We start from the raw sequence: 56,806 nt of genomic DNA on the forward strand, positions 1-56,806 counted from the left end.
TGCTGGGCCCCGGCCAGCCGCAGCACGTCCGAGCGGTTGGCGTCGCCGCGGACGGTGACCAGACCCGCCTGGCTGGCGCGGTCCAGGGAGGCCTGGTCGGTGTCGACGACAACGATCTCGCCGGGTTTCACGTTGTCCCCGACCATCGCGGCAACGGCGGTTTTACCCTTCGTGCCGTAGCCGATGACGATGGTGTGGTTACGCACGGAGTTCCTCCAACGCTGGATCTTGAGGGCTTGGCGCGAGGCCGCAGTGAGCGTTTCGACCGTGGTACCGATGAGCACGATCAGGAACGCCACCCGCAGCGGGGTGATGACCAGGACGTTGACCAGCCGGGCGGTCTCGGTGACCGGGGTGATGTCACCGTAACCGGTGGTCGACAGCGACACCGTGGCGTAGTACAGGCAGTCCAGGAACGACAGCCCTCCCGGAACCGGCGCACTCTCGATGTCGCGATAGCCGTCGCGGTCGAGGTAGACGATCAGCACCGCCGCAAACAGCGCGCCCAAGGCGTAGAACACCCGCATGAAGATCCTGCGGGCCGGGCTGACGAAGTTCTCCGGGATGTGCAGGTACTCGACCAGCGCCGCATCGGGTTTCGCGGTCAGTGCCTCATCGAGACGGCGAAGCCGGCGCCGCAGCCTATTCTTGGCCACAGTGCTCGCTTAGCTGATCCGGACCAGAATCCGGCTCTTCCCTCGGGTCATCCCGGCGCACGACATCATGTAACCATGAAGCTGGAGACATCATGACGTCGAACACCCCCACCGCTGCCGACAAGCGTGCCTACACAATGGCCGCCGGACTCACCGGGATCGGCATCCTGCACTTTGCGGCGCCCAAGCCGTTCGACGGGATCGTTCCCGCCGAGCTGCCTGGCAGCCCACGGTTCTACACGTACGCCTCCGGGGTGGCCGAGCTGGGCACCGCGGCGCTGCTGGTGCCCGCAAAGACCAGACGGCTCGGTGCGTTGGCTGCGGTGTTGCTGTATCTCGGCGTGTTCCCCGGCAACGTCAACATGGTGCGGCTGTGGTGGGACAAGCCGTGGCCGATGCGGCTGGTGGCCCTGGCGCGGCTGCCGATGCAGATCCCGATGATCACGCAGGCGCTGAAGATCCGACGGGAATCCTGACCTACGCGTCTTGACCCACGAGCTCGGCGAGCATGGCCGCATCGGGTAACACCTCCGGTGTGACGGTCTGCCCGCTGCGGACGTAGTGGAACACCGCACGAACCTCGGATTCGGCAACCCCGTACAGCGCCGCGGCCGCCAGCCGATAGACACCGAGCTGGACGGCGGCGTGCTTCTGCGCCTCCTGCCCCGCTGCGGGCACACCGGTTTTCCAGTCCAGCACGGTGATCCCGCCGTCCTTGTCGGAGAACACCGCATCGATGCGTCCCCGCACCACAACCTCACCGACCATCATCTCGAACGGCACCTCGACATCGGTCGGCGTGCGAGACGCCCACGGTGACGCCATGAACGACGCTTGCAGGTCGGCCAGTTCGTCGGCCTCGGCCGCGGCCAACTCCGCGTCCACCGCGCCCGGCAGATCGGCGAGGTCGAACAGACGCTCGGCCCCATAGAATCGCTGCACCCAGTCGTGGAATGCGGTGCCCAACAACGCAAACGGGTCAGGGCGAACCGGCATTCTGCGATGAAACCGGCGGACTGCCGCCGCCCGGTCGCGACCCAACTCCACCAGGTTGCTGACAGACAGTTGCCCGGGCAACACCGTGCTGGGTTGCCACGGCGTGCGCTCGCGTTCGGCCAGGAGTGCGTCGACATCGGCAGACCACTCGTTGTCTCCCGCGGGTGCGCCGGCACTCATCGCGGCCTGCACCAGCGCCGCGCCGCTCTCGATGTCCGTGCGGTGATCCGCCGCCGGATCAACCGGCCACAGCGCCTCGATCACGGTGTCTCGCAACGGGTTCGACTCGCCCTCGGCGGGTTCTGCCGCCCAGTGCTCGACCACCCCGCAGGGCCGGCCTTCTGCTGCTGCGGTGTCGATGATGTCCTTCAGTTCGATCAGGAACTCCGATGGGCCGCGCGGCTTGCTTTCGGTGGCACCCCAGTGGTGCCCAGACAGCAGCAGCGTGTCCTCGGCGCGAGTGATGGCGACGTAGAGCAGCCTGCGCTCTTCGTCCACCCGACGCTGGTCGAGCTGGCTGCGGTGCGCGGTAACGGTGTCGGACAGCTGCTTTCGATTGGTGACCGCCGACGTGTCCAGAACCGGCACCCCGTGGTCACCCAAACCGGCCCGGTCACCGCGCAGCAGCGGTGGCAACTCGCCGGCATCGGTGAGCCAGGTGCTGCGCGCCGCGGTGGACGGGAACACCCGCCCCGCCAGGTGCGGGACGGCGACGACCTGCCATTCCAGCCCCTTGGCGGCATGCACGGTGAGAATCTGCACGCGGTCACTGGCCACCGTGAGCTCCGCCGGCGCCAACCCGTTCTCGACCTCCCGGGCGGCGTCCAGATACGCCAGCAATCCCGCGATGTCGTTGCCAGCGCCGGTGGCGCCGCGGGCAGCGTACGCATCGACGACATCGGCGAAGGCGTCGAGTTGTTCACTGCCGGTCCGGCCGTCAGCGCCAGTGGGGACGGCCATGGCCTCGACGTCGATCCCGGAGACCCGGCGGACCTCGGCCACCAGATCCGACACCGAGTAGCCGAGGTGGGCGCGCAGCGTGGTCAATTCCTCACCGAGCGCGGTGATCCGCCGATACCCAGCCTGCGAATACGCTTCGGCCGCGCCCGGATCACAGATGGCGTCGGCCAGGCATGCGGTGTCGGCATCCGGAGCCAACTGCGCGACGATCTCGCCCACGTCGGGGGTGCCGGGCACCGGTGTCACCACCAGCTGGCGGGCGCGGCGCCACAGCGCGGCGATATCGGCGCCACCCAGCCGCCACCGGGGCCCGGTCAGCACCCGCATGGCAGCGGCACCGGACGCCGGGTCGGCCACCAACCGCAGCATCGCCACCACATCGGCAACCTCTTCGACGGCCAACAGTCCGGCGAGACCGACCACCTCGACGGGGACCCCGCGGGCCCGCAGCGCGACAGCCATGGGCGCGGCATCGGCGTTGCGACGCACCAGGACTGCCGCGGTGGGTGGCGGCGCACCCGCGTCCGCGGCCTCCCGGTACCGACCCGCGATGTGGTCGGCCACCCAGTCGCGTTCGGCTTCCACGTCGGACAGCAGTGCGCACCGCACCGTGCCCTCGTCGGCGTCCGGGCGGGCGCGCAACTCACGCACCGCCACCGACCGTTGCCGCGCCTCTTCGGAGATGGCGTTGGCAACTCGCAGCGTGCTGGGCGGATTACGCCAGCTGGTGCGCAGTTCGAGGGTGGGTGCCGGAGTGCCGTCGGCGTACGGGAAATCGGTGGTGAAGCGGGGCAGGTTGGTGGCCGAGGCACCGCGCCAGCCGTAGATGGACTGGATGGGGTCACCGACGGCGGTGAGCGCCAGACCGTCATCGGCGCCGCCGCCGAACAACCCGGACAGTGCCACTCGCTGGGCGTGGCCGGTGTCCTGGTACTCGTCGAGCAGCACGACCCGGAACCGTTGCCGCAACTGCTCGCCCACCTGGGGGTGCTCAGAGGCCAACCGAGCCGCTGCGGACATCTGCATGCCGAAGTCCATGGCCTTCTCGGCCCGCAGCCGCTGGTGCAATGCGTCGATCAGCGGAACCAATTCGGCGCGGTCGGTCTGGGCGGTGGACAGGCGCAGCAGCCACTGGCTGGGGCCGCGATCGCGTTGGTAGGGCGCAGCGGGCAAGGTGTGCACCAGCCGTTCCAGTTCGACGTGGGTGTCGCGCAGTTGATCCGTACTGACCAGGTGCTCGGCGAGTTGCCCGGACAACCGCAGCACCATCGCCGTGACGGCGGCCGGGGTCTTTGTGGTGTCGAGGTCACCCGGATAGCTGCACACCACGTCGTAGGCCAGTTGCCACAGTTCGGTCTCAGAGAGCAGTCTGCTGTCCGGCTCGACCGGCAGCAGCAACCCGTGCTCACGCAGCAGCGTCCCCGCAAACGCATGATAGGTGCTCACCGTGACCGGATCAGCGGATTCGATTGCCGCCAAACCTGTTCCGGCGAGCCGGCTCAGCCGCGAACGCACGCGGCGCAACAGCTGGCCCGCCGCCTTGCGGGTGAAGGTCAAGCCGAGTACCTGACCGGGGTGGGCGAACCCGTTGGCGACCAGCCACACCACCCTGGCGGCCATGGTCTCGGTTTTGCCCGCACCGGCTCCGGCGATGACCACCAGCGGGCCCGGCGCAGCCGAGATGACCGCGGCCTGCTCATCGGTGGGACGTGGAAGACCGAGGGCGGCAGCAAGTTCCGCCGGTTGGTAGCGCACTTCGACACTGGTCATGCTTGCTCCTTACCGACCTTGTGCGCCGGGCAGAACGGTTGTATGGGGCAGTGTCCACACCCGTCGTTGACCCGGGCGACGTACTGCGGGCCCGCTGTGGCCGCGGCCGCTGCCCGAACCTGTGCGCGCCACTGCTCGCGGGTCTGCGGTGCCATCGGGTCCTGCACACGTTCGGCGGCGCCGCCGGCGGTGGATTTACCGACGTACACCAGGCGTGCACCGCCGGGTGTCGCCTCGCCGGGGAGCACACCTTCGGCGATGGCCAGTTGGTACAACGCCATCTGCGCGTGCTTCTGCGCATCGTCCTTGCTGACCGGGGTCTTGCCGGTTTTCACGTCGACCACGACCAGCCGGCCCTCGGCGTCGCGTTCCAGCCGGTCGACGCGGCCACGGACCCGGACTCCCGGCCCGTCGTCGTCGGCGGCAGCCACGTCACCGTCGATGTCCACCTCGACGCCGACTTCGGTGAGCTCGCGGCGGGTCTGGCTGTGCCATTCGGTGAATGCGCCCAGCATCTCCCGGTGGCGCGCCAGTTCGTTGCGGGCGAACCACTGCGCCTCGAATGGCAGTTCCTGCCAGATGGCGTCGAGGTCGGCATTGAGCTGATTCTCGGTGCGTCCCGGCTGGGCGATCAACGCATGCACCAATGTTCCTATGGTGGACCGTAATTCGCGAGCATCGGCGCCACCGTGGCGTTCCAGCAGCCACCGCAGCGGGCAGTCCTGCAGGGTCTGCAGCGTCGACGGCGACAGTGTCACGGTGTGCTGGTCCCCGCTCCACAGCGGGTCACGGGTGCTCAGGGGTGTCATGGCGTACCAGCCGGCTGGGTCGGCACCGGGGACACCGGCCTTGGCCAGCCGCGCCAGCTGGGCCGCGGCGCCGGCGCGGGTGTGCTGGTCCACTGCCTCGGCGGGAGCACAAACCACAGCCCGCAACCGCCCCACCACCGCCGGTACGGACAGCACCGCAGGCGCCGCGACCGGTTCCAGCGTCACCTCGTCATCTCCCTTTGAGCTGGCGTATACGGCCAGCTCAGCGAAGAACGGTGACGGGATGGCCAGTCCGTCGGCGTCACTGCCCTCGCCTTCCACCGCGGTGACCACCAGCCGACGCCGGGCCCGGCCCGCGGCGGTGATGAGCAGGCGTCGTTCCTCGGCGACCAGCGGAGCGGTGACCGAGACGGCGTCACCGATGCCGTCGAGGGTGTCCAGCAGCCGCTGGGTGCCCAGAACGCCGCCGCGCGGAACGGTGTTGGGCCACAGCCCTTCCTGCAGGCCGGCGATGACCACCAGGTCCCACTCCCCGTCGATGGCCTGATGCGGGCTCACGATGCTGATGGCCTCGGGCGGTGCGACGGGCTCAGCCACCCGGACCGGCAGTCCGAGGCTGTCGACGTGGCGGACCAGACCCGCCACCGAGGCGCCCGCGGTGTGCGAGACGTAGGAATCGGTGACGGCGAACAGCTCGGTCACGTTGTCGAGGTCCGCCGAGGCACGCGCCCCGCCGGCCCCACCGCGTTCACTGAGCGTCAACAGCCGCCGCTGCAGGCCGGACCGGTGCCAGGCCTCCCACAGGACCGACCGCGGATCCTGCTGCTGCCCACCGGTAACCGCATCGAGCACCGAGCGGACGCGCCGCAGCGGCCGGGCATGCGCAGGCGCCAGCCCGTCCGGAATCCCGTCGCGCAGGGTCGCTGCCAGCAAGTCACCCACGGTGGAGAGCCCGGCGTTGTCGAATCGGCGGAGTGACCTGCGCAGCTGGCGCAGCGAGACCGGATCGACGCGGCCGATGGGCCCGGTGAGCAGAAGTTGAGCCTGTTCGCCGGTGAGTTCACCTGCACCAGCGGCCAGGGCCGTGAGCAGCGCTCGCACCACCGCATTGTCGGCCAGGGGTGCGCGGGTGGACGGCGGCGCCACCGGCACACCGGCCGCGGCCAGGATGCGGGGCAGGCCCGCCACCCGCGGCACCGACCGCACGACAACCGCCATCTGCGACCAGGGGATGCCGTCGAGTAGATGGGCACGACGCAGTACATCGGCGATGAGCGTGGCCTGCGCATGGTCGGATGCGGCCAGCAACGCGCTGACCGAACCTGGCTGCTCACCGCTGCCGTTGATGACGCGGGCCGGACCCGCACCCGGCAGGCGCGCAGCCAGACCGTTGACGGCGGTGGCCACCGCCGGGGAGCAGCGGTGACTGACCTGCAGCTCGATGGTGGGTGAGTCGCCGCCGAGCAACAGGGCCGGGTCGGCACCACGGAAGCCGAACACCGACTGATTGGGATCACCGGCGAGCACGGTGAGCTCGGCACCCGCCGACAGCGCCCGGACCAGGTGCGCAGCTTGGGGATCCAGGTGTTGGGCGTCGTCGACCAGCAGGGTGCCGATGCGGGCGTGTTCGGAGGTCAGCAGGTCCGGATCGGTGGCGAACGCCTCCAATGCCGCGCCCACCAGTTCAGCGGCACCGAGCGCCGGGACGGTGGCCTGCGGGGCGGCCATACCGACTGCCGAGCGCAGCAGCATCACCTGCTCGTACTGCTGGGCGAACCTGCCGGCGGCCGTCCACTCCGGGCGCCGCGCCGACCGTCCCAGCCGCTGCAGCTGCTGCGGGTCGATGCCACGTTCCGCGCAGCGCGCCAACAAGTCCCGCAACTCGGTGGCGAAGCCCGCCGTACCGAGTGCGGGGCGCAGCTGCTGCGGCCAGAACAGCGCACCGTCTTCGAGGTCACCCTCGAGCAGCTCTCGGATGATGCCGTCCTGCTCGGCGCTGGTGATCAGCCGCGGCGGCGGATCACCAGCGCGCTGAGCCGCCAGCCGCAAGACCGCGAAGGCATAGGCGTGCAAGGAGCGCACCAACGGCTGACGGACCACGCTGCGCTGCTCAGGATCGGCACTTGCGGACAGCAGAGCCGACGTGAGCTGGGCACGCAACCGGCCACCCGGGCGACCGGAACCGGTGAGCAACAGCACAGATTCGGTGTCCACCCCCGCAGAGATGCGTGCCACCGCGGTGTCCACCAGCAGGCTGCTCTTTCCCGTGCCTGCCCCACCGAGAACACGGACCACGCCCTGGCATTCCGGATGCAGCAGCGCCGACGCCGGGGCAGGCCAGCGACGGGTGAGGCCCTGGGCGGCGGAGGTGGATGCGGTCATGCGGGAATGACACCACGGGGGTCCGACAAGTCGGTGCGAGCTGGCACCATCATGGATGTGACCCGCCAACTCCATGTGCATCGATACGGACCGGACGGCCCGCCCCATGTCCTGGCCATCCACGGCCTGACCGGCCACGGCCGTCGATGGGAGCACCTGGCCACCCGTCACCTGCCGGAAGTGACGGTGCTGGCCCCTGACCTGCTCGGGCACGGCCGTTCATCCTGGGCCGCACCGTGGACCATCGACGAGAACGCCGCCGCCCTCGGCGGATTGCTCTCCGAACCCGTTGTGGTGGTGGGCCACTCGTTCGGCGGCGCCATCGCCCTGCACCTGGCCGCCACCCGTCCGGACGTGGTGGCCGGGCTGGTACTGCTGGATCCGGCGGTGGGTCTCGACGGTGAGTGGATGCGTGAGATCGCCGACGCCATGTTCGCCTCCCCCGACTACCCGGACCGCGCCGAGGCCCGCGCCGAGAAGCGCAACGGCTCCTGGGCCGACGTCGACGACGCCCAACTCGACAGCGAACTGGACGAACACCTACTCACGCTGCCGAACGGCCGGCTCGGCTGGCGCATCAGCGTGCCTGCAACAATGTCGTACTGGAGTGAGCTGGCCCGGCCGGCGTCGTTGCCGGACAAGCCGATTCCCACTGTGCTGGTGCGCGCCACCAGGACATCGCCGCCCTATGTGACCGATCAGCTGGTGGCGGGTCTGCGCCAGAGGCTCGGTGCGGCATTCGAACTGGTGGACATGGACTGTGATCACATGGTGTCGCAGGCCAAACCCGCGAAGACAGCCGCCGTCATCCGTCGGGTCCTGGAGAACTGAGCCGTGGCACCCATCACCGACGACCAGGTGGAGCGGGTGCGTGCGCTGGTGGCATCCATCCCGCCGGGCAAGGTGTCCACCTATGGTGACATCGCCTCAGCGGCAGAGCTTTCCAGCCCGCGCATCGTCGCATGGATCATGCGCACCGACTCCTCGGATCTGCCCTGGCACCGCGTGATCAGGAGCTCGGGTCGTCCGGCGCCGCACCTGGCCACCCGTCAGCTGGAGAGGTTGCGGGCCGAGGGTGTGCTGGCCGACGACGGCCGCATTCCGTTGCGTGAGGTCAGACACGTTTTCTGAGCCTTGCCGCCCGGCCGTCACCCCGGCTCCTTGGCAGCCGCGTCCTCGACCGGGCTAAACAGCCAGGCGCACCAGCGCGGCGGTACGCGCCAGGCCGGGAAACGCTGCCGCGGTGGACCTGGGGTGCAGAGCGTGAACCGCCAGTCGGAACATCAACGCCCGCAACAACATCTGCGGAAACTCCGGCAGGGCACTCCACCGTTCGATGAGACCGTCGTCGGCCTCACCCCAGGCCAGGGCGTCCACGACGGCGACACCGGCCGCCCACGACGTGGGCCGCCAATAGGGGGTGATGTCCGTGATACCAGGCGCGGCAGTGCCAGCGAACAGCACCGTGCCGAACAGGTCACCGTGCACCAGCTGATTCGGGCTTTTGGTCGGCTTGCGCAGGGCGGCGAGCTGATTGATCAGGTCGATCGAGCGTTGCCCGTCCGCCGATCCCGGCGACACCCGCGCACCGGCCGGCAACGAGTGCAGCGGGCGTTCCTCCCAGGCGGCGCGGTCAGCGGCGATGAAGACGTCGACGTCGCCCCACGGCGCGACCGGAGGCTGGGTCAGGAAGCGGGGACGTTCCAGCGTGGCTGTGGCTTCGTGGAGGCGGACGGCGGCCGAGATCACCTCGTCGTGGCGCGGTTCCGGCGTGCCGGCGACGTAGGTGTCACCACGCCAGCCGGCCACCACGTAGCGGCCGTCGGTGGAGCGCACCGGACGGGCCAGTCGCACCCCGTCGACAAACAGCGTCTCGCGAACCTTCGCCGACCATGCGGCCCGCGCGTGATCGGCCACCATGGACAGCACCACTTCGCCGCAGCGCCAGCCACCTTCCCACGTCGAACCCAGTGGCGCCGGTCTAGCTCCCCCGAGCCCGAAGGCCGCCAACACATGATCCGGCGGCACATCGACAGTCATGGGGCTCAGCCTATCGTCGCCACCCCGCCGAACTGGCCCGCTGATCAGCGTGTGCCGATTTCGTGTCGAAGCGGTGACGTGCGGTAGGGCACATCCCTGCGGCCGACCAGGCCCGGACCCACCCAACAGGCGAGAGAACCGTCAGTACGTGACCATGTCCGGTTCGATCTGGTTCGCCCACGCCGCGATACCGCCCTGGACGTGTACCGCGTCGGAGAAGCCTGCCTTCTTCGCAATGGCCAGCACCTCGGCTGACCGGACGCCGGTCTTGCAGTAGAACACCGGCATTCGGTCGACGGCCAACTTCGACAACGCCTCGCCGTTCTCGAACGTGCCCTTGGGCACCAGCTCCGCGCCCTGAATGTGGTTGATGTCCCACTCGACGGGTTCACGCACGTCGATCAAGGCGATGTTCTTGCCGGAGTCCAGCATCTCGCGCAACTCGCGGGGAGTGATCGTGGAGCCGGCCGCAGCGGCCGCGGCGTCCTCGCTCACCACACCACAGAAGGCTTCGTAGTCGATCAGCTCGGTGATCTTGGGCGTCGCCGGGTCCTTGCGGATCTTGATGGTGCGATACGTCATGTCGAGCGCGTCGTAGACCATCAGTCGGCCCAACAGGGTGTCGCCGATGCCGGTGATCAGCTTGATGGCCTCGGTGCCCATCACCGACGCGATGGAGGCACAGAGTATGCCGAGCACACCGCCCTCGGCGCACGACGGCACCATCCCCGGTGGCGGCGGTTCGGGATAGAGGTCGCGGTAGTTCAGCCCCAGGCCGTCGGGGGCGTCCTCCCAGAACACCGACACCTGACCTTCGAACCGGTAGATCGAGCCCCATACGTAGGGCTTGCCCGCCAACACGGCGGCGTCGTTGACCAGGTAGCGGGTGGCGAAGTTGTCGGTCCCGTCGAGGATCAGGTCGTACTGCTTGAACAAGTTGACGGCGTTGTCGGGCTCCAGGCGCAGCTCATGCAGGCGGACCTCGACGAACGGGTTGACCTCACGCACCGAGTCGCGGGCACTCTGCGCCTTGGAGCGGCCGATGTCGGACTGGCCGTGGATGATCTGGCGCTGCAGGTTGGACTCGTCGACCACGTCGAATTCGACGATGCCGATGGTGCCGACACCCGCGGCGGCCAGGTAGAGCAGGGTGGGCGAACCCAGGCCTCCGGCCCCGATGACGAGGACGCGGGCATTCTTCAGCCGCTTCTGCCCGTCGAGACCCAGGTCCGGAATGATCAGATGCCGGCTGTAACGCGAAACCTCTTCGCGGGTCAGTTCGGCTGCTGGCGCTACCAGCGGCGGCAACGGCGACACCGTTATCTCCTCGATTGCACGGATTGATACGCCCGACTCACGTCGAGTCCTATCAACAACCGTAATCGTCCTCCACTGCTTCCCGAGAATCCGGCGATGCGCCGAGATTGCACGAAGATCTGATCGCAGATCAGGCGATGGGATACGGCCAGGGGTTGAACCGGCACGTCAGGCCGTTGGCGGGAATGGCCCCAGGGTCGAACAGGGTGTTGTCGTTGTTAGAGGTGGAGAACGTCTGCTGCATCATGATGGGCGCCAGATCGCCGTTGCCCGGGCAGGGCTCGTGTTGCTGGTAGCCGATGGCATGACCGACCTCATGGTTGATCAGGTACTGCCGGTAGGACCCGACGTCCCCCTGGAAGGGCACCGCGCCGCGCACCCACCGCGCCTCGTTGATGAACACGCGCGGCTGGGGGGCGGCACCGGGGCTGGGGCTGTAGGCCGGGTTGAAGCAGGACGTCTCGATCTGGATCTCGTAACCGCAGCCCTGTCGGATGGTCATCGGCGACGTCAGCGAGACTCGGAAGTCGGGTTCCACCGTCGACGTGGCGTCGGTGCGGACGAACGCGAACTGCGGATTGTGCACCCAGCTCTTGGGATTCGACAAGGTCTGGCTGACCATCTGGGCGAATCCGTCATCACCACCGAACGACGTGGTGTCCAGGCCGTCCTCGACTTCGACGGTGTAGGTGAAGACCTTCGCGGTGCCCTGCCCCACCTGCGGCTCGGTCCCCGGCACCACATGCCAGGTGTTGGCCCCGGCCTCGGTGAAGGGACCGCCCGCGGGCAGGATCCCGGTGGGCAGGTTGGCGTCGAACTGCGTCAGGCCCTTCGGCGGAGCACCGATGATGGCGGTGGATTCGACACCGATGGTGGGCGGCCCCTGCACCGGTTCCTCCACGGCTGCCGGCGTCTGCGTCTCGGTTCCAGTGATGGTCTGGTAGACCACCAACACCGTGACCACCATGAGGATCGGCAGCGCGTAAGCGCGCCACCCATAGGTGGAGATGAAGCGTCCGAGCCAGGTCTGCTTGCGCCACTGCTGACGTTCGTCGCGGTTGGACCGAGCCCGTCCGGAATCCTCGGCCAACGGATCACGCTGGGCACGCAGCGGCTCGCGCCACTCGCTGTGCACCACAGGTGCACGACTGGGCCCGCGACGCCCTGGGTCGAAGGTCACCGACCCAGGATGGCATAGACGCGCGCGCAGACGGTTCCCGGCGCGCCCGGGACAAACTCCCGAGCCGACGTTTCGTGGGTTCTGCGCCCGCGGGTAGTAATGTCGACGCGATGGGCCCGCACCTTCTGGCCTGGCACGAAATCAGATAGAGGACTTGATGAGCGAGCTCGCCAATTCGACACGACGGCGGGGCGTCAATGCGTCCGAGGGAGACCGACCAACGACCACCAGGCGCGGCAGCAGGCTTCCCCGCGACGAACGTCGCGGACAGCTACTGGTCGCCGCCAGTGAGGTCTTCGTGGACCGCGGCTACCACGCCGCGGGCATGGATGAAATCGCCGACCGTGCCGGGGTCAGCAAACCTGTTCTCTACCAGCATTTCTCGAGCAAACTCGAGCTGTACCTCGCGGTACTGGCCCAACATGTGGACAACATGGTGTCCAGCGTGCGCCAGGCGCTGCGCACCACCACCGACAACCGCCTCCGGGTGCGGGCCGCTGTGCAGGCGTTCTTCGAGTTCATCGAGCAGGACGGCCAGGGCTACCGGCTGATCTTCGAGAACGATTACGTGACCGAACCGCAGGTATCGCTGCAGGTGAAGGTGGCCACCGAGGCGTGCACCGACGCGGTGTTCGACCTCATCAGCCACGACTCCGGACTGGAGCCGCACCGGGCCCGGATGATCGCCGTAGGCCTGGTGAGCATCAGCGTCGACTCAGCGCGTTACTGGCTCGACAACGACCGCCCCATTTCCCGGGAAGACGCCATCGAAGGCACCGTCCAGTTCATCTGGGGCGGTCTGTCGCACGTGCCTCTTACTCGTTCGTGATCGGCGGCGTCACCGGACCACTGCCGACACCGAAGCCGACCCGACGACTGTCCGCGGCGCCCAGTTCGACGTAGGCCACCCGAGCGGCCTGGATCAGGAACCGACGGCCCTTCTCATCGGTGAGGCTCAGCACCCCGTCGCCCGCCGTCAGCGCGCTGGTCACCTGCTTCTCCAGCGCATCGGGTGTCGCCGCGCTGATGAACACAATCTCGCGCGGGCTGTCCGTGACACCGATCTTGACCTCCACGCTGGACCCTTTCTTCGACAAGCGGTTACGCAAGAAGGCTAGTGGACACCGCGGCAGCACTTCACATCACGGCGTTCGCGGTCAGCGAAGTGGGTCCCGACCTGCCGCGATAGTGATCCGATTGATATCAAATCGTCCACATCCCGGGTCCGTTGGGCATCTCGACGCCGATACGCTGAAGTGAAGAAAGTGACGTATGTGGCGAAAGTGAAAGGTTGCGCCGGCGGTGATCCGATGAGCAAACCGTATTGGAGTGGCGCGAACGGCCGGGGGAACTACTTCCTCGATGACCCGTTCGACGACGACGCACCGACCGGCGGCATCCGGACCCAAGAGCGCTACAACGACGGCTTCTACAGCAACGGCGGGTACCGGACCACCGACGAGTACCGCCATGGGCAGGATTACCACGACTACGACGAGTACGACGACGAAGACGAAGACGGCGTTTACTACCACTCCGACACCCGCTGGCGCCTGGTGGCCGGCATGGCCGTTGCGGTGCTGCTGGCCGCGGTGTTGGCGATCGTGCTGGTGATGCGCAGCGACGAGACCGAACCGACGGCGCAGACCGGTGACGCCCCGGCCACCTCGACGGCACCGCGGACCGTCGTGGCGACCATCCCGCCCAGCCCGGCACCGCTTCCGCCGGCCCAGCTCTCCCCCGAGACGGTCGTCACCATCACCACGACGCCGCCCGCGCCGCCGATCACCGCCGCCGCTCCTGCGCCGCCGGAGACCATTCCGGCGCCCGAGGCCGCCGCTCCCCCGCCGGCACCTGCCCCCGACCCACGCACCGTCACGTACACGGTCACCGGCACAAAGCAGTTGATCGACCTGGTGAGCGTCATCTACACCGACGAACAGGGCCTGCCTCGCACCGAGGTGAACGTGGCTCTGCCGTGGACCAAGACGTTGGTGCTGAATCCCGGTGTGGAGTTCGAATCCGTGACCGCCACCAGCCTCACCGGTCAGCTGAACTGTGTGATCACCGATGCCGCGGGCACTCCGGTGGCGGCACAGAACAACAACTCGATGATCGCGACCTGCACCGGCTAGCCCGGTCGACGAAGCGGGCCTTGCGTGGGGACATCGCCAGCGAAGTGAGGGGCTGAATCCTCAGCTCAAGCCGAGCTCGCTCATGCGGTCGGCATGGGTGCGCTGCAACCGGTCGAAAAACCCGGACATCTGACCGAGACCACCGGTGCTGGCCAACACCAGATCCACCAGCTCGTCACGGTCGGCCAGGACGTACTGCGCCTGCGTGATGGCCTCCCCCAACAGCCGCCGCGACCACAGCGCCAGACGGCTGCGCTGTCTGTCGCTGGCAGCCACCGCGGCGCGCACCTCGTCCACCACGAACTGTGAATGCCCAGTTTCCGAGAGCACACCACGCACCACATCGGCGATCTCGGCAGGCAGCACACCAGCAATCTCGAGGTAGAAGTCGGCGGCCAGCGCATCGCCCACATACGTCTTGACCAACGCCTCGAGCCACGTACTCGGTGTGGTCAACCGGTGGTAGTTCTCCAGCGCAGAGGCATACCGCGCCATCGCGGGCACCACGTCCACTCCGCGGCGCTCCAACGCTTCCCGCAGCAGCTCGTAGTGGCCCATCTCCGCGGCCGCCATGCGGGCCATGCTGATTCGGCCATTGAGATGAGGCGCCATCCGCGCCTCTTCGGTGAGCCGGTAGAACGCGGCCACTTCCCCGTAAGCCAGTAGTGCGAACAACTCGTTGACACCCGGATGATCGGCGGTCAACGCCGCGGCAGGCTCACTGGGAGCCAGTTCACCGGACCCCGCGGCGGGCTGCGTCGAGCTCATGGACTCACTGTAGTTCCTGGCACTCAGGGGCCGTGCCGAAGACGCCGTCACCGCGGTGAATCGGGTCATGGCTTGCACAACCAGCTACCATGGGAAGAGGCAGAGGCGTTTTCCCGCTTCTTCCTAGGTAATGTGCGTGCACGCAGTTGTCCCTACCGGTGACCACTGTCATCGCACTGGGCCCAGCGAATCGGCTCGCGGTGTCACATCGTGAAGCCCGGTCTCGTTCCTCTCAGAACTCGTGCGCGCGTGAACGCTACGCCGTGATCGAAATGACGAGTACTGATCTCGGACCGAGACCGAAAGGCTGCACTTCCCTATATGACTGTCATCCCCAAAACCTTCGCCGACCTGGGCGTTCGCGAAGAAATCGTTCGTGCGCTCGCTGAGCAGGGCAAATCCCATCCGTTCGCCATCCAGGAGCTGACGCTCCCGATGGCCATGGCCGGCGACGACCTGATCGGCCAGGCCCGCACCGGCATGGGCAAGACCCTGGCCTTCGGCGTCCCGCTGCTGCACAAGATCACCAGCGACGCCGGCCGCCCCCTGACCGGCGCTCCCCGAGCACTGGTTGTCGTCCCCACCCGCGAGCTGTGTATCCAGGTTTTCGGTGACCTCGCCGGCGCCGCCAAGCATCTGCAGGTGGGTGACCGCGCGCTGTCGGTGGTCTCCATCTACGGCGGTCGCCCCTACGAGGCCCAGATCGAGTCACTGCGCAACGGCGCCGACGTCGTGGTGGGCACCCCCGGGCGACTCCTCGACCTGGCCCAGCAGGGTCACCTGCAGCTCGGCGGACTGTCGGTGCTGGTACTCGACGAAGCCGACGAGATGCTGGACCTGGGCTTCCTGCCCGATATCGAACGCATTCTGCGGCTGACCCCGGACAGCAGGCAGGCCATGCTGTTCTCGGCGACCATGCCGGACCCGATCATCACACTGGCCCGCACCTTCATGAACCAGCCGACGCACATCCGGGCAGAATCCGCTGCGTCATCAGCCACTCACGACAGCACCGAGCAGTTCGTCTACCGGGCGCACGCGCTCGACAAAGTCGAGATGGTGGCCCGCATTCTGCAGGCCGAGGGCCGCGGCGCCACGATGATCTTCACCCGCACCAAGCGCACCGCGCAGAAGGTGTCCGACGAGCTCGCCGAACGCGGATTCAAGGTCGGCGCCGTACACGGCGACCTGGGTCAGATCGCACGTGAAAAGGCACTCAAGAGCTTTCGCACCGGCGCCATCGACGTGCTGGTGGCCACCGACGTGGCGGCCCGCGGTATCGACATCGACGACATCACCCACGTGATCAACTACCAGATCCCCGATGACGAGCAGGCCTACGTGCACCGCATCGGCCGCACGGGTCGCGCGGGTAAAACCGGTATCGCCGTCACCCTCGTCGACTGGGACGAGCTGCCACGCTGGACCATGATCGACAAGGCGCTCGGCCTGGACACACCGGATCCGTCCGAGACCTACTCCAGCTCCCCGCACCTCTACGACGAGCTGCACATCCCGACCTCCGCCACCGGCACCGTCGGCACCCCGCAGAAGGTGTCGTCGAAGCGACCGGAACGCAAGCCCCGCGCCTCCGAGGGCGCCGAGGACAGTGGCGCCGACACACCGCGCACCCGGACCCGCAGCCGTCGCCGCACCCGCGGAGGACAGACCGCGACCGGTCACGTCGAGCAGGTGAGTGACGACAGCAACGCCGGACCCGACTCCGGACAAACGACCGAGGCAGACGCGCCGGCCAAGCGCCGTCGCCGCCGTCGTCCCCGCAAGTCCTCGGGCACCACCGAGGCTCCGGTCACCGACGCTCCAGTCAGTGCCGGCTGACCACATCGTCCGCCGTGGTCAGACCTGAGCGCCGGACCAGGGGCGATGTCATCGCCGCTCTGGCCATCGCCGTAGTGGTGGCATTGACTGCGGGCGTCATCTGGTGGACCAGCGATGCCCGCGCCACCCTCAGCCGTCCCGCCGACAGCGTGTCCAGCGCGCCGCCGGCCGCCGAGGCGGTTCCCACCGGACTACGGGAGTTGTGGTCGGCACCCAGCCCGTACACGACTGTCCCGGTGATCGCCGCGGGCACCGTGATGACCGGTGACGGCTCCACCATGGACGGCCGCGACCCGGTGACGGGAGCCGTTCGCTGGAGCTACACCCGCAGCGACCGTGAACTGTGTGGAGTCACCTGGGTGTACAACTACGCCGTGGCGGTCTATCCGGACGACAGGGGTTGCGGGCAGGTCAGCACGGTCGATGCGGCCACCGGAAAACGCGGGCCCGCGCGGTCCGGTGTCGCCAGCCCCCATGTCGATCTGTCCGCCGATGGGACCACGGTGCTCTCGGTCGGCGGGTCCCGCTTCGAACTGTGGCGCTCGGACATGGTGCGGGTGATCGGCTTCGGCGAGGTGGACGCCCGCGTCAAGCCCGTCCACGTCGGTACCGGTGACGGCTGCGCGCTGCTGTCGGCGGCCGCAGACGACGACGCGGTGTCCGTGCTGCGGTTCTGCCCCGGCGAAACCGACGTCAAACTGTCGCTGGTGCGCGCCTCCGACGAAGACGACGAACCCGAGGTCCGCGACGTCCCCGAACCGGGCGTCCTGGCCGACTCCGGAGCCCAGGTGCTGGCGGTGTCCGGCACCACCACCGCCGTCTACCTGCCGGTGCCCGAACCCCGCGTCTCCGTCGTCGACGACACCGGCAACGAGATCGGCGACTACCCGCTGCCCGAACCGGCCTCAGCAGCCTTCCCGGAAGGAACGGTGTCCAAGACCGGCGACCTGATCACCTGGTGGACCGGCGATGCCGTGATGGTGTTCTCCAGCACCAACATCGAGTACCGCTACACCATCAGGCGCTCGGAATCGGAGGTGCCCTTGGGACCCGGAGTGATGATGGCGGAGAAACTGCTGGTGCCCGTCACCGGCGGGATCGGGGTCTACGACCCGGAGACCGGCGCCCCCGAGCGCGTCATTCCTGTCGAGCGTCCACCAGCCGATACCGCAGTGGTGCCCGCCGTCGTCGGCGACATCCTGCTGGAACAGCGCGGCCGCACGCTGGTGGCGCTGGGCCAGTAAGGCCCCATACTCATGACAGCCCTTGTCCTGGCGCTGCTCGGCCTCGCCGTGCTGGATTCGCTCAACGTGCTCAACATCGGCGTCGTCTCGGCGATCGTCTACGACAGCCGGCTCAACCGCCGCTCCCCCGTCCCCGGCGGCCTGAGCTACATCTTCGGGGTCTTCACCGTGTTGACGGCGTTCGGCATCGCCACTGTGTTGGGCCTGAGCTTCCTGACCGACATGCTGGACATCGAACTCACCCCGACCCTGCGTTATCGCGGCGAACTGCTTGTCGGTCTGGTGCTGATCGGCCTGGCCTTCTTCCCGCTGGTGGCCCAGACGTCGGCCCCTGGCTGGGCGATGGGCGCCATGGGGACGATGCGCCGACGTCCGTGGCTGCTCGCCTTTGTCGGGTTCGCCGTCGGGCTGGGGCAGGCTCCAACCGCGGTGCCGTATCTGACCGGTCTGGCGATGATCGCCGCTCTGGACCCGCGGCCTGAGCTGTGGCCGTTGCTGATCGTCGGCTACTGCCTGGTGACCGCACTGCCGTCGACGTCGGTGCTGGCGCTGTCGACGATGCGCAACCAGCGGGCCCAACGGGCACAACGCTGGGTGGTACGCAACGTCACCCGTTACGGACCGATCGGCGTGCGGGTGTTGTTCCTGGTGGCCGGCGTCGCGTTGGTGGCCGACGCCGCCATCCACCACTCCGCACTCTGGTGAGAGTCAGAGCCTTCTAGATCTCCGGGGTGAACGTCGGCAGCTTCCGTCCCGACTTCCAGTACCTCAGCAGGCTGTCGGCGAGCTCACGGTAGGCCACGGCTCCCTTGTTCTTGCGGCCAGCGATCACCGAGGCACCGGAGGCACTCGCCTCGGCGAACCGGACGGTCCGCGGGATCGGCGGGGCCAGCACCGGCAAGTCGTAGCGGTCGGCGACGTCGAGCAGCACGTCGCGGCTGTGGGTGGTGCGCGAGTCGTACAGCGTGGGCAACGCGCCCAGCAGTGTCAGGTCGGAGTTGGTGATCTGCTGGACGTCGGACACCGTGCGCAGGAACTGCCCCACACCGCGATGCGCGAGCGTCTCACACTGCAGCGGCACCATCACCTCGCCGGCGGCGGTGAGTCCGTTGAGGGTCAGCACACCCAGTGACGGCGGGCAGTCGATGATCACCACGTCAAAGTCGTCGGCGACCTTGGCCAGGGCGCGTTTGAGTGCGTACTCGCGGCCGGCGCGCATCAACAGCATCGCCTCGGCGCCGGCCAGGTCGATGTTGGCGGGCAGCAGCGTCATGCCTTCTTCGGTCTGCACCAGGGCGGCGCCGGGCTCGATATCGCCGAGCAGCACCTCGTGCACCGAGACGGCCAGCTTGTCCGGGTCCTGCCCCAGCGAGAAGGTCAGGCAGCCCTGCGGGTCCAGGTCGACCAGCAGCACCCGCTTCCCACTCTCGACGATCGCCGCCCCCAGCGATGCCACCGTCGTGGTCTTGGCCACCCCGCCCTTTTGGTTGGCCACAGCCAACACGTGTGTCCCCACGGGCTCCATCCTGGCATGTGAGACGGCCCACGTCCCGGGTGACGGCCCCGAGTGGGGCAGAATTGATGAACGTGAGCGTGGGCATGCATCGGTTGGTACTGCTTCGGCACGGCGAAACCGAATGGTCGAAGTCCGGACAGCACACCAGCACCACCGACCTGGAGCTCACCGAGAACGGTCGCGAACAGGCCGAGCTGGCAGCGTTGGCACTGGACCATCTGGGGTTGGCCAACCCGATCGTGTTCTCCAGTCCGCGGCGGCGGGCGTTGGACACCGCAGCGTTGGCGGGGCTGACAGTCGACGAGGTGACTCCGCTGCTGTCGGAGTGGGATTACGGCGACTACGAGGGCATCACCACACATGACATCCGCAAGAACGTACCGGGCTGGCTGCTGTGGACCTACGGCTGCCCGGGCGGCGAGAGCGTCGACCAGGTGAGCATGCGCGCCGATCAGGCGGTGAACCTGGCGCTCGAGAACCTGGCCGACCGCGACGTGGTGTTCGTCGGGCACGGACACTTCTCCCGGTCGGTGGTGACCCGGTGGGTGGAGCAGCCGCTGCGCGAGGGAGCCCGCTACGGCTTCGGGCCCGCCTCGGTGGCGGTGTGCGGCTTCGACTACGGCCTGCGTCAACTGAAGTCGCTGGGGCTGACCGCCCACCGTGAACCGGTCACGTCGTGAGCCGCGACTTCAGCGACCCTTCCTTCGTATTGTCCGGTCCCACCGGCACAGTGCTCGCCTGCGGAGTGCACACCGGATTCTCCGACGTGGCCGCCGCCGACGCCGCACTACGGTCCGGCGAGGTGCCAATTGTGCTGGGCGCGTTACCTTTCGACATCACCGGCCCCGCCGCCCTGCACTCTCCCGACGATGTGGTGTTCACTGAGGCGCTGCCCGAGTGGGCAACACACGATGCAGGTGCGGTGCGAGTACAGGAGACCGTCCCTGACGCAGCGGCGCACCGCGCTCGGGTGGCCGACGCGGTGGCGCGGCTGCGCAATCCCAACTCGACGTTGCACAAAGTGGTGCTGGCGCGTGCCATCCGGATGAGCTCCGAGTCCGGGTGGGATCCGCGGACGGTGCTCACCCGACTGCGGGCCGCCGACCCGGCGGCCTACGCCTACCTGGCCGACCTGACACCGGCAGGCGGACAGTACGCCGGCACCGCTCTGGTGGGCGCCAGCCCCGAGCTGCTGGTGGCACGCTTCGGAGATCAGGTGCGCTGCAGGCCTTTTGCGGGTTCGGCGGCGCGCTCTGCCGATCCTGCGGTTGATCGCGCCAACGGTGCGGCGCTGGCGGAGTCCGGCAAGAACCGCTTCGAACACCGACTGGTGGTAGACGCCATCCGCGACGCCTTGGCCCCGCTGTGCACCAGCCTGGACGTCGACGCAGAGCCGCAACTGCACCACACCGACGCCCTGTGGCATCTGAGCACCAGAGTCACCGGCACGTTGAGCGAAAAGTCCATCACAGCATTGGACCTGGCGCTGGCACTGCATCCGACGCCGGCGGTCGGCGGGCACCCCACCGCCGAGGCGACGGCCACCATCGCCGAGATCGAAGGTCAGCGGGGCTTCTACGCGGGAGCGACGGGCTGGTGTGACGCCGACGGCAACGGACGGTGGGTGGTGTCGATCCGGTGCGCGCAACTGTCGGCAGATCGCCGCACCGCGGTGGCGCACTCCGGTGGCGGAATCGTCGCCGACTCCGACCCCGACGACGAACTCGACGAAACCACAACCAAATTCCACACCATCATGACGGGATTGGGAGCAGAACATGAGTGAAGTGATCCGCCGGGCCGTACCGGGTGACGAGACCGAGATCGTGGCGATGATCCACGAACTGGCCGAGTTCGAGAAAGCTGCGGAGGAATGCACGGTCACGGCAGACCAGTTGCGCACCGCGTTGTTCGCCGATCAGCCGACAGTGCACGCACACATCGTCGAGGTGGACGGTCAGGCCGCCGCCACCGCGCTGTGGTTCCTGAACTTCTCCACCTGGGACGGCGTGGCCGGCATCTATCTCGAAGACCTGTTCGTACGTCCGGCTTTTCGTCGCCGGGGGCTGGCGGTGACACTGCTGTCCGAACTTGCCCGTGAGTGCGTCCAACACGGTTACACCCGGCTGAGCTGGGCGGTGCTGAACTGGAATGCCAACGCCATCGCACTGTATGACGGCGTGGGCGGCAAACCCCAGGATGAGTGGACCACCTATCGGGTGTCCGGCCCGAAGCTGGTGGAACTGGCCTCGAAGTCCTGACTCTGGTCGCGATGCGGCGACGAAGGAGCCGCGAGAAGAACAGGGGGCCGACGTGTCAGCCGCGGGTTGCGTACCACTGCACCGCGGGCGGGCTGAACAACAGGCCCAGCACCACCAGGGCAAGTAGCGCCACCAGAACTCCGTACACCTCGTGATGCGAGGTGAACACGTACCACGCCACCGGCAACAGCAGCAGGTTGGTGGGAACCCCGATTCCGCGGCCCCAGCGGCGCCCGGTGATCAGCGCCCAGCCGCCGGCACCCACCCCCGCGCCGATCAGCAGGAACCACAGCGCCGTACCGAATCCGCTGACGATGTGCTGGTCGGCGCCACCGAGGCCGCGGATCAACAGCACGGCAGACATCACCAGCGCGGCGACGCCCTGCGCGGCCACCAGGAATCCGGCGTAGCGCAGTACCGCTGGCTGCGTCGCACTCACAGCCTGTCCGCCAGGAACCGCACGGCCATCTCATACCCCAGCGGCCCTGCTCCCGCCACCACCATCTCCGCCACCGGCGAGATGTAGGAATGGTGCCGGAACTCCTCTCGCTTGTGGATGTTGCTCAGGTGTACCTCGACCGCCGGGAGTTCGACGCCGGTCAGCGCGTCGGCGATGGCCACCGACGTGTGGGTGTAGGCACCGGGGTTGATGATGATGCCAACACAGTCGGCTCGGGCGGCGTGGATGGCATCGATCAGATCGCCCTCATGATTGCTCTGCACCGCGCGCACCGTGAACCCGTGCTGACCGGCCAGGTCGGTGACCGCCTGTTCGATCTGCGCGAGAGTGGTCGATCCGTAGATCTCCGGCTGCCGGGTGCCCAGCAGGTTGAGGTTGGGCCCGTTCACGAGCAGCAGGCGGCGTTCTGTCACGAGGCAACCGTACCGAGCAGTGCTCTCAGACGCCTATAGGCTTGGGGCTCGTGCGCGCCGTGCTGATCGTGAACCCGAATGCGACCTCGACGACGCCTGCCGGCCGTGACCTGCTGGCACACGCGCTGGAGAGCCGAACCCGGCTGACGGTCGAACACACCAACCACCGCGGCCACGCCATCGAGATCGGCGAGCAGGCCGCCGCCGACGGTGTGGACGTGGTGATCGTGCATGGCGGCGACGGCACGGTGAACGAAGTGGTGAACGGGCTGCTGGGCAAGCCGGGTCCGCTTCCTTTGCATCCGGTTCCCGCGATCGGCGTGGTGCCAGGCGGGTCGGCCAACGTGTTCGCCCGGTCGCTGGGCATTCCGCAGGACCCGACCGACGCCACCAATCTGCTGGTGGACTTGCTCAGCGACTACCAGCGCACCCGTACCTGGCGCCGTATCGGCCTGATGGACTGCGGGGAGCGGTGGGGGGTGTTCACCGCCGGGATGGGCGTCGACGGCGAGGTGGTGGCAGCCGTGGAGGCGCGGCGCAGAAAGCACACCGGAGTCACGGCCATGCGCTACATCAGCGCCGCGGTGCCTGCCGTCCTCAGAAGCGCGCGTCGCGAACCTCAGCTGACGTTGCAGGTCGACGGGCAGGAGCCGGTCTCGGGCGTGCATTTCGTGTTCGTCTCGAATTCCAGCCCCTGGACCTATGCCAACAAACGCCCCGTCTGGACCAACCCCGACACCACCTTCGATACCGGCCTCGGGGTGTTTGCCACCACCAGCATGAGCGTGTGGCGCAATCTGGGGCTGGTGCGCCAGATGCTGGCAAAGCGCCCCAAACTCGCCGCCAAGCACCTGATCCGCGACGACGACGCGGCGTGGGTGCGGGTGATCAGCGACACTCCGGTGGCCAGTCAGGTCGACGGCGACTACATCGGCCTTCGTGACCAGATGACGTTCCGATCGGTTCCGGACGCGCTTGCAGTGGTGGCTCCGCAACTTTGATTGCGGGAAAAAACACGCCTCTAGCTGCAGCGAAAGCCGCTGTGACGTAAACGCTGCCTGAAATTGAGGGCACAGCTGGGTTGATCGTAGTACAAACGAGTGAGGGGTTGAGAAACAGGCCCTGCGAGTGACATTGCACACGTGTTAACTCGCGCTATTGACTTGTGTTGCCGATCTGGAACGATCAGATGCAACAGTGCAGAAACATTTGGTGTGCACGCGTTAACAGCCGACAAAACAAAACCGGGCGCGCATTGCTGCGCGCATTAGTAAGGAGTACGACCTATGGATTGGCGCCACAAGGCGGTCTGTCGCGACGAGGATCCGGAACTGTTTTTCCCGGTGGGAAACAGCGGCCCGGCCCTCGCGCAGATCGCCGACGCGAAGCTGGTGTGTAACCGGTGCCCGGTTACCACCGAGTGCCTGGCCTGGGCTTTGGAGTCCGGCCAGGACGCGGGCGTCTGGGGCGGCATGAGCGAAGACGAGCGCCGCGCGCTCAAGCGTCGCAACGCCCGGACGAAGGCTCGCAGCGGAGTCTGATCGACCCGGAAGAGGACGATGACGGCCCCGACAGAATTGTCGGGGCCGTTCTTTTTGGTGCGCCCTTTCGATACCCGAAGTCGCGTTTTATTGCGCCAATCTTGTGCGTCGCCCAATTGGCACCCGTAACACGACATCGGTGCCGCCACCGTCTGCGTCGTGCATTCCCAGAGAGCCGTCCAGTTCGGCTGACACCAGGGTCCGCACGATCTGCAGGCCCAACCGATCCGACTTCTCCAGGCTGAAGCCGTCGGGCAGCCCACGACCGTCATCGTGCACGGTCACATCCAGCCAACGCGCAGAGCGCTCAGCGCGGATGCTGACATGCCCCTGCTTGGCACCCGCGCCGGGAGTGAAGGCGTGTTCGATGGCGTTCTGCACCAGTTCGGTCACCACCATGATCAGCGCGGTCGCCCGGTCGGCGTCGAGCACGCCGAGCGCGCCCATCCGGCTGATCCTGATCGGGCTGTCCACGGCGGCCACGTCGTTCATGATCGGCAGGATCCGGTCGATCACTTCATCGAGATTCACCTGTTCGTCCACCGACATCGACAGCGCGTCGTGCACCAGTGCGATGGACGACACCCGCCGGACCGACTCGATGAGCGCCTCGCGCCCTTCGGCATTGTTGGTGCGACGAGCTTGTAGGCGCAGCAACGCCGCCACCGTCTGCAGGTTGTTCTTGACGCGGTGGTGAATCTCCCGGATGGTCGCGTCCTTGCTCAGCAGGGCGCGGTCACGTCGTTTGATCTCGGTGACGTCGCGGATCAGCAGGGCTGCACCCACCGGCGCGCCGTGCACCACCAGCGGCAGCGTACGCAGCAGCACCGCCGCGCCACCGGCGTCGACCTCCATACGCATGCTGGAACCGCCGGACAGCGAGACCTTGATGTGCTCGGCGAGTTCCTGCGCTTCGAAGGGATCCGAGATCAGCGGCCGGGTGACGGCCACCAAGTTGTGGCCCTCGAGTTCGGAGGTCAGGCCCATCCGGTGATAGGCCGACAGGGCGTTGGGGCTGGCGAAGACGACAGACCCCGAAACATCGAGGCGGACGAACCCGTCCCCCACCCGTGGACTGGACCGCGACATCGCGATATCGCCGACGTTGGGGAAGGTGCCTTCGGAGAGCATGTTCACCAGGTCCGCAGCACACGCCAGATACGCCATTTCCAGGGGCGAGGACTTGCGTAGGGCCGCCAACGCGGTCTGGTGGGTCAACACCGCGACGACGCTGCCCGCGTGCCGCACGGGGACGGCCTCGATGTTGAGGCCGGCGCCGGCTTCGCCGTCGGTGGGGTCTTCCCTGGCGATGGCCCCGGACCGGAACGCCGCGGTGACCAGCGGCAGATCGGCAGCCTCGGACATGGTGGAGACCGCATCGCTGAGCAATCCGGTGGGAGCGGTGTTGGGTCTGCACTGAGCTACACACACCAGCACACCGTCGTCGCGCCGCACCCACATCAGGTAGTCGGCGAACGAGAGATCGGCCAGCAACTGCCACTCCCCGACCACCGCGTGCAGGTGGTCGACGGCTTCGCCCGGCAGAACGGTGTGCTCGGCAAGAAGGTCACCGAGCGTCGACATGAGCCGCCTAGCTGATCACGGCAATGAGGTCGCCGGCCTGGATGACGTCACCCACCGACACACTGACCTTGCTCACGGTGCCCGCCACCTCGGCCAACACCGGAATCTCCATCTTCATCGACTCCAGGAGGACCACGGTGTCGCCTTCGCCGATCTGATCGCCCTCGTGCACCACGACCTCGAGCACACTGGCCACGATTTCGGCGCGAACATCCTCGGCCATCTTCACCCACCTCTACTGGAGCAACAGCACTGCTGAAGCTATCGAACCACAAGACCGGGTGGACAGAGCACCATCTGCCCCGTGAGACACTGGTAAGTGATGCCTCCCGGCTCCGGCCGGCGGGCCACCACCCTGATCAGTTCACGACATTGGAGGTACACCATGGCCAAGCGTGGCCGTAAGAAGCGCGACCGCAAGCACAGCAAGGCCAACCACGGACGTCGGCCCAACAGCTGAGCTAGCCCCTGATGATGGTGGTGCGGCTGATCTCCAGCCGTAACCGCTGTCGCAGGCTTTCAGGCGCTTTTTCGCCACTGCATCTGGTGGCGATGAGCGCCTTTATGCGTTCCTCCACCCCGTAGTGGCGCAGGCAGGCCGGGCACTCGTCCAGATGCTGCTGCAGCTTCTCGCGCGTGTCGACGGTGCACTCACCGTCGAGCAGAGTCCAGACCTCGGCGATCACCGCCGCGCATTCCGGATGCTCAGGATCCACCGGACCTACCGGCGGGCGCCAAGTGCGCTCGTCGTCGCTCATGAGGACACCTCCTCGGCTGCGTCGACCGAAGCACGGATGAATCCTCGGTCGCGTGCCACATCTGCCAACAGTTCGCGCAGCTGGCGCCTACCTCGGTGCAGCCGGGACATCACTGTCCCGATGGGCGTATCCATGATCTCGGCGATCTCCTTGTAGGGGAAACCCTCGACGTCGGCGTAGTAGACCGCCATCCGGAACTCTTCCGGAAGTGCCTGCAGGGCTTCTTTGATCTCGGTGTCGGGCAAGGCCTCCAGAGCCTCGACCTCGGCGGAGCGCAGCCCCGTCGACGAATGTTCGGCGTTGGACGCCAGCTGCCAGTCGGTGATCTCGTCCGTGGGGTACTCGGCCGGCTGGCGTTGTTTCTTGCGATAGCTGTTGATGTAGGTGTTGGTCAGAATCCGGTACAGCCATGCCTTGAGGTTGGTGCCCTCACGGAACGACCGGAATCCCGAGTACGCCTTGACCATGGTTTCCTGCAACAGGTCCTCGGCATCGGCCGGGTTGCGGGTCATGCGCAGGGCGCCGCCGTAGAGCTGGTCCAGCAGCGGGATCGCATCACGCTCGAAGCGCGCTGTCAGTTCGGCGTCAGTTTCGTCCGATCGGGCTACCGACGTCTTCTCGTCGGGCGCCAGACCAGTGCTGTCATCTATGTCGGTCATCTTGGTTGACACAGTCCCTTCCGTTGCGGAGGTCCAGATGATCGACGATGGCATGAGCAGTTGCACTGCCAGCGGTTCTGGCACCGCGCGTTCGAGGCACACCGTCGACACCAAGTTCCCCTCTCGCAATCCTAAGGCTGTGACCGACAAAGCCACGCTCGTGGGCATGACGTCTTGGTCAACAGTGGCCGCAGCCGTGCTATTTCCGGGCCGGACGCACGGTTACGCTGGCCCCGTGGCACGAGCGGCAACTCCGGCGATCGCGGCGCTGGTGGCCGCATCGGTCCCCCACGAGGTGTTCGGTTATCAACACGACCCCCGCAACCAGGCGTTCGGCGACGAGGCCGTCACCGAGCTGGCCTGCGCCAAGAACGTCGAACCGGAGCAGATCTTCAAGACGCTGGTGGTGCAGATCCCGTCGGGCCTGGCGGTGGCGGTGGTGCCGGTTCCGGCCAAACTGTCGCTCAAAGCGGTGGCGGCGGCGCTCGGTGCGCCCAAGGCCGCGATGGCCGACCCCGCTGCCGCTGCGCGTTCGTCGGGGTACGTGCTGGGCGGTATCTCACCGCTGGGCCAGCGCAAGGCCCTGCCGACGGTGATCGACGAAACGGCGCTGCTGTGGGACGTGGTGTGGTGCAGCGCCGGCAAACGCGGCCTGGAGATCGGCGTGGCCCCGGACGACCTCATCCGACTGACCGACGCCGTCATCGCCGACATCCAGGCTGTCTAGCTCGACTGACGGGCCTTGGCGCCGCCGTGGTGGGCGTGGCGCATCAGAGGGTGAGCGGGGATCACGCTGCGGTCAGCTTGGTGCCGCCTGCCGCATCGCCGCCAGCGCCTCCGCCTCCAATTCGGGTCCGCAGACGTCGACGGCCGCATTCGATCCGGCGATGACCTGAGCGCAACTGATATCGAAGCCGGGTCCGCCGGGCAGTATCGCCGCGAACGCCTGCGTGGACGCGGCGAACACGATGCGCTGCACCCCGGCCCACACACACGCCGCCGCGCACATCGGGCACGGCTCCCCGCTGGCATACATCACCGAACCCGCCAGCCGGTGCGCCGCGGCCAGCCGCAGCGCCACCAGTTCGGCATGGGCGGTGACGTCGCCGGTCGAGGCTACTTCGTTGCGTCCCTCGGCCAGCAGCATTCCGTCGGCGTCCACCAGCACCGCGCCGAACGGACGGTTGCCGAGCGCACCCGCCTCGACAGCGAGGGCGATGCTGCGTTGCAGAAAGTTCATGCGCCCAGGTCCACTCGGCTACCGATGCCGTGTTCCCTGGCGGCGTCGACGAGGGCTCTGGCGGTCACCAGATCCTGCAGACCGATCCCGACGGAGTTGAACAACGTCACGTCGTCGTCGCCGCGGCGACCGGTGGACGGGTCGAGGATGACGTCACCGAGTTCGGTTGTGACGTCGCCCTCGCGCAGGTGTCCCTCACTGATCGCCATCAGCACGTCACCGGACTTGGCGAGAGCGGTGGGCCTGCTGTCCACCACCAGCCGAACCGAACCCATTCCCGCACCGTCGATTTCACGGTGATCAGGCCGTGGCGGCGCGCCAACGGCGTTGACATGAAGGCCGGGACGAAACCACCCGCCTTCGACGATGGGGACCTTCGACGGTGTCAGCGTGCACACCACGTCCGCGGCGGCGATGACATTGCGCGGCGATTCCGCGCTCTCGACGGACAGGCCGAGGTCGACGATCCGGTGCCGGAACTCCTCGACCGTGGCCTGGCTGCGCGACCACACGAACACCTTCTCGATCGGCCGGACTCGGGCGATGGCGCGGGTGTGTTCCACCGCGAGCGTGCCTGCTCCGATCAAACCCAGTGCGGTACTGGACTTCCGGGAGAGGTGGGCGGTGGCCACGGCACTGGCCGCCGCTGTGCGCACCGCGGTGACGAGCCTGCCGTCCAGCAGCGCCTCGCACTCCCCGGTCTGCGCCGACATGAGCAGGATCGTCGAGCGCTGGGTGGGTAGTCCGGCAGCCCGATTGAAGGGCATGTCCGAGAGCATCTTCACGACGCTGGCGTGGTGGCGAGCAGCGGTGGCGACCATGGGCAGGACCGCCCCACCGCCGTCGAGCGGTAACAGAGCCGGCGCCGGATTCGCGGCGCTGCCCGAACTGAGGTCGGCGTGTGCACGTTCCACCGCATGGTAGACCGCCGCGCGGTTGATCAGGGCGGTGATATCGGAGTGGGACAACACGATGGTCATGAGATCAAGCCTTTCGGTGGTCACACGCGACCGACGTAGGGAACGGTGAGCCCGGACGGCGCTTTACGGCCGCCGGCGAACCCGCTGACAGCGACGACGGCGATGAGGTAGGGCAACATCACCAGCACCGCATAGGGGATCTGGATACCGACCGCGGGCAGAGCGAACTGCATGGCCCTCGCGACACCGAAGAAGACTGCAGCCCACAGTATTCCGATCACCTTCCACCGTCCGGCGATGACCGCGACGACAGCCAGGTATCCCATGCCCGCCGTCATGTTCTCACTGAAGGCCCGGACCTCTGAGAGTGCGAGTTGCGCGCCGGCCAGACCACCTGCGCCGGAGGCGATCAGCACCCCGATGACCCGGGTGCGGTTGACGGCCAAACCGGTCCAACCGGCTGAGGTGGCGTCCTCGCCCACCGCGTCGACCCGGATTCCGGCCATGGTGCGTGGCGAGAACACCACTGCCAGTGCGACGACGACGGCCAGGCACAGGTAGCCCAGCGGGGTCTGACCGAACACTGCCGGACCGATGATCGGGAGATCACTGAGGACAGGGATCCGCACGTCGGCGAATGCCGGGATGTTCTGGCCGCGGCCACCGCCGAGCAGGATCCGGGCTCCGAAAGTGGTGAGGCCCAAAGCCAGTGCGTTGGCGGCGATGCCGACGACGATCTGGTCGGCGCGCAGCCGGACCGAGAGCAATGCCTGGGCGATCCCGAAGATGAGCCCGGCCAGCACTCCGGCCACGGCGCCCGCGACGGCGGAGCCGGTGGTGACGGCGCCGAGCACGCCGGCGAACGCGCCGGTGAGCATCATGCCTTCCATGCTCAGGTTGAGCACACCGGCCCGCTCGCTGATCGACTCGCCCGAGGCGGCGACCAGCAATGGAATGGCGAAAGCAACTCCACTGGAGACGATTTCGGTGATCATGGGAATACTCATGCGGACACTTCCTCGCGGTGGGCTTTCTCGCGGTCGGCTTTGACGGCTTGCGCCGGGCGCGCCGTGGCGGACCACCATGCTGCGCCAGCAATCAGGATGATCAGCACGCTCTGGACCACGGTGACGGTGGAGGCGGGCACACCGGCCTGCAGTTGCAGGTTGATGCCGCCGGAGACCAGCAAGCCGAACAACAACGAGACAGCGGCCACCGCGGTCATGGAGCCGCGGGCGAGCAGCCCCACCACCAGGCCGGCGAAGCCGAATCCGGATGAGAATCCGTCGACGAGGATGAACGGCGCACTGGTGACCAGCAGACCACCGGCCAGGCCGGAGAATCCGCCGGCGGCACACAGTGCTGCACCCCCGGTGCGGTCGACGGCCACACCGAGGCGCGCCGAGGCTGTCGGTGACAGCCCGACCGCCCGCAACCGCAGACCGGTGGCACTGTTGCGCAACATGATTCCCACGACGGCCACGGCCAGCACCGCCAGCACGATGGCGATGGTCGCCGGATTCTTGTACAGCCCGAGCAACGGCAGGTGCGCCGAGGAGGCCAGCGGTTCGGATTGCGGCAGCGTCTCTGAGGACGTCACGGGTTGGCGCAGCAGCGAGGGCTCCTGAACCATCAGCACCACCAGGGCCAGTCCGACGAAGTTGAGCAGGAGGGTGGTGATGATCTCGCTGGTGCCGCGCTGCACCCGCAGCCACGCCGCGACGGCGGCCCACAGCGCCCCGGCGATCACGGCCGCACCGAGGGTGAGCATCAGCCCGATGGGTAGTGGCAGCGCCTCGGGCAGTGACACCCCGACTCCGGTGGCGGCGATACCGCCCAGGCACAGCTGGCCTTCCCCGCCGACGTTGACCAGGCCGGCCCGGTAGGCGATGGTGAACCCCGCGGCGACGAGCATCAACAGTGCGGCGTTGTTCAGCGAGGTGCCGATGGCGAACGGCGATCCGAGGGTGCCGTCGATGAGGGCTTCGACGACGGTGGCGGGACTTGCGCCGGCCACCGCGGCCAGAGCAAATCCGACACCCGCCGAGACAACCAGGGCGGCGGCGGCCACCACAAGCGGATGGCGCAGATGCACGGTCATTGCGACACTCCTGTCATGAGTGCACCAACTTCGCTTGCCGCGCTGGGAGAGTCGGTGCTGATGGAGCCGAGAAGGGTGCCGCGGTAGGCAACCACGATGCGGTCGCAGACGGCGATCAACTCGTCGATCTCACTCGAGGTGACCAGTACCGCCGCGCCGGCGTCGGCAGCATCGCGCAACCGGTCCAGAACAGCGGCGACGGCGCCTGCATCGAGTCCTCGGGTGGGCTGAGCGGCCACCACGACGCGAAGTCCGGGGGTGGACAGTTCGCGGGCCAGCACCACCTTCTGCTGATTGCCGCCGGACAGTGAGGCCATGGTGGCGTCCGGACCGGACGCGCGGACCGAGAACGTGGTGATGGCGGCAGCCGCGTCGGATCGCATGCGCCCGCGGTCCAGCAGGCCCCACCGGCGGTAGGTCCGCAGCCTCGGCAGGGCGATGTTCTCGGCGATGGTCATGGCCCCGACCATGCCTTCGGCGTGGCGGTCTTCGGGAATCACGGCCAGGCCCGCCGCGGTGCGCTGACCCGGCGTGGCGGTGGTGAGGTCACAGTCGCCGACGGCCACCGTGCCTGTGTCGGCGGGCAGCGCCCCGGAGAGCACCGAGGTGAGCTCGGATTGGCCGTTGCCTTCCACTCCGGCGATGCCGACGATCTCCCCCTGCCCCACGGTGAGCTCGACATTCTTCAGTGCGATGCTGCCGTCGTCCCGAGTCACGGTGAGACCGTTGACTTCGAGTCCGGCCACCTGCGTGGCGGGGCGGCGCCGCTGCGTGTGCACTGCCGGTGCGGCGTCGCCGAGCATGAGTTGTAACAGCGTCGGAAGTTCGACGTCGGACAGCCGGCCACCGCCTACCACGGTGCCCGCTCGCAGCACCGTGGCCTCGTCGGCGGCACGTGCCACCTCACCTAGCTTGTGCGTGATCAGCACCACGGACTTGCCGTCGGCGGTCAGTGCCGCGCAGGTGGCGATCAGTGCGTCGATCTCCTTGGGGTCCAGCACCGCGGTGGGTTCGTCGAGCAGGATCAACCGCGGATCCCGCAGCAGCGCTTTGACGATCTCGACTCGTTGCCGGGCACCCACGGTGAGGTCGCTGACCGTGGCGCCGGTATCGACGGCCAGACCGTAGCTGTCGGCGATCCGGTCCAGGTCACGGGTGAGTTGTTTTCGCGGCGGGCGGAATCCGTCGCGCCCCAACAGCAGATTGTCGGCCACGGTCATGGTCGAAATCAGCGAGAAGTGCTGGTGCACCATCGCCACCCCGGCGTTGAGGGCGTCGGCGGGACTGCGCGGGCGGTAGTCGGCGCCGGCCAGCGTCATGGTGCCTGCGTCCGGGGAGACGGTTCCGTAGATGCTGTTGCACAACGTCGATTTGCCCGCTCCGTTCTCGCCGAGGATGCAGTGCACCGAGCGCGGTTTCACGCTCAGCGTCACCTCGTCGAGAGCGCGCACCGAACCGAAGGACTTGCGTACTCCGGCCATGGTGAGAAGTGCCGTCTCACTGGTGTTCTGTCTGGTGGTCATGGTGTGTGCGGTGATGCTCATCGGTATCGGCCCTGTCAGTACGGGGTGATTCAGTACGGGGTGATGGAGCCGGCGATGATCGCGGATTCGGCCTTGTCGACCGCAGCGGCGACAGCGGGATTGTCCGAGCAGACCACAAAATCGCTGCCGCCCTTGTCGGTGGTGACACCGAATGGAACCTGCTGCGCTGCCCAGGTTCCGTCGAGCACGGAAGACACGGCGTATTCGATCTCGGTACCGATGTCGGTTCGGACGTAACCGGCGTAGACACCGGCACATTCACCGGGGATCGGGCCGCCGATCATCCGGTTGCCGGATTCGGCGGCCGCCTGTTCCATGCCCTGCTTGCCGAGGTTGACGATCTGCCCCAGAACGTCGGCGCCGCTGGCGTAGGCGGTGCCCGCGGCCTGTTTGGCTTTGGCGGGGTCGTTGAAATCACCGACGTATTGCGGTGCCAGTACGGTGACATCCGGCCGCGTGAACTGGGCTCCATTGCCGAATGCCTTGGCCGCGTTGACGATCGCAGGTAGTTCCACGCCGCCGATGAATCCGACCGTGCCGGTCTGCGACAGCGCCGCTGCGGCGGCTCCGGACAGGAATTCGGCCTCGGCCTGCTGGGGGTCGTAGTAGGCCAGGTTGGGCATCGGTTCGGCGTCGGAGGGGCCGCCGATTTCGACGAACTTGACGTCGGGGAATTGTGGGGCGATCTTGCGGACGTCAGCGTCGGTCTGCCCGCCGACCGAGATCACGAGGTCGTTCTCCGAGGCGAAACGCTGCAACGCCTGCTGGTAGTCGGCGGCGGCCACCTGCTCGACATAGCTGAGGTCCACCTGGTCGCCGTACTTCTGCGCCAGGCGCTCGTATCCGAGGTAACCCGACTGCATGAAGCCGGTGTCGTTGACGGACCCCGGCAGGAACACCCCCACCGAGAGTGCGTCGTTGTCGGCGCCGGTGCCGGCGGAGCCGCAGGCGGTGATGCCGATGGCCAGCGCGGCGACTGTGACCAGGGTCGATGCGGTGCGCGGGACGGAAATCTTCATCTGAGTTCTCCCAGCTTCGTGGCTACCTCGTAGCGGTATACCGTTATGAGAAGCATTGGCCCGACCTATTTCCACACGGTTAACCGGCGGTAAGAATCGAGTTACTGGTATACCGTTAAGCCCCTCACCGTTATGCTGATGAGGCCCGATGAGAAAGGGAGGGACGACTGTGACGACCGCGGTCACCGAGGAAGCCCGGAAATCCCTGCGAGAACGCGCCTACGACGAACTGCGTGCACGCATCGTGGGGCTGGAATTGGCACCGGGCACCCGCCTGATCGAACGGGATCTCGCCGAAGAGCTGGCGGTGTCCCGGATTCCGTTGCGCGAGGCCATGCAGCGGCTACAACAGGACGGTCTGGTGGTCGTGGTGCCGCGCCAGGGCGCCATCGTCTCCCCCTTCACCGTCGACGATGTCCGCGACCTGTTCGACGTCCGCGAGAGCCTGGAGGTGCTGGCCGCCCGCCTGGCGGCCGAACGCGCCGATCAGGCCGGGCTCGATGCACTCGAAGCGCAACTGGACACCGCCCGCCACGCGACCAGGAACAAAGACCGGCCTGCCATCGCCGCGGCCAACGCCGGATTCCACACCATCATCATCGACCTGGCCGCCAATCCGCTGCTCGAGTCGATCCTGCGGCCACTGGGTGCCCGCACCCAGTGGTTGTTCCACCTCACCGGCGACCGCGACCCCGGCGTGCAGTGCCAGGAACACGAGGAACTGCTGGCCGCCATCGCGGCCCACGATCCAGACCGGGCCGCCGAATCCGCGTTCCACCATGTGCATTCAGGCCGCGACGCCAGCTTGGCCATGGCCGCCGAATGGTCCAGGCCGGACCTCGATCCCGTCGCGCTGACCAAGAGCAGGCGGCGCGGCCAGGGCTAGCCTCGGCTTCCCACGATCATTGGCGGCCAGGGCATCTGATGTCCCGGAAGCGAGACACCACAATCTCGGCCCGGCTTGTTAGCGTGGGAACCATGTCATCGACCCTCTGGTCAGCCGGCCGCTACGAAGCCGTGGCCCAGCAGATAGCTCCCATCGCCGAGCAGGTGGTGGCCACCCTCGATGCGAAGTCAGGTCTGGCCGGAAGCACCGTCGTGGACCTGGCATGCGGCACCGGCAGCGCCGCCATCGCCGCAGCCCGCAAGGGCGCGACAGTCACCGCACTCGACATCACTCCTGAGCTCGTTGCTCTGGGTGAGCAGAAGGCAGACGCCGTAGGGGTGAGCGTGGACTGGCGCACCGGCGACGCGTCAGACACTGGGCTACCGGCCGGGTCCTTCGATGCAGCGGTGTCGAACATGGGCATCATCTTCGTGGAGCCGGGCAGCCAGGTGGCCGAGCTGGCCCGTCTGCTGAAATCCGGTGGTGTACTGGCATTTTCCTCCTGGGTACGCGATAGCGTGAACCCGTTTTTCGACCCCATCGTGGCGACGCTGGGTGCTCCACCCGCGCGTGGGTACTCCCCGGACCAGTGGGGTGATCAGGCTGTCGCCGGGCAACGTCTGGCAGCCGACTTCGACGAGGTGAGCTTCCAGCTGGGCAAGCACCCCTGGCGGTTCGAATCACAAGCCGCGGCACTGGCATTCGTCACCGACGAGTCACCCATGCACGTCGACATCTTCAGCCGTCTCGACGCCGACAAGTCAGCCGCGTTGCGAACGGCGTTCAGTGACGCGCTGGAAACTCAGACCGGCGCCGACGGATCGGTTGCCTTCGACGCGTCCTACGTGGTGGTGACCGCCAGGCGACGGTGACTCACAGCAGCACACCCTGCTCGGGCTGCGGCTGCGCCGGCTCGATCAGTTCCGGGCCGTTGTTGCGGATGCTGTTCACCAAGGTGGAGACCTCGCGGATGGCGATCCGGTCCAGATCGCCGTGGCCACGCAGCAGGCCCTCGTCCACCGGGGCATCGGGATCGAGCCAGCGGTCCCAGTCGGCGGCACTGATGGTCAGCGGCATGCGGTCGTGGATCTCGGCGAGCGGACCCGCGGAGTCGGTGGTGATGATGGTGCAGCTGACCAGCGGCTCGCTGTCCTTCGGCGCGCCCGTGGGCCGCCAGGTGGACCACAGCCCTGCCATGAACAGCAACTCGCCGTCCTGGCCGTACATGTAGAACGGCGTCTTGGGCGCCTTCTTGCCTGAGGCCGCCTCACCGTTGGGCCGCCACTCATACCAGCCGTCCATCGGAATCAGACAGCGCTTGTTCTTGGCCGAATTCCGGAACGCCGGTGATTCGGTGATCTTTTCCGAGCGGGCGTTGATCAGCAACGGTCCCTTGTTGTCCGGGCTGCCGTCCTCGGCCGTCTTCACCCATGGTGGGACCAAGCCCCAGCGCATGGAGCGCACCCGCCGCGTCGACTGGTCTCCGGGCTCGGAGTGCCGCTTGACCACCGTGGTGATGGTCTGGGTAGGCGCGGTGTTGAAGTTCGGGCCCGCAGACTTGTCCGTGGCTTCGTCGAGCGCCTTGATCTTCTCGGCCAGCAGGGCGGGGTCGGTGGTGACTGCGAAACGTCCACACATGAACACCATGGTTGCAGAAACGACCGACAAGGCAGTATGGACGCCGTGACGACATGGACGGCCCCCTGCACTCCGACGCCCGTGCACGCCACCGTCGCGATCCCGGGCTCGAAATCACTGACCAACCGCACCCTGATCCTGGCGGCGGTGGCCGCCGCGCAGGGTGCTGGCAGCTCAACCATCAGCGGCGCACTGCGCAGCCGCGACACCGACCTGATGATCGGCGCACTGCGCACCCTGGGCCTGACCGTCGAGGGGGACGGTGCCGAGTTGACCGTCAGCGGCGGCCTGTCCCCCGCCGACGGCGCCACCGTCGACTGCGGCCTGGCGGGCACCGTGCTGCGATTCGTGCCGCCACTGGCCGCCCTGAGCACCTCCGCCGTGGTGTTCGACGGTGACGAGTACGCCCGCAAACGCCCCATTGCGCCCCTGCTTGGCGCGCTGCGCACACTGGGCGTGGACGTCGACGCCGACGGCATGCCCTTCCGGGTGACCGGAGCGGGTGCGGTCAAGGGCGGCACCGTCGACATCGACGCGTCGGCCTCCTCGCAGTTCGTCTCGGGACTGCTGCTCTCGGGTGCCGCGTTCGACGAGGGCCTGACGGTGGTGCACACCGGCGACTCGCTGCCGTCGATGCCACACATCGCCATGACGACGACCATGCTGCGCCAAGCCGGCGTCGAGGTCGACGATTCGAGGCCGAACCGCTGGCACATCCCGCCGGGACAGGTGGCAGCGCGGCACTGGGACGTCGAACCCGACTTGTCGAATGCGGTGCCGTTCCTGGCTGCCGCTGTGGTCTCCGGCGGCATCGTGCGCATCGCCGGCTGGCCCACCCCCAGCCTGCAGCCCGCCGACACCATCCTGCGGTTGCTGGGGATGCTGAACTCCACCGCCAGCCACGCCGACAACCACCTGGAGATCTCCGGGTCGGCCCATTACGACGGCTTCGACGTCGATCTGCGTGACGTCGGCGAGCTGACGCCGGCAGTGGCAGTGCTGGCCGCCCTTGCCACCCCGGGTTCGGTGTCACGGTTGCGGGGTGTGGCACATCTGCGCGGGCACGAAACCGACCGACTGGCCGCGCTCACCGCGGAGCTCAACGGCCTGGGTGGTGACTGCCGGGAGACCGACGACGGTCTCGAGATCACCGCCACCGTGATGCACGGCGGCACCTGGCATTCCTACGCCGATCACCGGATGGCGACGGCGGGTGCACTCGTCGGCCTGCGGGTACCTGGCGTCGAGGTCGACGACATCGAGACCACCTCGAAGACGCTGCCGGACTTCCCGGCGATGTGGGCCGACATGTTGGCCGGCCAGGACTTCTGACAGGCATGAACGCACGTTGAGCGCTCGCGAGTACGACGAGTCCGATGTCCGGGTGCGCCCGGGCAAGGGCTCACGACCGCGCACCAAGAACCGCCCCGATCACGCCGACGCCCGCAGCGCCATGGTGATCACCGTGGACCGCGGGCGATGGGGCTGCGTGCTCGACGGCGACCCCGCTGCGCCGGTGACCGCGATGCGCGCCCGGGAACTCGGTCGCACCCCGATCGTCGTCGGCGACGACGTCGACGTCGTGGGCGATCTGTCCGGTCGGCCGGACACCCTGGCCCGCATCGTGCGGCGCGGTGAACGGCGAACGGTGTTGCGCCGCACCGCCGATGACACCGACCCCACCGAACGTGTGGTGGTGGCCAACGCTGATCAGCTGTTGATCGTGGTGGCGCTGGCCGACCCGCCACCACGCACCGGGTTCGTCGAGCGCTCGCTCATCGCTGCCTATGCCGGTGGGCTGCAACCGATCCTGTGCCTGACGAAGAGCGATCTGGCTGCGCCCGAGCCGTTCGCGGCGCAGTTCGCCGATCTGGAGTTGACGGTCATCACCGCAGGACGTGACGACCCGCTGGAACAGGTGCAGCCGCTGTTGACGGACCGGTTGACCGTCCTGCTGGGCCACTCCGGCGTTGGCAAGTCTACGCTGGTGAATCGCCTTGTCCCGGATGCCTTTCGCGCCACCGGTGACGTCTCGGGTGTCGGCAAGGGCAAACACACCTCCACGCAGTCGATCGCGCTGCCACTCCATGACGGCGGCTGGGTGGTGGACACCCCGGGAATCCGCTCGTTCGGGCTGGCCCACATCCAGCCCGACGACGTGCTGCTGGCGTTCTCGGATCTGGCCGAGGCCATCGAGGACTGCCCGCGCGGCTGCGGACACATGGGTCCGCCGGCCGATCCCGAGTGCGCACTCGACGCCTTGAGCGGAGCCGCCGCGGCGCGGGTGAACGCCGCACGACGGCTGTTGACCGTCCTGGCTGGTTAGCGCGGAGATCGCACCACGTAATATCTGCGCGACGCGACCGCACCGATGCCGAATGGAGGAACCATGAACGCACACGTCGAGCAGCGAGAGTTTCAAGCAGAGGCCCGTCAGCTGCTGCAGTTGATGGTCCACTCGATCTACTCCAACAAAGATGCCTTCCTGCGGGAGTTGATCTCCAACGCCTCCGACGCCCTCGACAAGTTGCGGCTTGCCGCGTTCAGCGACAAAGACCTCGATGTCGACACCTCGGATCTGCACATCGATATCGAGATCGACAAGGCCGCGCGCACTCTCACCGTGCGGGACAACGGCATCGGCATGTCCCGTGACGAGGTGGTGAACCTGATCGGCACGCTCGCCAAGTCGGGCACCGCCGAATTGCGCCAGAAGCTGCGCGAGGCCAGGCAGCAGGGTGACACCGACGAACTCATCGGGCAGTTCGGCGTGGGTTTCTACTCCACCTTCATGGTGGCCGACACCGTTGACCTGTTGACCCGCAAGGCCGGTGAGACCACGGCCACCCGCTGGCAGTCCAGCGGAGACGGCACCTACACCATCGAATCCGTCGAGCAGGCACCGCAGGGAACGTCGGTGACGCTGCAGCTGAAACCCGCCGACGCCGAGGATGCGCTGCACGACTACACCACCGAGTCGAAGATCCGTGAGCTGGTCACCACGTACTCGGACTTCATCGCCTGGCCCATCCGCATGGAGGTCGAGAAAACCTCCTACGACGGAGATCAGCCGACCACCACCGTCGAGACCGCAACGCTCAATTCCATGACGGCGCTGTGGGCGAAACCCAAGAGCGAAGTCTCCGAAGAGGAGTACACGCAGTTCTACAGACACATCGCGCATGCCTGGGACACCCCGCTGGATGTCATCGCGATGAAGGCCGAAGGCACCTTCGAGTACCAGGCGCTGTTGTTCATCCCCTCTGCGGCCCCGTTCGACCTGTTCAACCGGGACGCTCGCACCGGCGTGCAGCTCTACGTCAAACGGGTGTTCATCATGGCCGACTGCGACGAGCTGATGCCGGAGTACCTGCGCTTCGTCAAAGGTGTCGTGGACGCGGCGGACATGTCGTTGAACGTCTCGCGCGAGATCCTGCAACGCGACCGGCAGATCACCGTGATCCGACGCAGCCTGACGAAGAAAGTTCTCTCCGCGATCAAAGACCTGCAGACCAAGCGGCCTGAGGACTACCAGACTTTCTGGACCCAGTTCGGCCGGGTTCTCAAAGAGGGGTTGCTGTCCGATCCTGACAACCGCGACACCATTCTGGGAGTCTCGTCATTCGCATCAACCCACAGCGACGAGCAACCCACCACGCTGGCCGCGTACGTCGACCGCATGAAGGACGGCCAGTCGCAGATCTTCTATGCCACCGGCGAGTCACGACAACAGCTGGAGCGCTCGCCACACCTCGAGGCGTTCAAAGCGAAAGGCTATGAGGTACTGCTGCTCACCGACCCGGTGGACGAAGTGTGGGTGGAGTCGGTACCCGAGTTCGACGGCAAGGCACTGCAGTCGGTGGCCAAGGGCGAAGTAGACCTCAGCGGAGACGATGAGTCAGAACAGGATTCAGATCGTGATCAGACTTTCGCCGCATTGTTGACTTGGCTCAAGGAGACCCTCGACGAGAACGTGAAAGAGGTCCGGCTGTCCACCCGGCTCACCGAATCCCCGGCGTGCCTGATCACCGACACCTTCGGCATCACCCCGTCGCTGGCGCGAATGTACCGCGCCTCGGGCCAGGAGGTTCCCGTGGGCAAACGCATTCTGGAATTGAATCCCAACCACGACCTGGTCATCGGTCTGCAGCGGGCGTTGTCCGAGCGGCCAGATGAACCAGAGCTCACCGAGACCGCCGAGTTGCTCTATGGCACAGCGCTTCTGGCAGAGGGTGGAGCGCTCGACGATCCGGCCAGGTTCGCCGCCCTGCTGGCAGGCAGGCTGGCGCGCACGGTGTAGGTCGAAGGGGTCAAGACCAAAGCCGCCCCGGTTCTCGAGGAACCGGGGCGGCTTTGGTCGTTCAGGCGGGCGAGCTCAGGCGGTCTTGCGCTCCTCGAGCACGTCGACCTCCTGGCGCTTGCCACCGGACCTGCGCCACTTGCGCACCGTCGCGATGGCCGTCTTGAGTCCGCGACGGCGACCCGAGGCGGCATCGACGCCGGCGAACTCCGGCCCCAGCTCGGCGAACATCCGCTCGCTGCGAGTCTCCGGCGCATTGTCGGCGGTGTCGCGCAGATACTTGTTGGGCAGCGACAGCTTGGCGATGGTGCGCCAGGACTTGGCGTACTGCACCAGGAACGACCCGGTGGTGTAGGGCAGGTCGTATTTGTCGCAGATCTCCTTGACCCGGATCGACACCTCGTAGTACCGGTTGCTGGGCAGGTCCGGGAACAAGTGGTGCTCGATCTGGTGGCACAGGTTGCCGCTCATGAAACGCAGCACCGGACCGTTTTTGAAGTTGGCGCTGCCCAGCATCTGACGCAGGTACCACTGGCCCTTGGACTCGCCCACCATGTCGGTCTTGGTGAACTTCTCCGCACCGTCGGGGAAGTGGCCGCAGAAGATCACGGCGTTGGCCCAGACGTTGCGGATGATGTTGGCCACCGCGTTCGCCTTGGCGGTCGACTTGAACGTTGCGCCCGGGGACAGCGACGTCAGCGCCGGATAGGCCACGTAGTCCTTGACCACCTGCGCACCGGCCTTGGCGCCGAACTCACGCAACCGCTCCAGGGTGGCGGCGCGGTCGTCGCGCCCCTTGGAGATCTTGCCGAGCTCCAGGTGCTGCAGTCCGACACCCCACTCGAAGAACGCGCAGAGCACCGTGTTGTAGAAGAGGTTGCCCAGGTTGAACGGGCTCCACTTCTGGTCACGGGTGACGCGGATCAGGCCGTAGCCCACGTCGTCGTCCATCCCGAGGATGTTCGTGTACTTGTGGTGCATGAAGTTGTGGGTGAACCGCCAGTGCTTGGACGCCCCGCTCATGTCCCACTCCCAGCTGGAGGAGTGAATCTCGGGGTCGTTCATCCAGTCCCACTGGCCGTGCATGACGTTGTGGCCGATCTCCATGTTCTCGATGATCTTGGCCACGCCGAGGGTGGCGGTACCTGCCCACCACGCCTTGCGGTTCGAGCTGGCGGTCAACATGAGGCGACCGGCGAGTTCAAGCGCGCGCTGCGCGGCGATGGTGCGCCGGATGTAGCGGGCATCGCGTTCCCCGCGGGAATCCTCGATGTCCTGCCGGATGGTGTCGAGCTCGCGACCCAGGCTCTCGATGTCCGCATCAGTGAGATGCGCGAATTCTGGAACGTCAGTGATAGCCATTGTTGCCCTCCTTCCGGGTTCCTACGCTAGCGTAACCTACGATGCCGTAGGTTACTAGTCAGTAAATGTCACACGTCAAGTGTGCAGTCGCCCGAGGCGGCCGACACACAGGTCTGAATCCGGGTCCCCGGTTCATGCTCGACACCGGTGCGCAGATCGCGCACATGCCCGTCGAGCAGGCCCACCACGCAGGACTGGCAGATACCCATGCGGCAGCCGAACGGCATCTGCACACCCACCTGCTCACCGGCGTCCATCAACGGCGTCGCACCGTCGACGGTCAACGACTTGCCGGTGCGCTCGAAGGTGACGGTGCCACCGGTGCCGTGCGGAGCAGCGCGCGTCACCGCGAAACGCTCGAGGTGCAGCCGCTCTGGAATGCCCGCTGCAGCCCACACCCTCTCCGCCTCGGCCAGCATGCCCTCGGGCCCACATGCCCAGACCTGCCGGTCCTGCCAGTCCGGCACGATGTCGGCGAGGCTGTTGAGGTCCAGCCGCCCCTCGGTGCGGGTAGCCCGAACCCGCAGCTGGTAATCCGGGTGCGCCTCGTGCAGTCGGGCGAGCTCGTCGCCGAACATCACGTCATCGGCGGTGGGCACCGAATGCAGGTGCACGATGTCGGTGATCTGACCATGCCGCTCGAGCGTGCGCAACATCGACATGATGGGCGTGATACCCGAGCCGGCGGTGAGGAACAGCACCGACGACGGCGCCGGATTGGGCATGACGAAGTTGCCCTGCGGAGCGGCCAGGCGGACAACCGTTCCAGGTTCCACCCCACCCACCAGGTGGCTCGACAGGAAACCTTCCGGCATCGCCTTGACCGTGATGGTGATGGTCTTGGAGCGGGTCCGCGGCGCCGACGTCAGCGAGTAGGAACGCCACCGCCAACGGCCCTCCATCAGCACGCCGATACCGACGTACTGGCCGGGTTGGTAGTCGAACGAGAAACCCCAGCCGGGTTTGATCACCAGCGTCGCGGAGTCCTCGGTTTCGCGGCGGACCTCGATGATGCGGCCGCGCAGCTCCCGCGCCGACCACAGCGGATTGGCCAGGTGAAGGTAGTCATCGGGCAGCAGCGGCGTAGTGATCCGGTGCGCGATGGTGCGCAACGCGTGCCAGCCCGGATTCCTGTCCGCACCGGACACCGTGGGGCGGATGGTGTCAACAACTTTGGCACTGGTTTTGATCTTGCTCTTGGCCATGATTCTCCTGCGCCTGTGACTGCGTGCGTAACCTACGGTACCGTAACTTACGGTTCCGTATCCAGCCTTCAGAGCAACTCGAGCAGGAACGGCAGCTCCTGGGTCGCGTACCACGCCAGGTCGTGGTCCTGCGCGTCACCGACAGCCAGCTCGGCATCCTCGTCACCAAGATCTGCGGCGTCGATGACGTCGGCGGCCGCCCGCACTGCACCCTCCGCGGAGCCCAGGTCCACATACACGGCCACCACATCGCCGAGCGTCACCGGCTCGGACACCCGCACCACCGAATCGTCGAGATCGGGGCGGGCCTTGACGTTGTCGACGTCGGCCACCAGGACGGACCGACGGAACGGCAGCACACCGCCCTCGTCCCCGGCGGCCAGCAGCCGCAGGGAACCCAGGGCCGCGTCACGCAACGCCACCTCGGCGAGCTCCTCGTCATCACCGTCGGCGTACGCCTCACGCAGCGTCGGCGTCACGGCAAATGCGGTTCCGCTGACGGGGAACAGTGAACCGTCGGCGACGAGTCGCTGGAGAATCTCCAGCGTCGCCGGGATGTAGACCCGCATAGTGCACGAGGCTAACAGCGGGCCGGTCGCCGAGCCCGAGGCACGAGGGCGACAGCGGGCCGGCCCAACAACAACCGGGCCGGTCGCCGAGCCCGAGGCACGAGGGCGACAGCGGGCAGCGAAGCTATTCGCGATCGCCGATCAACGACGCCACGTGATCAGGCACATAGGTCGACAGCTCGCGCGGCGGGCGCCGATAGCTGCCCGAGAGCACCGGCCGGTCGGGCAGCTCGACCGTGGGACGCTCCACATCGTGGTAGTCGATGCTGCACAGCAGGTGGCTCATCATGTTCAGCCGGGCATGCTTCTTGTTGTCGGACTCCACCACGAACCAGGGGCTCAGCGGCGTGTCGGTGTGCACCATCATCTCGTCCTTGGCACGCGAGTAGTCCTCCCAGCGGTACACCGACTCGAGATCCATGGGTGAGAGCTTCCACTGCCGCACCGGATCCTTGAGCCGCGACCGGAATCGACGCAGCTGCTCGTCGTCGGAGACCGAAAACCAGTACTTGCGCAAGATGATGCCCTCGTCGATCAGCATCTGCTCGAAGATCGGGGTCTGCCGCAGGAACAGCGTATGTTCTTGGGGCGTACAGAAACCCATCACTTTCTCGACGCCGGCCCGGTTGTACCAGGATCTGTCGAACAAGACGATCTCGCCCTTGCTGGGCAGGTGCGAGATGTAGCGCTGGTAATACCACTGTCCGCGTTCGCGGTCGGTGGGCGCCGGCAGAGCGGCGATGCGGGCGGCACGAGGGCTCAGGTATTCGGTGATGCGCTTGATGGTGCCACCCTTGCCCGCGGCGTCACGACCCTCGAACACCACCACGATGCGGGCACCGGTGTGCTTGGCCCACTCCTGAAGCTTCACGAATTCGGTTTGGAGCCGGAATAATTCGGCTTCATAAACATCCTTCGACAGCTTCGTTTTGGACTTGCCCATCAGCGAATCCTAGCGCCAGAACAGCCCCTGGGTGAGTTGTGCGGGCCACATCGACTATGGTCGACGGGTCGTCGTAACCACAGCTTGAGTCTGTGCGAGTTCACGACACGACAATTGACCCGCTGGGCGCGTTCCTGCCGCATCGCGCGCGGACTCCGTGCGAACACGCCTGGCGTGCATTCGATACCAGAAGGAGCAGTGTGGCTACCCGGTCACAGCAGAGCGTCCCACTCGAGGCCCGATCCAGCGGCGCCAAGTCTGTCCTCAGCAGTCTCAAACCCCAAGTCTTCGTATCGGCGTCGCTGATCATCGTCGCCCTGATCGTCTTCGCCGCGGCGTACGGCAGCGCAGCCGAAGAGGCGTTCTCACAGCTGAACACGTTGATCACCAAGGGCGTCGGCTGGTGGTACATCCTCATCACCACGGCCTTCCTGCTTTTCGCCGCCTACTGCGGCCTCTCGCGTATCGGCACCCTGCGACTGGGCCGCGACGACGAGAAACCCGAGTTCAAGTTCTGGCCGTGGATGGCCATGCTCTTCAGCGCCGGCATGGGCATCGGACTGGTCTATTACGGGGTCGCCGAGCCGTTGACCCACTATGCAGAACCGCCGGCGTCGCGCGGCGTGCAAGGGCTTACCGACCCGGCCGCCAACGAGGCCATGGCGCTCACGCTCTTTCACTGGGGCCTGCACGCCTGGGGCATCTACGTGGTGGTGGGTCTCGGCATGGCGTACATGACCTACCGTCGCGGCCGCCCGCTGACGGTGCGGTGGCTGCTCGAGCCGCTACTGGGCCGCCAACGTGTCGAAGGCGTCATCGGCCACGCCGTCGACGTCATCGCCGTGGTGGGCACTCTCTTCGGCGTCGCGACCTCGCTGGGCTTTGGCATCACACAGATCGGCGCGGGGCTGGAGTACCTGGGCTGGATCGAGCTGAACAACTGGTGGATCGTCGGGATGATCTGCGTGATCACCGCGCTCGCGACGTTCTCGGTGGTGTCGGGCGTGCACCGAGGCCTGCAATGGCTGTCCAACATCAACATGGCGCTGGCGGCGACGCTCGCGATCTTCGTACTGGCCCTGGGCCCTACGCTGTTCCTGTTACAGGCCTGGGTGCAGAACCTCGGGGTCTATGTGCAGTCACTGCCGGGGCTGATGCTGCGTACCGCACCGTTCTCCGACGGTGAGTGGCTGGGCAGCTGGACCATCTTCTACTGGGGCTGGTGGATCAGCTGGGCGCCGTTCGTGGGCATGTTCATCGCCCGGATCTCCCGCGGGCGCACCATCCGCGAGTTCGTCGCAGGTGTGCTGCTGGTTCCGACTCTCATTGGCTCGCTGTGGTTCACGGTGTTCGGCGATACCGGGATCTTGCGCCAGCGCGACCAGGGCGACATGCTGGTCGACGGGGCCGTGGACACCAACACCTCATTGTTCCGGCTCCTGGAAGGATTGCCGCTGGGTGTCATCACCAGCGTCATCGCGGTTTTCGTCATCGTGTTCTTCTTCGTCACGTCGTCGGATTCCGGCTCGTTGGTGATCGACATCCTGTCCTCGGGAGGCGATTTGGAGCCGCCCACCGCCACCCGGGTGTACTGGAGTGTGTTGGAGGGGGTGGCCGCCGCGGTTCTGCTCATCGTGGGCGGAGCCGGGTCGTTGACTGCGCTGCAGACGGCGTCCATCGCCACGGCATTGCCGTTCTCGGTTGTGATGGTGATCGCCTGCATCGCGATGCTGCGTGCGTTCCGCTACGACGTGGCGACCACGCCGCGGCTGCTCCAGATCTCGCAGCCGGAAGGGGTCCACGATCACCGGCCGCGCAGTGACGTCTCCGCCACGCTGGCCGGCCTGGTGGCAGTGCGCAGTGTCGACGCCGACACGTTCGAGGTCCATCCGGAAACCGGCGCCGTCACCATCGCCACTCCGGACGATCCGCTGGGTGGTGAGGTGTTCGACACCGAGGAGTTCCGGATGTCGGCTCAGGCGCAACGCACCGAAGACGACGATCAATCTACGAAAGACGTTACCGCTCACTAGCTCTCACTGCGCGGCGTCGAGCAGCTCGTCCAGCGATTCCTGCAGCAGTGAGGGGAACACGTCCACGTCACTCATGGCGTCGCGGTCGGCGTTGATACCGAAGTACAGCATGCCCAGGTACGACGTCACACCGATGGCGAGCACCTGGTTGGTCAGCAACGGCGGCACCGCGTAGGTCTCGAGCAGTTTGGTGCCGGCGATGTACATCTGCGATTGCGCTCCCGGCACGTTGGTGATCAACAGGTTGAACTGCCGCGCCGAGAAACCCGACGCCACCCTGATTCCCATGGCGTGCAGCGTGGGCGGTGCAAATCCGGACAGGGTGACGATGGTGCGGGCGTCCACCAGACTTGCTGCGGTGGAATGAGATTCGGTGGCATGCGCGATCTGTGACAGTCGCACAACGGCATTGCCCTCGCCTACCGGCAGATCCACCAGGAAGGGCGCCACTTCGCTGATCGCCTGCCCCGGTCCCGCGCTGGAGTCCAGATCGGCGTCGGTGTACACCGACATCGGTGCCATGGCCCGCACAGCCGATGTCGGCTTGACCGGTTCCCCGCGCGACAGCAGCCAGTTGCGCAGCGCGCCCGCGATGACCGCCAGCACCACGTCGTTGACATCGCAGTCGTAGCGAGCCCGTAGGTGCCGGTAGTCCTCGAGTTTGCCACTGGCCACCGCGAACCGGCGGTTGCGCGACACGGTGGTGTTCAACGGGCTGCTCGGTGCCGTCCCCCGCGCCACGGTGCGGGCAATGTCCAACGCCCGTCGACCGGCTTCGACCAACTCCCCCGAATTGGTCACCATGCCCGCCACCGCGGACTGCACCGCCTGCACCTGCTGATGCGGCCGCGACACCCAATCCCCGATCGCCCCGATCACCAGCCCTGCGGTGCCCGGCTCACGGGCCGGAATCCAGATGTCCTCGCCGAACGTGGGCGGTTTCTGGGTGCGATCAGCGATCACGTGTCCGATCTCCAACGCCGTCATCCCGTTCACCAGAGCCTGGTGTGACCGCGTGTAGATGGCCACCCGGTTCTTGGTCAGACCTTCGACCAGATACATCTCCCACAACGGCCGGGACTTGTCCAAGGGGCGGGATCCCAACCTGGCCACCAGGTCGTGCAACTGGGCGTCGCTGCCCGGGGACGGCAGCGCCGACCGTCGGACGTGGTAGGTGATGTCGAAGTCGCGGTCGTCGATCCAGACCGGACGTCCGAGCCCCCAGGTGACCTCGCGCACCTTCTGCCGGTAACGCGGGATCTGCGGCAACCGCTGCTCGACGGTGGCCAGCAGCGTCTCATAGCTCAGCCCGGCTCGGGGCTTACGCAGGATCGACAGGGTGCCGACGTACATCGGCGTCGAGGTGTTCTCCAACCGATAGAACGACGCATCCGACGCCGACAACCTCGCCACCACCTCAGCGCTCCCCCTCGCGTCAATGGACAGCACAACGGTAACCGGCGACCCTGTGGGTGCGCATTGCGGGTGCACACAGGATTTCGGTGGCTATGCCATGATCAGCGTGGCTGCCACTCTCCAGCAGGCCGAGTCCTTTGCGTCACGCCCCTGGAGGTCGAGCATGTCCACGTCCCCTGTCACCCGGGTCGTCGATTACGAGCCACCCGCGCGGCTGCAGTCAACCAAGCCGGTGCGGCCGCCGGACACCGCCCCGGACCGGGAACGCCATTTACGCGTCGTGCGTACGGCATCACCGCCGCGCCGGGCGGCATCGGCATTCACCGACGCGGCGTTGCGCACCGTCTTGGAGGTCATCGATCAGCGTCGCCCGGCGGCACAGCTGCGCCCCCTGCTGGCCGGTGGTCTGGCCGACACGGTTGTGACGCTGCGCGCCCAGAACCGCACCACGGCCGTACTGCGGCGCGTCAGACTACAGGCAGCAGACGACCACGAAACAGCGTTTGAGGTAGCGGCCGTCTACTCACGCGGACCACGGTCGCACGCCATCGCCGGACGGGTGGAGCTCACCTCGACGCCGCGCGGACTGCGTTGGCAGCTGTCCGCGCTTCACATCGGGTGAGTGTCAGGCCCTGCGTGATTTGGCCGCGCGCCGGGCGGCCTCGCGGCGTTCCTTGCGCGTGGCACCTTCTGCCGCGACGGCAGCACCGTCACCGTCACGACGCTTGACCTCGGCACTGCCGTCCTCCGACGGTCCGGTGTAGGTCAGCGGGGGCGCCTTGTCCTCGATGCCCTTGGCGCGTACCGCGGCAGGCGCGGGAGCGTCCTGCTTACGCGCCGCAGCCGCGGCGGCGAACTCGGCCAGCCCCTCGGGGGCGGCCTGGGTGGCGACCGCAGGCGTCGCGGCAGGCGCAGCTTCCACCTGCACGTTGAACAGGAAACCCACCGACTCTTCCTTGAGCGCGTCGAGCATGCCTCGGAACATGTCGTAACCCTCGCGCTGGTACTCGACCACCGGGTCACGCTGTGCCATCGCGCGTAGGCCGATGCCCTCACGCAGGTAGTCCATCTCGTAGAGATGCTCGCGCCACTTGCGGTCCAGCACGTTGAGCAGGACGTTGCGTTCGAGCTGGCGCATGGCACCAGCGCCCGCGATCTCTTCCAACTGGGCTTCCCGTGCGGCGTAAGCCTTTTCGGCGTCCTCGATCAGCGCCGCCAGCAACTGGTCGCGGGTCAGCTCGCCGGCCTCACCGAACAGATCGCTGTCGATCAGGTCGTGATGATCGATGCCGACCGGATAGAGCGTCTTGAGCGCGTCCCACAGCTTCTCCAGATCCCAGTCCTCGGAGTAGCCCTCGGCGGTGGCGCCGTCGACGTAGGCGGTGATGACGTCGACCAGCATCTGGTGCGCCTGCGCCTGCAGGCTCTCGCCTTCGAGCACCATCTTGCGCTCGGCGTAGATCACCTTGCGCTGCTGGTTCATCACCTCGTCGTACTTGAGGACGTTCTTGCGGACCTCGAAGTTCTGCTGCTCCACCTGGGTTTGTGCGCTCTTGATGGCGCGGGTGACCATCTTGGCCTCGATCGGCACGTCCTCGGGCAGGTTCAGCCGGGTCAGCAGCGACTCGAGCGTGGCGCCGTTGAAGCGTCGCATCAGCTCGTCACCCAGGGACAGGTAGAACCGCGACTCACCGGGATCACCCTGACGACCGGCACGACCACGCAGCTGGTTGTCGATGCGTCGCGATTCGTGACGCTCGGTGCCCAGCACGTACAGCCCGCCCACCGCGCGGACGTCCTCGGCCTCGGCCTCGGCCTCGCTCTTGATCTTGGTCAACGTGTCATCCCACGCGGCTTCGTACTCTTCCGGGGTTTCCACCGGGTCGAGACCCTGCTCGCGCAGTCGCTTGTCCGCCAGGAAATCCACGTTGCCGCCGAGAACGATGTCGGTGCCGCGGCCGGCCATGTTGGTGGCGACGGTGATGGCGCCCAGGCGGCCCGCCTCGGCGATGATGTTCGCCTCCTGCTCGTGGTACTTCGCGTTGAGCACGTTGTGCGGGATCTTGCGCTTGGTGAACTGCCGCGACAGGTACTCCGAGCGCTCCACGCTGGTGGTACCGATCAGGACCGGCTGCCCCTTCTCGTAGCGCTCTGCCACGTCGTCGACGACGGCGATGTACTTGGCTTCCTCGGTCTTGTAGATCAGGTCGGACTGGTCCTGACGCACCATGTCGCGGTTGGTCGGAATGGTCACGACGCCGAGCTTGTAGATCTCGTGCAGCTCGGCGGCCTCGGTCTCGGCCGTACCCGTCATACCGGAGAGCTTGTCGTAGAGCCGGAAGTAGTTCTGCAGCGTGATGGTGGCCAGCGTCTGGTTCTCGGCCTTGATCTCGACGCGCTCCTTGGCCTCGATGGCCTGGTGCATGCCCTCGTTGTAGCGCCGGCCCACCAGCACGCGGCCGGTGAACTCGTCGACGATGATGACCTCACCGTTGCGGACGATGTAGTCCTTGTCGCGGGTGAACAGCTCCTTGGCCTTCAACGCGTTGTTGAGGTGGCTGATCAGCGGCGAGTTGGCCGATTCGTAGAGGTTGTCGATGCCCAGCTGATCCTCGACGAACTCGACGCCCAGCTCGTGCACGCCGACGGTGCGCTTGCGGATGTCCACCTCGTAGTGGACGTCCTTCTCCATCAGCGGCGCGATCCGGGCGAACTCGGTGTACCAGTTGGAGGCGCCGTCGGCGGGGCCGGAGATGATCAGCGGGGTACGCGCTTCGTCGATCAGGATGGAGTCCACTTCGTCGACGATCGCGAAGTTGTGGCCACGCTGCACCAGGTCGTCGAGGCTGTGCGCCATGTTGTCGCGAAGGTAGTCGAACCCGAACTCGTTGTTGGTGCCGTACGTGATGTCGGCGGCGTACGCCACTCGACGTTCGGCAGGAGTGAGGCCGGACAGGATGACACCCACGTTGAGGCCGAGGAAACGGTGCACCCGGCCCATCCACTCGGCGTCACGTTTGGCCAGGTAGTCGTTGACGGTGACGACGTGCACGCCCTTGCCGGACAGCGCGTTGAGGTACGACGGCAGAACCGCGGTCAGCGTCTTGCCCTCACCGGTGCGCATCTCGGCCACGTTTCCGAAGTGCAGCGCGGCTCCGCCCATCACCTGGACGTCGAAGTGCCGCTGCGACAGCACCCGCCACGCAGCTTCACGGGCCACGGCGAAGGCTTCGGGCAGCAGTTCGTCCAGGCTCTCGCCCTTGTCGATGCGCGATTTGAACTCGTCGGTCTTGGCACGCAATTCCGCGTCGGTGAGCTTCTCGACGTCGTCGGAGAGGGTGCCCACGTAGTCGGCCACACCTTTGAGGCGTTTGACCATGCGACCTTCGCCGAGGCGCAGCAGCTTCTGCAGCACTGATATATCCCCTACCGGATTGGAGTCTTAGCGCAGTCCATCGTAGGTGACGCCGCTGGCAGCCCTAGAGGCCCAACACCAACGTGGGTGGGATCCCCTCGTCGAGGATCCCACCCACGGGCGGTTATGTCGGGACGATCAGCCCAGACGGATCAGTCCGTAGTCGTAGGCGTGCCTGCGGTACACCACCGTGGGCCGATCGGTCTCCTTGTCGTGGAAGAGGAAGAAGTCGTGCCCCACGAGTTCCATCTCGTAGAGCGCGTCGTCGACCGTCATCGGACGGTCCGGATGCTCCTTGGTACGCACCACCCGACCGGGGATGTACTCATCGGCGGCTTCCGTGAGGGGCGAGTCCGTGGAGCCCTGCGTAGTTGCGGGCGGGTCGAAGTCCGGCGCGATGGCGGCGGTGGCTTCGGCCACGGAGACCGGAGTTTTGTCGCCGTAGTGGATCTTGCGGCGGTCCTTGCCTCGCCGCAGGCGTGCCTCGAGCTTGTGGACGGCCGATTCCAGAGCGGCGTAGAAGCTGTCCGCGCAGGCTTCGCCTCGGACCACCGGCCCTCGACCACGCGCGGTGATCTCGACGTGCTGACAGTTCTTGCGTTGACGACGGTTCTTCTCGTGGTCGAGTTCGACATCGAACATGTAGATGGTCTTGTCGAAGCGCTCCAGGCGGGCCAGCTTTTCGGCAACGTGTATCCGGAAGTGATCCGGTATCTCGACGTTGCGTCCTTTGACCACCACTTCGGCGCGCCGCTCCAGCGGCTGCTCGTCGGGGTCGGCCAGCATCTGTGCGGATTGGCTTGTCATGCTTGACAACTCGATACTCCTCTGCGTCGAACGCGAGCGCGTGTCTGGCGTGTACAAACTCGTACAAACATGCGCCGAGGGGCTTAGCGGATACGCACACCCGTCGGCGCCAGGGGTCGGATATCACCTCCTGTCGCCTCGGGGCGAAGTGGTCTCGCGGGACTGAAAGCCCGGCAAGTCCGGCTGCGATGACTTCACAGCTTGTTGCAAACGAAGGTAGTCCGAGTTCACCCAAACGTGCCACCTTTTTCGCGCACCTGTTGCGAGTTCTTTCGACCCTCGTTACTTGGAGACCTTGGTCCCTTGCGGTGGGGCCCGTTCAGGCGTGCGCCAGCGCCAGCACCGCTGCCACCCTGACACCGGCGGTGCTCAACACCCGCACCGATTCGCAGGCAGTGGCACCCGTGGTCACGATGTCGTCCACAACGAGCACGTCAACCCTGCTAATGAGTTTGCTGGCATCCAGGTGCACGCGGCCCGCCAGGTTGCGTTGCCGGTCCCCGCTACCCAGGCCCACCGAGTCCCTGGTGCCACGTTTGAGACGCAACGCGGGCGTAACGACGATCTCCGGATGAGCTCTCACCGCGGAGGCGCACAGCCGGCTCACCGGGTCACCACCGCGGCGGCGGGCGGCGATCCGGCGGGTGGGCGCCGGCACCAGGGCCAGCGGCTCGTCGAGCACGCCCCAGGCGAGCAGCCGGTGGATCCCGCCAGCCAGCGCGTGCGCCAGCGGCGAAAGCAGATCTACCCGGCCGTGTTCCTTGAGGGCGACAATGGCCCGCCTTCGGGTGCCGGCATGACGGCCGAGCGCGAAGACAGGCACACCTGGATCGAGCCGCGGGGTGATGACGTGCGGGTCATCGGCGCCGACACGCAGCGCCGTCGCGCACGCGTCACACCAGCGGGTGCCCGGCGCACCGCAGCCGCCGCACTCCAGCGGCAGGACCAGATCGAGCATGGTGGCAGTGTGGCCCGGAGGTGTGACAACTCAGGGGTGGTGCCGTGTTGAGCCGCTGCTGGTGGCGAAAAGTCCGTCGAACATGGTGTGCAAGCGCTTCCGGCGTTCCGAGCCGTCGACAGCCACCAGGTGGGGCAGGTAGGTCGTCGACCAAGACATCGACCGACGATCGGCGACAAACCCCATCACGAAGGCAGTCGCCGACGTCTCACCGGCAATCTTTTCAGCCGCAGACAGATCAACGGCGTGGGCGTTCAAGGCCCAGATCAGCTCGTGCAGCCCTTAGCTTCCGACATCGGTGGGGTTGAGCACCTCACACACCAACGCCGTCACGCGGACGTGCTGGGCCGACATGAAGTCATCTTCCGCGTGGGGAGAATCGGCCCGGTGAGTGGATCGTCACCGCCGGCGCTCTCAGCGCGGCGCCGACCTGCTGCGACACCACGTCACGCAATTCGGCTGGACCAGCGGGAAGCTGGGGCGCCTCTCCTGGCTCGGCGAACAGCACCACCTGATTGACCAAGCCGTCGACGGCAACTGATCCGACCGGCAAGAGCACAGTTCCCGGAAGTAAAGCGATCTCCTGCTCATCCGGATGCTTCGACAGTGGTGCGATATAGCGGCCTGTGATCGCGACGATCGCAGCCAGCCGCTCGGCGTGGAAGTTCTCAGATGCCACCCGCGGGCTCAGCGAGCTGGGAAGCACGTTTGTCAGTGTGATAGCTGACGACGGCGGAAGGCCAAGCATGCCCCGGTAGGTGATCGCTGGGGTTGCGGGCAACTTCAGGAGGGCTTGCTCGAGGCCCGCGGTCATAGATCCTTCTCTCTGGCTTCGATTGCATCGACGATGGCACGTGCGGCGCGTACAACGAAATCAGGTGAGTGAGCCTCGCTGTGGATGTCCCACTGCCAGCTGCCGATATATGTGAGTTCGCCGCTCGGCCGACCGGGGAATCCCACCTGTATCAGGTCGGACTCGGGAATCGGCTGTAGCGGCTCACCAAACTTCCGGATGAGCTGAGTGACCACCTCCGGAGAGTTCGTGACATAGGCAGGCGAGCTGTCCGTTCCGACAAAGATTGCGTATTCAGTGGGCGAACCGTCTCCGAGATCGGTTCTACCGACGGCGATTGTGACACCCTCTGCTCCCACTGACAGGTGCACTCCGACATCCGAGGCTCGCGCTTCGACGCCGAAAGAGTACAGATCCGACCCGAGCTTCGTCAGGCGATCCGTTGGCCAGGTGGCCAGAAACTGGGACGGCTCGCATCCTCCCAGGGACCACCGTCGACGGTACGGAGCGGACAGGTAGATGTCGCTACGCACGTGTTCGCGTAACCAACCGGCGATCGCGTCCCCGGACTGCAACAACTGCACGGTTATTCCTTCTGCCTCAAAATGACTCGCATCACGCCATTTTCATCAAGCTGAGCGGAAATCACCTCAAAGCTCGATGATCGTGGGAACAGAACCTCCGATTCATCCGCATACTTCGAAAGCTGTGTCACGTCGACCCCATTGTGCCCCTCCACCTTCAAGAGCAAGGGTGTCTCGTTGGGACCTGCGCCCCTTGCGAATGACTCGGCGACGAACTGATCCTTGCTGCTGCTGAAGAAGGCGCCGTCAGTGAACGTCTTCCCTACCTCGAACTTCGAGAGGAGTTCGTCAGGTGCGCGCAACCCTCGCCATGTGATTGACGACGCATCAGATGGGTCGGCCCGATAGGGCGGCAACGATGCCAGCCCGTCGTCGGTCTTCTGAATCTGCGCCTCGAGCGCCGAACGCTGCTCAGGAGTCATGTCGTCGATGGACCGAGCTCCAAGAGAGTATTTTTGCGAGTCGGACAACGGATCGACATCACGCAAGTACGCATTGAACGCGTCATAGTCCTGGGTCGTGTAGCGGTAGATTCCCTCGACTCCCTCCTTCGAGAGTGCCGGGTAGGCATCGGAAACTTTCGTCGCCCACTCATCGAACCGAGCGGGATCGACGGGTCCACCCGGCAGCCGAAACTCGTTGTTGATATCGGTGAGGTCCGGAAACACCGCGTCTTCCGGAGCCCTGTTGGCGGGCGGGTCCGTCAACCCGGTGTGCGGCGGATTGTTGGCACCGTCGCCTGGGGAACCGTGTCCACCGCTGGGTGATCCGTCCGGCGGGTGCCCTCCGGCACCCGCGCCCGATGCGCCGCCAAATGTCGCGTGGCTGCTGTCGCCGGATCCACCACTTGCGCCAGGTCCTGCGTATCTGCCGTTCCCTTGCTGCCCCGGGCCGTGGTCGAGCGGTGCTCCGCCGCCGGTGGGCGACCCACCGCCGAAAGGTGAGCTTTGTCCAGGAGAACTCGCGCCGCCGCCAGATCCAATCCCACCTCCGCCAGCCCCTGGAGGTGCTGACAAGCCTTCTGAACTCGCTTGTGACGGTGCCGACACAGCTGAGCCACCGGCGACGTCTGCGTCGGAGATCGGCCTGGCAGGGAGCGGCTTGTGTTCAGTGGGACCGAGATGTGTTTGTGGCGGGACCGACGCTGACACCGGTGCACCAGACTCGGGCTCAGGCACCTTGAATTGTTCTGGCGGAGGTACCGGCGCACCACCTGTCGGCGTCTTCGGCGGGTCCGGCACCGACGCGGGAGTCGGAGATCCGCCGACGGGAACGTCCGGACCCTTCGGCAGCTCCGGAACCTTCGGAATGACAGGGGTTTTCGGTAGTTCGAGATGCGGCGCCACACGGCTGACCGCCTCGGCTGTTTCGGCGGCGCCGTGTCCCAGGGTTCCGAGCTTGCTCGCGCCGCCACCGGGAAGGAAGAAGGTGGCGACGTCGAACGCACTGCGCCCCAGCGCCTCGGCGGGATTGGTCTTCCACAGATCCCAGTGCACGGTCTCCTTGCCCACCTGGAGCCACGCATCGCCGGTCCCGGCCCACCCGTCCTCGTCGGCACCCACCAACGGGGCCATGCCACTGACCAGCTGGCGGTAAGAGTCGAGGCTGCCCTGCGGGTCGACCACCGCCCGCTGGGGACTGTAGGTCCACGCACCTTCGACGAGCTCCCACGCTTGCAGCCCAAATCCCTTGCTGACCTGGGCCATGTCGTCGATGATCTGGCCCACGGGGTTGCCCTGGAGAAACTGTTCCCACTCCTTGTCGGCCAGCTTCAGCATGCTCTCGGCGATGGTGGCTGCCGCACCGACCATGGGCTTCAGTTCG

Annotated in this window: 56 protein-coding genes (2 of these 56 only partly in view); 22 read left to right on the forward strand and 34 right to left on the reverse strand. The window is 66.7% G+C overall.

Annotated elements, in window-relative coordinates; genetic code table 11:
- Positions 1-656: the 5' portion of a potassium channel family protein gene (locus BVC93_RS01885; RefSeq protein WP_083735688.1), read on the reverse strand. 439 nt of this gene lie to the left of the window's left edge; the window shows 656 of its 1,095 coding nt (coding positions 1-656); it begins with the start codon at positions 654-656; its stop codon lies beyond the left edge, outside the window.
- A 92-nt stretch (positions 657-748) separates the two neighbouring features.
- On the opposite strand from BVC93_RS01885, the gene BVC93_RS01890 reads away from it, so the two are divergent.
- The gene (locus BVC93_RS01890) at positions 749-1,132 is read left to right on the forward strand and encodes a DoxX family protein (RefSeq protein WP_083735689.1); all 384 of its coding nucleotides are present in this window, start codon (positions 749-751) and stop codon (positions 1,130-1,132) included.
- A 1-nt stretch (position 1,133) separates the two neighbouring features.
- On the opposite strand, the gene BVC93_RS01895 is transcribed toward BVC93_RS01890, so the two are convergent.
- The gene (locus BVC93_RS01895) at positions 1,134-4,382 is read right to left on the reverse strand and encodes a UvrD-helicase domain-containing protein (protein WP_083735690.1); all 3,249 of its coding nucleotides are present in this window, start codon (positions 4,380-4,382) and stop codon (positions 1,134-1,136) included.
- Positions 4,379-7,534 (reverse strand): ATP-dependent helicase, encoded by a 3,156-nt coding sequence (locus BVC93_RS01900; protein WP_083735691.1) that lies wholly within the window; start codon positions 7,532-7,534, stop codon positions 4,379-4,381. Before BVC93_RS01900 ends, BVC93_RS01895 begins: the two co-directional genes overlap by 4 nt.
- A 51-nt stretch (positions 7,535-7,585) precedes the next feature.
- Here BVC93_RS01900 and BVC93_RS01905 point away from each other — a divergent pair, with 51 nt between their 5' ends.
- Positions 7,586-8,365: an alpha/beta fold hydrolase gene (locus BVC93_RS01905; protein WP_442929008.1), complete on the forward strand. Its 780-nt coding sequence runs from the start codon at positions 7,586-7,588 to the stop codon at positions 8,363-8,365.
- A gap of 3 nt (positions 8,366-8,368) precedes the next feature.
- Positions 8,369-8,665, forward strand: coding sequence for an MGMT family protein (locus BVC93_RS01910; RefSeq protein WP_083735693.1), 297 nt, complete (start codon positions 8,369-8,371; stop codon positions 8,663-8,665).
- 54 nt (positions 8,666-8,719) lie between these two features.
- Here the strand turns inward: BVC93_RS01910 and BVC93_RS01915 are convergent, their stop codons facing one another.
- From BVC93_RS01915 to BVC93_RS01925, 3 genes are all read right to left on the reverse strand, one after another.
- Positions 8,720-9,574, reverse strand: coding sequence for a TIGR02569 family protein (locus tag BVC93_RS01915; RefSeq protein ID WP_083735694.1), 855 nt, complete (start codon positions 9,572-9,574; stop codon positions 8,720-8,722).
- Between the two features lie 141 nt (positions 9,575-9,715).
- Complete coding sequence (gene moeZ / locus BVC93_RS01920; RefSeq protein ID WP_192860338.1) at positions 9,716-10,882, reverse strand: adenylyltransferase/sulfurtransferase MoeZ; 1,167 nt, start codon at positions 10,880-10,882, stop codon at positions 9,716-9,718.
- Positions 10,883-11,021: 139 nt separating this feature from the next.
- A complete protein-coding gene (locus tag BVC93_RS01925; RefSeq protein ID WP_083735696.1) occupies positions 11,022-12,071 on the reverse strand; it encodes a DUF3152 domain-containing protein in 1,050 nt (349 codons plus the stop codon).
- A 157-nt stretch (positions 12,072-12,228) separates the two neighbouring features.
- On the opposite strand from BVC93_RS01925, the gene BVC93_RS01930 reads away from it, so the two are divergent.
- Positions 12,229-12,900, forward strand: coding sequence for a TetR/AcrR family transcriptional regulator (locus BVC93_RS01930; RefSeq protein ID WP_083735697.1), 672 nt, complete (start codon positions 12,229-12,231; stop codon positions 12,898-12,900).
- On the opposite strand, the gene BVC93_RS01935 is transcribed toward BVC93_RS01930, so the two are convergent.
- Positions 12,887-13,147 (reverse strand): DUF3107 domain-containing protein, encoded by a 261-nt coding sequence (locus BVC93_RS01935; RefSeq protein WP_083735698.1) that lies wholly within the window; start codon positions 13,145-13,147, stop codon positions 12,887-12,889. The two genes, BVC93_RS01930 and BVC93_RS01935, sit on opposite strands and share 14 nt — an antisense overlap.
- A 234-nt stretch (positions 13,148-13,381) precedes the next feature.
- Here BVC93_RS01935 and BVC93_RS32915 point away from each other — a divergent pair, with 234 nt between their 5' ends.
- A complete protein-coding gene (locus BVC93_RS32915) occupies positions 13,382-14,206 on the forward strand; it encodes a hypothetical protein (protein ID WP_157516739.1) in 825 nt (274 codons plus the stop codon).
- Between the two features lie 60 nt (positions 14,207-14,266).
- Here BVC93_RS32915 and BVC93_RS01950 read toward each other — a convergent pair whose 3' ends face one another.
- Positions 14,267-14,974, reverse strand: coding sequence for a ferritin-like fold-containing protein (locus BVC93_RS01950; protein WP_083740724.1), 708 nt, complete (start codon positions 14,972-14,974; stop codon positions 14,267-14,269).
- 321 nt (positions 14,975-15,295) lie between these two features.
- On the opposite strand from BVC93_RS01950, the gene BVC93_RS01955 reads away from it, so the two are divergent.
- Genes BVC93_RS01955 through BVC93_RS01965 form a run of 3 tightly spaced genes read left to right on the forward strand, consistent with a single transcriptional unit; the run spans position 15,296 to position 18,762 of the window.
- Positions 15,296-16,813, forward strand: coding sequence for a DEAD/DEAH box helicase (locus BVC93_RS01955; RefSeq protein ID WP_083735701.1), 1,518 nt, complete (start codon positions 15,296-15,298; stop codon positions 16,811-16,813).
- Between the two features lie 14 nt (positions 16,814-16,827).
- Positions 16,828-18,057: an Rv3212 family protein gene (locus BVC93_RS01960; protein WP_083735702.1), complete on the forward strand. Its 1,230-nt coding sequence runs from the start codon at positions 16,828-16,830 to the stop codon at positions 18,055-18,057.
- A gap of 12 nt (positions 18,058-18,069) precedes the next feature.
- Entirely contained in the window at positions 18,070-18,762 is a 693-nt protein-coding gene (locus tag BVC93_RS01965; protein WP_083735703.1) for a GAP family protein, read from the forward strand.
- Positions 18,763-18,775: 13 nt separating this feature from the next.
- Here BVC93_RS01965 and BVC93_RS01970 read toward each other — a convergent pair whose 3' ends face one another.
- Complete coding sequence (locus tag BVC93_RS01970) at positions 18,776-19,573, reverse strand: ParA family protein (protein WP_236950208.1); 798 nt, start codon at positions 19,571-19,573, stop codon at positions 18,776-18,778.
- A gap of 71 nt (positions 19,574-19,644) precedes the next feature.
- On the opposite strand from BVC93_RS01970, the gene BVC93_RS01975 reads away from it, so the two are divergent.
- Genes BVC93_RS01975 through BVC93_RS01985 form a run of 3 tightly spaced genes read left to right on the forward strand, consistent with a single transcriptional unit; the run spans position 19,645 to position 21,834 of the window.
- Positions 19,645-20,253: an acid phosphatase gene (locus BVC93_RS01975; RefSeq protein ID WP_083735705.1), complete on the forward strand. Its 609-nt coding sequence runs from the start codon at positions 19,645-19,647 to the stop codon at positions 20,251-20,253.
- Positions 20,250-21,359, forward strand: coding sequence for an isochorismate synthase (locus BVC93_RS01980; protein ID WP_083735706.1), 1,110 nt, complete (start codon positions 20,250-20,252; stop codon positions 21,357-21,359). The genes BVC93_RS01975 and BVC93_RS01980 overlap by 4 nt, the downstream gene beginning before the upstream one ends.
- Complete coding sequence (locus BVC93_RS01985) at positions 21,352-21,834, forward strand: GNAT family N-acetyltransferase (RefSeq protein ID WP_083735707.1); 483 nt, start codon at positions 21,352-21,354, stop codon at positions 21,832-21,834. The genes BVC93_RS01980 and BVC93_RS01985 overlap by 8 nt, the downstream gene beginning before the upstream one ends.
- A gap of 55 nt (positions 21,835-21,889) precedes the next feature.
- Here BVC93_RS01985 and BVC93_RS01990 read toward each other — a convergent pair whose 3' ends face one another.
- Both BVC93_RS01990 and aroQ read right to left on the reverse strand, forming a co-directional pair.
- Positions 21,890-22,273, reverse strand: coding sequence for a hypothetical protein (locus BVC93_RS01990; RefSeq protein WP_083735708.1), 384 nt, complete (start codon positions 22,271-22,273; stop codon positions 21,890-21,892).
- On the reverse strand, positions 22,270-22,707 hold the full coding sequence (aroQ, locus tag BVC93_RS01995; RefSeq protein WP_083735709.1) for a type II 3-dehydroquinate dehydratase: 438 nt from the start codon (positions 22,705-22,707) through the stop codon (positions 22,270-22,272). The genes BVC93_RS01990 and aroQ overlap by 4 nt, the downstream gene beginning before the upstream one ends.
- A 50-nt stretch (positions 22,708-22,757) precedes the next feature.
- On the opposite strand from aroQ, the gene BVC93_RS02000 reads away from it, so the two are divergent.
- Positions 22,758-23,708, forward strand: a complete 951-nt coding sequence (locus BVC93_RS02000; RefSeq protein ID WP_083735710.1) for a diacylglycerol/lipid kinase family protein — start codon at positions 22,758-22,760, stop codon at positions 23,706-23,708.
- A gap of 285 nt (positions 23,709-23,993) precedes the next feature.
- On the forward strand, positions 23,994-24,248 hold the full coding sequence (gene whiB1 / locus BVC93_RS02005) for a transcriptional regulator WhiB1 (protein WP_068915926.1): 255 nt from the start codon (positions 23,994-23,996) through the stop codon (positions 24,246-24,248).
- Between the two features lie 87 nt (positions 24,249-24,335).
- Here the strand turns inward: whiB1 and BVC93_RS02010 are convergent, their stop codons facing one another.
- Positions 24,336-25,832, reverse strand: a complete 1,497-nt coding sequence (locus tag BVC93_RS02010) for a sensor histidine kinase (protein ID WP_083735711.1) — start codon at positions 25,830-25,832, stop codon at positions 24,336-24,338.
- Positions 25,833-25,839: 7 nt separating this feature from the next.
- Entirely contained in the window at positions 25,840-26,055 is a 216-nt protein-coding gene (locus BVC93_RS02015; protein WP_083740725.1) for a biotin/lipoyl-binding carrier protein, read from the reverse strand.
- Between the two features lie 162 nt (positions 26,056-26,217).
- Here BVC93_RS02015 and BVC93_RS34680 point away from each other — a divergent pair, with 162 nt between their 5' ends.
- Complete coding sequence (locus BVC93_RS34680) at positions 26,218-26,292, forward strand: 50S ribosomal protein bL37 (protein WP_099252079.1); 75 nt, start codon at positions 26,218-26,220, stop codon at positions 26,290-26,292.
- 1 nt (position 26,293) lies between these two features.
- Here the strand turns inward: BVC93_RS34680 and rsrA are convergent, their stop codons facing one another.
- On the reverse strand, positions 26,294-26,590 hold the full coding sequence (gene rsrA, locus BVC93_RS02020; RefSeq protein ID WP_083735712.1) for a mycothiol system anti-sigma-R factor: 297 nt from the start codon (positions 26,588-26,590) through the stop codon (positions 26,294-26,296).
- Positions 26,587-27,249, reverse strand: a complete 663-nt coding sequence (locus BVC93_RS02025; protein WP_192860161.1) for a sigma-70 family RNA polymerase sigma factor — start codon at positions 27,247-27,249, stop codon at positions 26,587-26,589. Before BVC93_RS02025 ends, rsrA begins: the two co-directional genes overlap by 4 nt.
- Positions 27,250-27,484: 235 nt before the next feature.
- Between BVC93_RS02025 and BVC93_RS02030 the strand changes: the two genes are divergently transcribed.
- Positions 27,485-27,976, forward strand: a complete 492-nt coding sequence (locus tag BVC93_RS02030; RefSeq protein ID WP_236950209.1) for an aminoacyl-tRNA deacylase — start codon at positions 27,485-27,487, stop codon at positions 27,974-27,976.
- Positions 27,977-28,048: 72 nt separating this feature from the next.
- Here the strand turns inward: BVC93_RS02030 and BVC93_RS02035 are convergent, their stop codons facing one another.
- From BVC93_RS02035 to BVC93_RS02060, 6 genes are read right to left on the reverse strand one after another with little or no spacing between them, the layout of a single operon-like run.
- Positions 28,049-28,489 carry a nucleoside deaminase gene (locus BVC93_RS02035; protein WP_083735713.1) on the reverse strand — a complete coding sequence of 147 codons (441 nt, stop codon included), beginning with the start codon at positions 28,487-28,489 and terminating at the stop codon, positions 28,049-28,051.
- Positions 28,486-29,469 (reverse strand): ornithine cyclodeaminase family protein, encoded by a 984-nt coding sequence (locus BVC93_RS02040; RefSeq protein WP_083740728.1) that lies wholly within the window; start codon positions 29,467-29,469, stop codon positions 28,486-28,488. Before BVC93_RS02040 ends, BVC93_RS02035 begins: the two co-directional genes overlap by 4 nt.
- A gap of 20 nt (positions 29,470-29,489) precedes the next feature.
- Positions 29,490-30,416 carry an ABC transporter permease gene (locus tag BVC93_RS02045; RefSeq protein ID WP_083735714.1) on the reverse strand — a complete coding sequence of 309 codons (927 nt, stop codon included), beginning with the start codon at positions 30,414-30,416 and terminating at the stop codon, positions 29,490-29,492.
- Positions 30,413-31,510 (reverse strand): ABC transporter permease, encoded by a 1,098-nt coding sequence (locus BVC93_RS02050; RefSeq protein WP_083735715.1) that lies wholly within the window; start codon positions 31,508-31,510, stop codon positions 30,413-30,415. Before BVC93_RS02050 ends, BVC93_RS02045 begins: the two co-directional genes overlap by 4 nt.
- Positions 31,507-33,054, reverse strand: a complete 1,548-nt coding sequence (locus BVC93_RS02055; RefSeq protein ID WP_236950210.1) for an ABC transporter ATP-binding protein — start codon at positions 33,052-33,054, stop codon at positions 31,507-31,509. Before BVC93_RS02055 ends, BVC93_RS02050 begins: the two co-directional genes overlap by 4 nt.
- 29 nt (positions 33,055-33,083) lie before the next feature.
- Positions 33,084-34,073, reverse strand: a complete 990-nt coding sequence (locus BVC93_RS02060; protein WP_083735716.1) for a BMP family protein — start codon at positions 34,071-34,073, stop codon at positions 33,084-33,086.
- A 169-nt stretch (positions 34,074-34,242) separates the two neighbouring features.
- Here BVC93_RS02060 and BVC93_RS02065 point away from each other — a divergent pair, with 169 nt between their 5' ends.
- Together BVC93_RS02065 and BVC93_RS02070 are read left to right on the forward strand one after the other, a co-directional pair.
- On the forward strand, positions 34,243-34,959 hold the full coding sequence (locus BVC93_RS02065) for a GntR family transcriptional regulator (RefSeq protein ID WP_236950211.1): 717 nt from the start codon (positions 34,243-34,245) through the stop codon (positions 34,957-34,959).
- A gap of 92 nt (positions 34,960-35,051) precedes the next feature.
- Positions 35,052-35,831, forward strand: coding sequence for a class I SAM-dependent methyltransferase (locus tag BVC93_RS02070; protein ID WP_083735718.1), 780 nt, complete (start codon positions 35,052-35,054; stop codon positions 35,829-35,831).
- Position 35,832: 1 nt separating this feature from the next.
- Here BVC93_RS02070 and BVC93_RS02075 read toward each other — a convergent pair whose 3' ends face one another.
- On the reverse strand, positions 35,833-36,597 hold the full coding sequence (locus BVC93_RS02075; protein WP_192860162.1) for an SOS response-associated peptidase: 765 nt from the start codon (positions 36,595-36,597) through the stop codon (positions 35,833-35,835).
- Between the two features lie 36 nt (positions 36,598-36,633).
- Between BVC93_RS02075 and aroA the strand changes: the two genes are divergently transcribed.
- From aroA to htpG, 3 genes are all read left to right on the forward strand, one after another.
- The gene (aroA, locus tag BVC93_RS02080) at positions 36,634-37,929 is read left to right on the forward strand and encodes a 3-phosphoshikimate 1-carboxyvinyltransferase (protein WP_083735720.1); all 1,296 of its coding nucleotides are present in this window, start codon (positions 36,634-36,636) and stop codon (positions 37,927-37,929) included.
- Between the two features lie 16 nt (positions 37,930-37,945).
- A complete protein-coding gene (gene rsgA, locus BVC93_RS02085; protein ID WP_083735721.1) occupies positions 37,946-38,923 on the forward strand; it encodes a ribosome small subunit-dependent GTPase A in 978 nt (325 codons plus the stop codon).
- 63 nt (positions 38,924-38,986) lie between these two features.
- On the forward strand, positions 38,987-40,897 hold the full coding sequence (htpG, locus tag BVC93_RS02090; protein WP_083735722.1) for a molecular chaperone HtpG: 1,911 nt from the start codon (positions 38,987-38,989) through the stop codon (positions 40,895-40,897).
- Between the two features lie 75 nt (positions 40,898-40,972).
- Here htpG and BVC93_RS02095 read toward each other — a convergent pair whose 3' ends face one another.
- From BVC93_RS02095 to ppk2, 4 genes are all read right to left on the reverse strand, one after another.
- On the reverse strand, positions 40,973-42,259 hold the full coding sequence (locus tag BVC93_RS02095; RefSeq protein ID WP_083735723.1) for a fatty acid desaturase family protein: 1,287 nt from the start codon (positions 42,257-42,259) through the stop codon (positions 40,973-40,975).
- A 68-nt stretch (positions 42,260-42,327) separates the two neighbouring features.
- Entirely contained in the window at positions 42,328-43,464 is a 1,137-nt protein-coding gene (locus tag BVC93_RS02100; protein ID WP_083735724.1) for a ferredoxin reductase, read from the reverse strand.
- Positions 43,465-43,532: 68 nt separating this feature from the next.
- Positions 43,533-44,033 carry a DUF6912 family protein gene (locus BVC93_RS02105; RefSeq protein WP_083735725.1) on the reverse strand — a complete coding sequence of 167 codons (501 nt, stop codon included), beginning with the start codon at positions 44,031-44,033 and terminating at the stop codon, positions 43,533-43,535.
- 124 nt (positions 44,034-44,157) lie between these two features.
- Positions 44,158-44,976, reverse strand: coding sequence for a polyphosphate kinase 2 (gene ppk2 / locus BVC93_RS02110; protein ID WP_083735726.1), 819 nt, complete (start codon positions 44,974-44,976; stop codon positions 44,158-44,160).
- A 302-nt stretch (positions 44,977-45,278) separates the two neighbouring features.
- Between ppk2 and BVC93_RS02115 the strand changes: the two genes are divergently transcribed.
- Positions 45,279-47,009, forward strand: a complete 1,731-nt coding sequence (locus BVC93_RS02115; RefSeq protein ID WP_236950381.1) for a BCCT family transporter — start codon at positions 45,279-45,281, stop codon at positions 47,007-47,009.
- Positions 47,010-47,012: 3 nt separating this feature from the next.
- On the opposite strand, the gene BVC93_RS02120 is transcribed toward BVC93_RS02115, so the two are convergent.
- On the reverse strand, positions 47,013-48,425 hold the full coding sequence (locus BVC93_RS02120) for a WS/DGAT/MGAT family O-acyltransferase (RefSeq protein ID WP_083735728.1): 1,413 nt from the start codon (positions 48,423-48,425) through the stop codon (positions 47,013-47,015).
- A 163-nt stretch (positions 48,426-48,588) separates the two neighbouring features.
- Here BVC93_RS02120 and BVC93_RS02125 point away from each other — a divergent pair, with 163 nt between their 5' ends.
- On the forward strand, positions 48,589-49,047 hold the full coding sequence (locus BVC93_RS02125; RefSeq protein ID WP_083740730.1) for an Rv3235 family protein: 459 nt from the start codon (positions 48,589-48,591) through the stop codon (positions 49,045-49,047).
- A gap of 3 nt (positions 49,048-49,050) precedes the next feature.
- On the opposite strand, the gene secA is transcribed toward BVC93_RS02125, so the two are convergent.
- The 7 genes from secA to BVC93_RS02160 all read right to left on the reverse strand — a co-directional run.
- Complete coding sequence (gene secA, locus BVC93_RS02130; protein ID WP_083735729.1) at positions 49,051-51,840, reverse strand: preprotein translocase subunit SecA; 2,790 nt, start codon at positions 51,838-51,840, stop codon at positions 49,051-49,053.
- A gap of 138 nt (positions 51,841-51,978) precedes the next feature.
- Positions 51,979-52,647 (reverse strand): ribosome hibernation-promoting factor, HPF/YfiA family, encoded by a 669-nt coding sequence (gene hpf / locus BVC93_RS02135; RefSeq protein ID WP_083735730.1) that lies wholly within the window; start codon positions 52,645-52,647, stop codon positions 51,979-51,981.
- Positions 52,648-52,966: 319 nt separating this feature from the next.
- The gene (locus BVC93_RS02140) at positions 52,967-53,605 is read right to left on the reverse strand and encodes a ComF family protein (protein ID WP_083735731.1); all 639 of its coding nucleotides are present in this window, start codon (positions 53,603-53,605) and stop codon (positions 52,967-52,969) included.
- Between the two features lie 30 nt (positions 53,606-53,635).
- Positions 53,636-53,764: a hypothetical protein gene (locus tag BVC93_RS34480; RefSeq protein WP_257788984.1), complete on the reverse strand. Its 129-nt coding sequence runs from the start codon at positions 53,762-53,764 to the stop codon at positions 53,636-53,638.
- A gap of 199 nt (positions 53,765-53,963) precedes the next feature.
- Complete coding sequence (locus BVC93_RS02150) at positions 53,964-54,311, reverse strand: hypothetical protein (RefSeq protein ID WP_157516741.1); 348 nt, start codon at positions 54,309-54,311, stop codon at positions 53,964-53,966.
- 104 nt (positions 54,312-54,415) lie between these two features.
- Positions 54,416-54,634, reverse strand: coding sequence for a hypothetical protein (locus BVC93_RS32925; RefSeq protein ID WP_157516742.1), 219 nt, complete (start codon positions 54,632-54,634; stop codon positions 54,416-54,418).
- 350 nt (positions 54,635-54,984) lie between these two features.
- On the reverse strand, positions 54,985-56,806 hold the 3' portion of the coding sequence (locus tag BVC93_RS02160; protein ID WP_083735735.1) for an ADP-ribosyltransferase. 842 nt of this gene lie beyond the right edge of the window; the window shows 1,822 of its 2,664 coding nt (coding positions 843-2,664); the start codon falls outside the window, past its right edge; the stop codon is at positions 54,985-54,987.

The organism is Mycobacterium sp. MS1601 (assembly GCF_001984215.1).
Lineage (GTDB): Bacteria > Actinomycetota > Actinomycetes > Mycobacteriales > Mycobacteriaceae > Mycobacterium.

Excerpts from the sequence above, each read along its gene's own strand:
- BVC93_RS01890 (WP_083735689.1), top strand. The coding sequence starts at position 749 with ATGACGTCGAACACCCCCACCGCTGCCGACAAGCGTGCCTACACAATG.
- BVC93_RS01895 (WP_083735690.1), bottom strand. The coding sequence starts at position 4,382 with ATGACCAGTGTCGAAGTGCGCTACCAACCGGCGGAACTTGCTGCCGCC.
- BVC93_RS01900 (WP_083735691.1), bottom strand. The coding sequence starts at position 7,534 with ATGACCGCATCCACCTCCGCCGCCCAGGGCCTCACCCGTCGCTGGCCT.
- BVC93_RS01905 (WP_442929008.1), top strand. The coding sequence starts at position 7,586 with ATGGATGTGACCCGCCAACTCCATGTGCATCGATACGGACCGGACGGC.
- BVC93_RS01915 (WP_083735694.1), bottom strand. The coding sequence starts at position 9,574 with ATGACTGTCGATGTGCCGCCGGATCATGTGTTGGCGGCCTTCGGGCTC.
- BVC93_RS01930 (WP_083735697.1), top strand. The coding sequence starts at position 12,229 with ATGAGCGAGCTCGCCAATTCGACACGACGGCGGGGCGTCAATGCGTCC.
- BVC93_RS32915 (WP_157516739.1), top strand. The coding sequence starts at position 13,382 with ATGAGCAAACCGTATTGGAGTGGCGCGAACGGCCGGGGGAACTACTTC.
- BVC93_RS01950 (WP_083740724.1), bottom strand. The coding sequence starts at position 14,974 with ATGAGCTCGACGCAGCCCGCCGCGGGGTCCGGTGAACTGGCTCCCAGT.
- BVC93_RS01955 (WP_083735701.1), top strand. The coding sequence starts at position 15,296 with ATGACTGTCATCCCCAAAACCTTCGCCGACCTGGGCGTTCGCGAAGAA.
- BVC93_RS01965 (WP_083735703.1), top strand. The coding sequence starts at position 18,070 with ATGACAGCCCTTGTCCTGGCGCTGCTCGGCCTCGCCGTGCTGGATTCG.
- BVC93_RS01985 (WP_083735707.1), top strand. The coding sequence starts at position 21,352 with ATGAGTGAAGTGATCCGCCGGGCCGTACCGGGTGACGAGACCGAGATC.
- whiB1 (WP_068915926.1), top strand. The coding sequence starts at position 23,994 with ATGGATTGGCGCCACAAGGCGGTCTGTCGCGACGAGGATCCGGAACTG.
- BVC93_RS02010 (WP_083735711.1), bottom strand. The coding sequence starts at position 25,832 with ATGTCGACGCTCGGTGACCTTCTTGCCGAGCACACCGTTCTGCCGGGC.
- BVC93_RS02015 (WP_083740725.1), bottom strand. The coding sequence starts at position 26,055 with ATGGCCGAGGATGTTCGCGCCGAAATCGTGGCCAGTGTGCTCGAGGTC.
- rsrA (WP_083735712.1), bottom strand. The coding sequence starts at position 26,590 with ATGAGCGACGACGAGCGCACTTGGCGCCCGCCGGTAGGTCCGGTGGAT.
- BVC93_RS02025 (WP_192860161.1), bottom strand. The coding sequence starts at position 27,249 with ATGACCGACATAGATGACAGCACTGGTCTGGCGCCCGACGAGAAGACG.
- BVC93_RS02035 (WP_083735713.1), bottom strand. The coding sequence starts at position 28,489 with ATGAACTTTCTGCAACGCAGCATCGCCCTCGCTGTCGAGGCGGGTGCG.
- BVC93_RS02040 (WP_083740728.1), bottom strand. The coding sequence starts at position 29,469 with ATGACCATCGTGTTGTCCCACTCCGATATCACCGCCCTGATCAACCGC.
- BVC93_RS02045 (WP_083735714.1), bottom strand. The coding sequence starts at position 30,416 with ATGAGTATTCCCATGATCACCGAAATCGTCTCCAGTGGAGTTGCTTTC.
- BVC93_RS02050 (WP_083735715.1), bottom strand. The coding sequence starts at position 31,510 with ATGACCGTGCATCTGCGCCATCCGCTTGTGGTGGCCGCCGCCGCCCTG.
- BVC93_RS02055 (WP_236950210.1), bottom strand. The coding sequence starts at position 33,054 with ATGAGCATCACCGCACACACCATGACCACCAGACAGAACACCAGTGAG.
- BVC93_RS02060 (WP_083735716.1), bottom strand. The coding sequence starts at position 34,073 with ATGAAGATTTCCGTCCCGCGCACCGCATCGACCCTGGTCACAGTCGCC.
- BVC93_RS02070 (WP_083735718.1), top strand. The coding sequence starts at position 35,052 with ATGTCATCGACCCTCTGGTCAGCCGGCCGCTACGAAGCCGTGGCCCAG.
- BVC93_RS02075 (WP_192860162.1), bottom strand. The coding sequence starts at position 36,597 with ATGTGTGGACGTTTCGCAGTCACCACCGACCCCGCCCTGCTGGCCGAG.
- aroA (WP_083735720.1), top strand. The coding sequence starts at position 36,634 with ATGGACGCCGTGACGACATGGACGGCCCCCTGCACTCCGACGCCCGTG.
- htpG (WP_083735722.1), top strand. The coding sequence starts at position 38,987 with ATGAACGCACACGTCGAGCAGCGAGAGTTTCAAGCAGAGGCCCGTCAG.
- BVC93_RS02095 (WP_083735723.1), bottom strand. The coding sequence starts at position 42,259 with ATGGCTATCACTGACGTTCCAGAATTCGCGCATCTCACTGATGCGGAC.
- BVC93_RS02100 (WP_083735724.1), bottom strand. The coding sequence starts at position 43,464 with ATGGCCAAGAGCAAGATCAAAACCAGTGCCAAAGTTGTTGACACCATC.
- BVC93_RS02105 (WP_083735725.1), bottom strand. The coding sequence starts at position 44,033 with ATGCGGGTCTACATCCCGGCGACGCTGGAGATTCTCCAGCGACTCGTC.
- ppk2 (WP_083735726.1), bottom strand. The coding sequence starts at position 44,976 with ATGGGCAAGTCCAAAACGAAGCTGTCGAAGGATGTTTATGAAGCCGAA.
- BVC93_RS02125 (WP_083740730.1), top strand. The coding sequence starts at position 48,589 with ATGTCCACGTCCCCTGTCACCCGGGTCGTCGATTACGAGCCACCCGCG.
- hpf (WP_083735730.1), bottom strand. The coding sequence starts at position 52,647 with ATGACAAGCCAATCCGCACAGATGCTGGCCGACCCCGACGAGCAGCCG.
- BVC93_RS02140 (WP_083735731.1), bottom strand. The coding sequence starts at position 53,605 with ATGCTCGATCTGGTCCTGCCGCTGGAGTGCGGCGGCTGCGGTGCGCCG.
- BVC93_RS34480 (WP_257788984.1), bottom strand. The coding sequence starts at position 53,764 with ATGTCTTGGTCGACGACCTACCTGCCCCACCTGGTGGCTGTCGACGGC.